Source organism: Pseudomonas maioricensis (assembly GCF_022790535.1).
Lineage (GTDB): Bacteria > Pseudomonadota > Gammaproteobacteria > Pseudomonadales > Pseudomonadaceae > Aquipseudomonas > Aquipseudomonas maioricensis.
Genome location: NZ_LOHG01000001.1, coordinates 351,402 through 409,072, shown reverse-complemented (window position 1 = coordinate 409,072; position 57,671 = coordinate 351,402). Strand labels below are relative to the sequence as shown.

48 protein-coding genes (1 of these 48 only partly in view) are annotated in these 57,671 nt (G+C 58.0%); 36 read left to right on the top strand and 12 right to left on the bottom strand.

Annotated elements, in window-relative coordinates:
- Window positions 1–25, top strand: partial view of a 3'-5' exonuclease gene (locus AUC61_RS01915; RefSeq protein ID WP_243244344.1) — the final stretch only. It extends 689 nt beyond the left edge of the window; only the last 25 of its 714 coding nucleotides appear in the window; the start codon falls outside the window, past its left edge; it ends in the stop codon at window positions 23–25.
- Between the two features lie 1,052 nt (window positions 26–1,077).
- On the opposite strand, the gene gbcA is transcribed toward AUC61_RS01915, so the two are convergent.
- On the bottom strand, window positions 1,078–2,376 hold the full coding sequence (gene gbcA, locus AUC61_RS01910; protein WP_243244209.1) for a glycine-betaine demethylase subunit GbcA: 1,299 nt from the start codon (window positions 2,374–2,376) through the stop codon (window positions 1,078–1,080).
- 318 nt (window positions 2,377–2,694) lie between these two features.
- Between gbcA and gbcB the strand changes: the two genes are divergently transcribed.
- Window positions 2,695–3,795, top strand: coding sequence for a glycine-betaine demethylase subunit GbcB (gene gbcB, locus AUC61_RS01905; protein WP_243244208.1), 1,101 nt, complete (start codon window positions 2,695–2,697; stop codon window positions 3,793–3,795).
- A 146-nt stretch (window positions 3,796–3,941) separates the two neighbouring features.
- On the opposite strand, the gene AUC61_RS26820 is transcribed toward gbcB, so the two are convergent.
- On the bottom strand, window positions 3,942–5,501 hold the full coding sequence (locus AUC61_RS26820) for a methyl-accepting chemotaxis protein (protein WP_479692262.1): 1,560 nt from the start codon (window positions 5,499–5,501) through the stop codon (window positions 3,942–3,944).
- Between the two features lie 488 nt (window positions 5,502–5,989).
- Here AUC61_RS26820 and AUC61_RS01895 point away from each other — a divergent pair, with 488 nt between their 5' ends.
- A complete protein-coding gene (locus AUC61_RS01895) occupies window positions 5,990–6,223 on the top strand; it encodes a hypothetical protein (RefSeq protein WP_243244206.1) in 234 nt (77 codons plus the stop codon).
- Window positions 6,220–6,522: a cell division protein ZapA gene (locus tag AUC61_RS01890; protein WP_243244205.1), complete on the top strand. Its 303-nt coding sequence runs from the start codon at window positions 6,220–6,222 to the stop codon at window positions 6,520–6,522. Before AUC61_RS01895 ends, AUC61_RS01890 begins: the two co-directional genes overlap by 4 nt.
- 145 nt (window positions 6,523–6,667) lie before the next feature.
- Here AUC61_RS01890 and AUC61_RS01885 read toward each other — a convergent pair whose 3' ends face one another.
- The gene (locus tag AUC61_RS01885; RefSeq protein ID WP_243244204.1) at window positions 6,668–7,708 is read right to left on the bottom strand and encodes a threonine aldolase family protein; all 1,041 of its coding nucleotides are present in this window, start codon (window positions 7,706–7,708) and stop codon (window positions 6,668–6,670) included.
- A gap of 174 nt (window positions 7,709–7,882) precedes the next feature.
- On the opposite strand from AUC61_RS01885, the gene AUC61_RS01880 reads away from it, so the two are divergent.
- From AUC61_RS01880 to AUC61_RS01835, 10 genes are all read left to right on the top strand, one after another.
- A complete protein-coding gene (locus AUC61_RS01880; protein WP_243244203.1) occupies window positions 7,883–8,629 on the top strand; it encodes a TraX family protein in 747 nt (248 codons plus the stop codon).
- Between the two features lie 579 nt (window positions 8,630–9,208).
- Entirely contained in the window at window positions 9,209–10,429 is a 1,221-nt protein-coding gene (gene alaC / locus AUC61_RS01875) for an alanine transaminase (protein WP_243244202.1), read from the top strand.
- A 303-nt stretch (window positions 10,430–10,732) separates the two neighbouring features.
- Window positions 10,733–11,986 (top strand): serine hydroxymethyltransferase, encoded by a 1,254-nt coding sequence (gene glyA, locus AUC61_RS01870; protein WP_243244201.1) that lies wholly within the window; start codon window positions 10,733–10,735, stop codon window positions 11,984–11,986.
- 17 nt (window positions 11,987–12,003) lie between these two features.
- Window positions 12,004–13,254 carry a sarcosine oxidase subunit beta family protein gene (locus tag AUC61_RS01865; protein WP_243244200.1) on the top strand — a complete coding sequence of 417 codons (1,251 nt, stop codon included), beginning with the start codon at window positions 12,004–12,006 and terminating at the stop codon, window positions 13,252–13,254.
- 14 nt (window positions 13,255–13,268) lie between these two features.
- Window positions 13,269–13,592: a sarcosine oxidase subunit delta gene (locus AUC61_RS01860; protein WP_243244199.1), complete on the top strand. Its 324-nt coding sequence runs from the start codon at window positions 13,269–13,271 to the stop codon at window positions 13,590–13,592.
- A complete protein-coding gene (locus AUC61_RS01855; protein WP_243244198.1) occupies window positions 13,589–16,609 on the top strand; it encodes a sarcosine oxidase subunit alpha in 3,021 nt (1,006 codons plus the stop codon). The genes AUC61_RS01860 and AUC61_RS01855 overlap by 4 nt, the downstream gene beginning before the upstream one ends.
- A 162-nt stretch (window positions 16,610–16,771) precedes the next feature.
- Window positions 16,772–17,404, top strand: coding sequence for a sarcosine oxidase subunit gamma (locus tag AUC61_RS01850; RefSeq protein WP_243244197.1), 633 nt, complete (start codon window positions 16,772–16,774; stop codon window positions 17,402–17,404).
- 148 nt (window positions 17,405–17,552) lie between these two features.
- A complete protein-coding gene (purU, locus tag AUC61_RS01845; RefSeq protein ID WP_243244196.1) occupies window positions 17,553–18,410 on the top strand; it encodes a formyltetrahydrofolate deformylase in 858 nt (285 codons plus the stop codon).
- A gap of 201 nt (window positions 18,411–18,611) precedes the next feature.
- Window positions 18,612–19,811, top strand: coding sequence for a formaldehyde dehydrogenase, glutathione-independent (gene fdhA / locus AUC61_RS01840; RefSeq protein WP_095092539.1), 1,200 nt, complete (start codon window positions 18,612–18,614; stop codon window positions 19,809–19,811).
- A 224-nt stretch (window positions 19,812–20,035) separates the two neighbouring features.
- Entirely contained in the window at window positions 20,036–20,605 is a 570-nt protein-coding gene (locus AUC61_RS01835) for a DUF2780 domain-containing protein (protein WP_243244195.1), read from the top strand.
- 15 nt (window positions 20,606–20,620) lie between these two features.
- Here the strand turns inward: AUC61_RS01835 and AUC61_RS01830 are convergent, their stop codons facing one another.
- Complete coding sequence (locus tag AUC61_RS01830; RefSeq protein WP_243244194.1) at window positions 20,621–21,514, bottom strand: acyltransferase; 894 nt, start codon at window positions 21,512–21,514, stop codon at window positions 20,621–20,623.
- A 260-nt stretch (window positions 21,515–21,774) separates the two neighbouring features.
- On the opposite strand from AUC61_RS01830, the gene rloA2 reads away from it, so the two are divergent.
- Window positions 21,775–22,275 carry a retropepsin-like aspartic peptidase RloA2 gene (gene rloA2, locus AUC61_RS01825; RefSeq protein ID WP_243244193.1) on the top strand — a complete coding sequence of 167 codons (501 nt, stop codon included), beginning with the start codon at window positions 21,775–21,777 and terminating at the stop codon, window positions 22,273–22,275.
- 260 nt (window positions 22,276–22,535) lie between these two features.
- On the opposite strand, the gene mdoH is transcribed toward rloA2, so the two are convergent.
- The 4 genes from mdoH to pip form a co-directional block, all read right to left on the bottom strand.
- Window positions 22,536–25,115 (bottom strand): glucans biosynthesis glucosyltransferase MdoH, encoded by a 2,580-nt coding sequence (gene mdoH, locus AUC61_RS01820; protein WP_243244192.1) that lies wholly within the window; start codon window positions 25,113–25,115, stop codon window positions 22,536–22,538.
- Window positions 25,108–27,036 (bottom strand): glucan biosynthesis protein G, encoded by a 1,929-nt coding sequence (locus AUC61_RS01815; RefSeq protein ID WP_279290873.1) that lies wholly within the window; start codon window positions 27,034–27,036, stop codon window positions 25,108–25,110. Before AUC61_RS01815 ends, mdoH begins: the two co-directional genes overlap by 8 nt.
- 259 nt (window positions 27,037–27,295) lie before the next feature.
- Window positions 27,296–27,733 carry a D-aminoacyl-tRNA deacylase gene (gene dtd, locus AUC61_RS01810; protein WP_243244190.1) on the bottom strand — a complete coding sequence of 146 codons (438 nt, stop codon included), beginning with the start codon at window positions 27,731–27,733 and terminating at the stop codon, window positions 27,296–27,298.
- 158 nt (window positions 27,734–27,891) lie between these two features.
- On the bottom strand, window positions 27,892–28,863 hold the full coding sequence (gene pip, locus AUC61_RS01805) for a prolyl aminopeptidase (RefSeq protein ID WP_122664079.1): 972 nt from the start codon (window positions 28,861–28,863) through the stop codon (window positions 27,892–27,894).
- A 287-nt stretch (window positions 28,864–29,150) separates the two neighbouring features.
- On the opposite strand from pip, the gene AUC61_RS01800 reads away from it, so the two are divergent.
- From AUC61_RS01800 to AUC61_RS01780, 5 genes are all read left to right on the top strand, one after another.
- On the top strand, window positions 29,151–31,601 hold the full coding sequence (locus AUC61_RS01800; protein ID WP_243244189.1) for a glycogen/starch/alpha-glucan phosphorylase: 2,451 nt from the start codon (window positions 29,151–29,153) through the stop codon (window positions 31,599–31,601).
- A 220-nt stretch (window positions 31,602–31,821) separates the two neighbouring features.
- Window positions 31,822–32,832 carry a class 1 fructose-bisphosphatase gene (locus tag AUC61_RS01795; RefSeq protein ID WP_027902274.1) on the top strand — a complete coding sequence of 337 codons (1,011 nt, stop codon included), beginning with the start codon at window positions 31,822–31,824 and terminating at the stop codon, window positions 32,830–32,832.
- Window positions 32,833–32,837: 5 nt separating this feature from the next.
- The gene (locus AUC61_RS01790; protein WP_243244188.1) at window positions 32,838–33,440 is read left to right on the top strand and encodes a DUF924 family protein; all 603 of its coding nucleotides are present in this window, start codon (window positions 32,838–32,840) and stop codon (window positions 33,438–33,440) included.
- Between the two features lie 394 nt (window positions 33,441–33,834).
- Entirely contained in the window at window positions 33,835–34,089 is a 255-nt protein-coding gene (locus AUC61_RS01785; RefSeq protein ID WP_243244187.1) for an outer membrane protein assembly factor BamE, read from the top strand.
- A 3-nt stretch (window positions 34,090–34,092) separates the two neighbouring features.
- Complete coding sequence (locus tag AUC61_RS01780; protein ID WP_243244186.1) at window positions 34,093–34,662, top strand: lipocalin family protein; 570 nt, start codon at window positions 34,093–34,095, stop codon at window positions 34,660–34,662.
- Window positions 34,663–34,813: 151 nt separating this feature from the next.
- On the opposite strand, the gene AUC61_RS01775 is transcribed toward AUC61_RS01780, so the two are convergent.
- Window positions 34,814–36,178: a formimidoylglutamate deiminase gene (locus tag AUC61_RS01775; protein WP_243244185.1), complete on the bottom strand. Its 1,365-nt coding sequence runs from the start codon at window positions 36,176–36,178 to the stop codon at window positions 34,814–34,816.
- Window positions 36,179–36,402: 224 nt separating this feature from the next.
- Between AUC61_RS01775 and hutC the strand changes: the two genes are divergently transcribed.
- From hutC to hutG, 14 genes are all read left to right on the top strand, one after another.
- A complete protein-coding gene (gene hutC / locus AUC61_RS01770; protein ID WP_243244343.1) occupies window positions 36,403–37,113 on the top strand; it encodes a histidine utilization repressor in 711 nt (236 codons plus the stop codon).
- Window positions 37,110–37,703 carry a HutD/Ves family protein gene (locus AUC61_RS01765; RefSeq protein WP_243244184.1) on the top strand — a complete coding sequence of 198 codons (594 nt, stop codon included), beginning with the start codon at window positions 37,110–37,112 and terminating at the stop codon, window positions 37,701–37,703. The genes hutC and AUC61_RS01765 overlap by 4 nt, the downstream gene beginning before the upstream one ends.
- 166 nt (window positions 37,704–37,869) lie before the next feature.
- Window positions 37,870–39,048, top strand: coding sequence for a Na+/H+ antiporter NhaA (gene nhaA, locus AUC61_RS01760; RefSeq protein ID WP_243244183.1), 1,179 nt, complete (start codon window positions 37,870–37,872; stop codon window positions 39,046–39,048).
- 105 nt (window positions 39,049–39,153) lie between these two features.
- Window positions 39,154–39,687 carry a DUF3455 domain-containing protein gene (locus AUC61_RS01755; RefSeq protein ID WP_243244182.1) on the top strand — a complete coding sequence of 178 codons (534 nt, stop codon included), beginning with the start codon at window positions 39,154–39,156 and terminating at the stop codon, window positions 39,685–39,687.
- A gap of 93 nt (window positions 39,688–39,780) precedes the next feature.
- Window positions 39,781–40,344, top strand: a complete 564-nt coding sequence (locus AUC61_RS01750) for a sigma-70 family RNA polymerase sigma factor (protein WP_243244181.1) — start codon at window positions 39,781–39,783, stop codon at window positions 40,342–40,344.
- Window positions 40,341–41,066, top strand: coding sequence for an anti-sigma factor (locus AUC61_RS01745; RefSeq protein ID WP_243244180.1), 726 nt, complete (start codon window positions 40,341–40,343; stop codon window positions 41,064–41,066). The genes AUC61_RS01750 and AUC61_RS01745 overlap by 4 nt, the downstream gene beginning before the upstream one ends.
- Before the next feature lie 411 nt (window positions 41,067–41,477).
- Window positions 41,478–43,163 carry a urocanate hydratase gene (gene hutU / locus AUC61_RS01740; protein WP_243244179.1) on the top strand — a complete coding sequence of 562 codons (1,686 nt, stop codon included), beginning with the start codon at window positions 41,478–41,480 and terminating at the stop codon, window positions 43,161–43,163.
- Between the two features lie 271 nt (window positions 43,164–43,434).
- Window positions 43,435–44,403 (top strand): ABC transporter substrate-binding protein, encoded by a 969-nt coding sequence (locus AUC61_RS01735; RefSeq protein ID WP_231677859.1) that lies wholly within the window; start codon window positions 43,435–43,437, stop codon window positions 44,401–44,403.
- 164 nt (window positions 44,404–44,567) lie between these two features.
- Window positions 44,568–45,419: an ABC transporter permease gene (locus AUC61_RS01730; RefSeq protein WP_027898503.1), complete on the top strand. Its 852-nt coding sequence runs from the start codon at window positions 44,568–44,570 to the stop codon at window positions 45,417–45,419.
- Window positions 45,416–46,246 carry a quaternary amine ABC transporter ATP-binding protein gene (locus AUC61_RS01725; protein ID WP_243244178.1) on the top strand — a complete coding sequence of 277 codons (831 nt, stop codon included), beginning with the start codon at window positions 45,416–45,418 and terminating at the stop codon, window positions 46,244–46,246. The genes AUC61_RS01730 and AUC61_RS01725 overlap by 4 nt, the downstream gene beginning before the upstream one ends.
- Before the next feature lie 12 nt (window positions 46,247–46,258).
- Entirely contained in the window at window positions 46,259–47,893 is a 1,635-nt protein-coding gene (hutH, locus tag AUC61_RS01720) for a histidine ammonia-lyase (RefSeq protein WP_243244177.1), read from the top strand.
- A gap of 452 nt (window positions 47,894–48,345) precedes the next feature.
- Complete coding sequence (locus AUC61_RS01715) at window positions 48,346–49,731, top strand: amino acid permease (protein WP_243244176.1); 1,386 nt, start codon at window positions 48,346–48,348, stop codon at window positions 49,729–49,731.
- A gap of 15 nt (window positions 49,732–49,746) precedes the next feature.
- Window positions 49,747–50,955, top strand: a complete 1,209-nt coding sequence (gene hutI / locus AUC61_RS01710) for an imidazolonepropionase (RefSeq protein WP_243244175.1) — start codon at window positions 49,747–49,749, stop codon at window positions 50,953–50,955.
- Window positions 50,956–51,072: 117 nt separating this feature from the next.
- Entirely contained in the window at window positions 51,073–51,876 is an 804-nt protein-coding gene (hutG, locus tag AUC61_RS01705; RefSeq protein WP_243244174.1) for an N-formylglutamate deformylase, read from the top strand.
- Window positions 51,877–51,999: 123 nt separating this feature from the next.
- Here the strand turns inward: hutG and AUC61_RS01700 are convergent, their stop codons facing one another.
- On the bottom strand, window positions 52,000–54,261 hold the full coding sequence (locus AUC61_RS01700; protein ID WP_243244173.1) for a heavy metal translocating P-type ATPase: 2,262 nt from the start codon (window positions 54,259–54,261) through the stop codon (window positions 52,000–52,002).
- Window positions 54,262–54,345: 84 nt separating this feature from the next.
- Between AUC61_RS01700 and cadR the strand changes: the two genes are divergently transcribed.
- The gene (cadR, locus tag AUC61_RS01695; RefSeq protein ID WP_087265919.1) at window positions 54,346–54,792 is read left to right on the top strand and encodes a Cd(II)/Pb(II)-responsive transcriptional regulator; all 447 of its coding nucleotides are present in this window, start codon (window positions 54,346–54,348) and stop codon (window positions 54,790–54,792) included.
- Between the two features lie 137 nt (window positions 54,793–54,929).
- Here cadR and AUC61_RS01690 read toward each other — a convergent pair whose 3' ends face one another.
- Both AUC61_RS01690 and lgt read right to left on the bottom strand, forming a co-directional pair.
- On the bottom strand, window positions 54,930–55,901 hold the full coding sequence (locus tag AUC61_RS01690; RefSeq protein WP_243244172.1) for a thymidylate synthase: 972 nt from the start codon (window positions 55,899–55,901) through the stop codon (window positions 54,930–54,932).
- A 52-nt stretch (window positions 55,902–55,953) separates the two neighbouring features.
- Window positions 55,954–56,766: a prolipoprotein diacylglyceryl transferase gene (gene lgt / locus AUC61_RS01685; protein WP_122664058.1), complete on the bottom strand. Its 813-nt coding sequence runs from the start codon at window positions 56,764–56,766 to the stop codon at window positions 55,954–55,956.
- 203 nt (window positions 56,767–56,969) lie between these two features.
- Here lgt and AUC61_RS01680 point away from each other — a divergent pair.
- On the top strand, window positions 56,970–57,671 hold a 702-nt coding region (locus AUC61_RS01680; protein ID WP_243244171.1), incomplete at its 3' end, for an NRDE family protein.

Here is a 57,671-nt window from a genome sequence, read left to right as displayed (position 1 = left end):
GCGGCAGCAGAGTCATTCGTTTTAAAGGCACTGAGCAGAACGGTAGGAGCGAACTTGTTCGCGAGCATCTTTACAGACGATGAATATCTATAGCCTGCACCATCTCCTCGCGAACAAGTTCGCTCCTACCGGGGATATTCAAACCTGTGAGCGTCAAGCCCCGTCCGCCTTGATCAGAGCCGCCCGCGAATGCCGGCGCCCCGGTTTATCAGGTCTACCGTGTCATCGTTCTTTGGGGGCAAGCCTCGCTCCAACAGGGTGTCGCGTGGTGCCAACTATAAAACTTGTGCACATAGGCTGTTAGCGGCTCTGTGGATAACATGTTCGCTTAACCCTGAGCCCCATACAAACCGGGGCCTCCAACCAACCGATCAAAAAACATCCAGCATAACCCACGGTTTTTATTGGTTTTTCACTGTGGATAAAGCATCCACCGAGCAACTCGCTCATCCACAATTACCCACAAAGTCTGTTGGCGCTTCTGTGGACAAGTTGTTTGCTTACCTCTACAGGCCATGTATATAGAGGCCTTCAAGCAAACGATCAAAAAACGCTCAATTACTGCAAAAAAGCTGGAATCCCCTTCTGTCAACCTTGAAAGACGCGGCCTTCAGGAGTTTTCCACAGACCATAGGCAATATCTCCAGAGTTGCCCCCAAAGTCTGTTGGCGCATCTGTGGATAAGGTGTTTGTGTTCGGCTACAGGCCTTATATTACGTGGCCCACAATGAAGTGATCAATTATTGATCAATATCCACAACAAACTGCCATTCTGAATAAGTCACGGTTTTTATTGGTTTTTTACAGGGTGAGCAATCGACTTCCCCACAATTGCTGTGGGTGGCCTTGTGGATAAGATGTTTGCGGAAGCTGGGAATGCGCGGCCTGGTTAGGCTCGCCGGGATCTGATCAAATTTTGATCACTTACAACCCTGTAGGAGCGCGCTTGCCCGCGATTGCGTCAGCACAGGCGATATATTCATCGACCGGCAGACCAAATCGCGGGCAAGCGCGCTACTACAGATTCTCGTTTGCTTCGCAGAGACACCGGCGCCGCTACTACAGGGTTCTAATGGATCACTCGTGATTAACCGCCACGCCTTTCAAATATGGCGCAGGCTCGGCGCCCATGTTTTCCAGCATGCGGGCGCTGTACCAGTCGATGAAGTTGACCACACCGAACTCATAGGTCTTGGAGTAAGGACCTGGCTGGTAGGCGTCGGAGTTGATCCCGCGCTGGTTTTCTTCAGCCAGACGGCGGTCCTGATCGTTGGTCGCGTCCCAGACTTCGCGCAAGCGAGCCACGTCGTAGTCCACACCTTCAACGGCATCCTTGTGTACCAGCCATTTGGTGGTAACCATGGTTTCCTGAGCACTGATCGGCCACACCGTGAATACGATGATGTGATCGCCCATGCAGTGGTTCCAGGAGTGCGGCAAGTGCAGGATGCGCATTGAGCCCAGGTCCGGATTTGTGATCCGGCCCATGAGTTTCTTGCAGCCCTGTTTGCCGTCCATGGTCATGGATACGGTGCCTTTGAGCAGCGGCATGCGCACGATACGGTTGCGTAAGCCAAAAGCGGCGTGAGCGAACGGGATCTTTTCAGCCTCCCAAGCCGCAGCCGATTCGGCGACGTGATCCTTGAAAGACTGGGTGGCACGCGGGTCGGTGACGTCATCCCATTCCAGCAACGTATTGAGAAGTTCTGGATGTGAGCCGCTGCAGTGGTAGCACTCGCGGTTATTTTCCAGCACAAGTTTCCAGTTGGCCTTTTCCATCAAGGTGGTTTGCACCGCCACCTTGGTGTTCTCCATGTCGTACGGTTCCATGTAGTGCTTGAGGGTCTGCAGGAACTCGTCGATGGCCGGCGGATTTTCCGCGAGGCTGATGAAGATATAACCGCCCGCGGTTTTCACATTGATAGGCTTGAGGCTGAAGTTCTTCATGTCGAAGTCATCGCCCATTTCGCTGCCCGCATACAACAGACGACCATCAAGCTCGTAGGTCCACTGGTGGTAAGGGCACACCAGTTTGGCGACCTTGCCTTTTTCCTTGGTGCACAGACGCGATCCACGATGGCGGCAAACGTTGAAGAAGGCATTGATCGCGCCATCCGGACCGCGCACCACCACTACTGGGTTCTTGCCGATCTGCAGCGTCAGGTAATTACCCTTGGCCGGAATTTCGGCGGTCATGCCTGCGATCAACCACTCTTTGTGGAAGATCTCCTGCATGTCGATTTCAAACAACCGCTCATCACTGTAGAAAGGCTGCGGCAGCGAATAAGTGCGCTCGCGGTTCTGCAGCATTTCGGCAGTGGCCTTACGTGCCGGTTCCAGCGGATCGCCCAAGCTCAAGGTTGCGGTGACGTCCATCTTTTGAAGTCCTCATGACCATACGGTTTATGGTCGGCGAATGTGGCTAATACGGTTCTTTGTGGCGGTTGGCACGCAAGGCGACGGTTGTTTTGGCGCTCATGCTTTTTGACAAACATTTAGTGACGAGTGTGGAGTTCGGCGCAGACTTGACCTTATCCATGGGCGACATGGCCGAATCCGTTTCCGACGCGCTAACACAGGTAGTCAGGGGCTGGTCGCGATAAGTACGCCGATGTCGCTGGCAGGTAAGTGGGTGTCCTGCGCCTTACGCAGAATTCGCATCATGAGGCCGGTAGTCGGCCGTGGAGATTGAGCATGTCCCAAAGCTTCCTGAGCCCGGTAAATACCCAGACATGGGCCAACGGCCGTCACCTGGTGCGCGTGGTCAAGGTGATCCAGGAAACCTGGGATGTACGCACGTTCTGCTTCATGGCGGACCAGCCGATCATGTTCTTCTTCAAGCCAGGGCAGTTCGTGACCCTGGAGCTTGAAATCGAAGGCGTGCCGGTGATGCGCTCTTACACCATTTCCAGTTCGCCTTCGGTGCCTTACAGCTTTTCGGTGACGATCAAGCGCGTACCCGGTGGCAAGGTGTCCAACTACCTGCATGACACCCTGCATGAAGGTCAGGAGTTGGCGGTGCACGGTCCGGTCGGGCTTTTCAACGCCATTGACTACCCGAACCCGAAAATCCTCTACCTGAGTGGCGGCGTCGGCATCACGCCGGTGATGTCCATGGCGCGCTGGTTCTACGACACCAACGCCAACGTCGACATGGTGTTCGTACACAGCGCCCGCTCGCCAAAAGACATCATTTATCACCGTGAGCTGGAACACATGGCGTCGCGGATTGATAACTTCAGCCTGCACCTGATCTGCGAGAAGCATGGTCTGGGTGAGCCATGGGCCGGTTATCGCGGGTATCTGAACCAGAAGATGCTTGAGTTGATGGTGCCGGACTTCATGGAACGCGAGGTGTTCTGCTGCGGCCCTACACCGTACATGACGGCCGTCAAACGCCTGCTGGAAGCCAACGGCTTCAACATGGCGCAATACCATGAGGAATCGTTCGGCGCGACACCTCCCGAAGCGCGTGCCGATGCTGTGGAACAAGCCGAAATCGCCGCTGAAGCGCCTGAAGTCGATGCCTCGGATCTGCATCAGGTGGAATTCACCGACACCGGCAAGAGCATTCGTGTGGCACCGGGCGAAACCGTCCACGCCGCCGCCGCCAAGCTCGGCCTGATGATCCCCAAAGCCTGTGGCATGGGCATCTGCGGGACCTGCAAGGTAATGAAACTGAGCGGCGAAGTGGACATGGAGCACAACGGCGGGATCACCGAAGAAGACGAAGCCGAAGGCTACATCCTGTCGTGCTGCAGCATTCCGAAGGGGGATGTGCGGATCGAGTATTGATTCTTAGGGAAAATACAGACCCTGTGGGAGCGGTGCTTGCCCGCGATAAGGGCACTGCAATTTTATCTGTAGATCACCGAAACCCTATCGCGGGCAAGCACCGCTCCCACATTGAATCTGATTACGTCAGGAGAGCGGTGCAGTCCTTACAAACTAAACCGTGAAACCATGCTGTTCAGGTCAACCGCCAGACGCGTCAGCTCACCACTTGCAGCGCTGGTTTGCGCAGCGCCGTCGGAAGACTGGGCCGACAGGTCGCGGATGTTGACCAGGTTGCGGTCCACTTCACGCGCGACTTGAGCCTGCTCTTCTGCGGCACTGGCAATTACCAGGTTGCGCTCGTTGATTTCCACGACGGCGGTATTGATGGTGTCCAGCGCCAAGCCTGCGCCTTTGGCGATATTCAGGGTCGACTCGGCCCGCTCGGTACTGTTGCGCATTGAGCTGACCGCTTGTTCGGTGCCACCTTGAATGCTGCCGATCATGCGCTCGATTTCGCTGGTCGACTGCTGAGTGCGATGCGCCAGTGCACGCACTTCATCAGCCACTACCGCAAAACCACGCCCGGCTTCACCTGCACGCGCAGCTTCAATGGCGGCGTTGAGGGCCAGCAGGTTGGTCTGGTCGGCGAGACCGCGAATCACATCAAGCACTTTGCCGATGTCACGGGACTCCTCAGCCAGATTACCGATCAGGTCCGCAGTGCTTTGCACATCACCGCTCATGCGCTCGATTGCATTCACTGTTTCCTGAACCAGATCACGACCATCGCCCGCCGACGCAGTGGCGTTTTTCGAGGCTTCGGAAGTACTGACCGCGTTACGCGCCACTTCTTCCACGGCGCTGGTCATCTCGTTGACAGCAGTGGCCGCTTGTTCAATTTCGTTGTTCTGTTTCGAGAGCCCACGAGCGCTCTCGTCGGTGACCGCGTTCAGCTCTTCAGCAGCAGAAGCCAACTGAGTGGCGGAACCGGAAATACGGGACAATGTGTCTCGCAGCTTTTCCTGCATTTTCTGCATGGCAGCCAGCAAACGACCGGCTTCGTCTGTGCCATCGACTTTGATCGGGCGAGTCAGATTGCCCTCGGCGATGGTCTCTGCCGCTTCAAGCGCAGAGCTGATCGGCAACGTAATGCTCTTGGTCAGCAACCAGGCGAACAGCATGGTCAGGATTGTAGCGATAATCAGTAGACCCACGACAAGATTGAACGCCGATGAGTACTCATCGGCTGCCGCTTGGTTAGTCGTGGTCAATTGCTTGGTATTGAGGTCTGCAAGCCTGGCCAGAACAACGTTCATCTGGTCAGAGTTGGCAGCGGATTCTCCGTTGAGCAGTTTGGCCATCTCCTCAACTTTACCTGCACGGCTCAAGCTGATGACGCGCGCCTCAATCTGGCGATATTGAGCCAGCAACTGCACGAACTCGCCGTAGGCTGCTTTCTCTTCCGGGGACTCGATCAACTTTTCATAGACGACCTGAGCGTCGCTGATCTGCTTGTTACGGACAGCGAACAGCTCGATGGTCTTGTCCTGTACGTCAGGCTCGCGATTGGTCAGCAGACGGTAGGATAAAACCCGCATGCGAATACCCGCCACGGTCAGGCCGTTCAGGCTCTGAATACTGGGTACGCTGTTTTGCGCAACCTGATCGCCTGCGGTGCGGATCTTGCTCATTTGCATCAGCGCAAATACACCAAGAATCAGCATAAGGGTGCCAATCAAGGCAAATCCGAGGAACGCGCGTGGCGCGATATTCATTGTTCGTAATGACATGTTTGTTTCCAGAAGAGGAGGAGCTTTCCTTGTGGATAGGAGATTTGAAGCGCTTGCGATTACATGCCTATCGGTCGGCAAGCCAAAGTCTTGAGGTGAGCTGTATCAATGAAGACGCGGCAGAAAGTCGCAGTCTTTTTAAAATGCGGCAGAGGGCCATGTAAGTCATTGAAAGGCAACGTTTACGGGGGCTAGCCCTGAAAACTCGACAATTTCGAAGCCCGCATATTTCTTCGTTCGGCACGGACTGACGAGCAGCAGGAACCAGATCGGTAAATCACAGTCAACAGGGCCTGTTTATGCACTTGCCTTCAGGGAGGACGCCAGCGCGCCAAAACGCCGTTATTTAAGTGGCTTAACTGGTATGCGCAGTGACTTTTCTTTAAGGTGTGCGCCCGTTGAAATTTGCTTGAGAAATCAAAATGTTGGAAGCATCCCTTAGCCAGTTGGAACAACTTGTCACTGACCTGGTGCAACAGAACCAGCAGTTGCAGAACACGAACACTCAGCTCAGCACAGAGCTGGCCCAAGCCAGGGATGACAACGACAGTCTGCAACTGAGCCTGATGGAGCAGGAAGAGAAACAAGGCGCCACTGCAGCGCGCATTCAAGCCCTTGTTGACCGTGCGACCAGCGCAAGCGCGGTCAGCGCATGAGCACTGACAGAAACGGGGTAACAGTCGTTTCGATTCTCGGCAACGACTATTCGATCAAAGCGCCTGCCGGTGAAGAGCAAACCTTGCAGCAAGCCACCGCATTGCTCCGCGCATCGCTGGCCGATACCAAACGCAAATACCCGACCCTGATCGGCGACCGTTTGCTGGTACTGGCGGCCTTGAACCTGTGCTCGCAGCAAATCGACATGAAACAGCAGCACCAACTGGAACTAGACCGCTGCCGGGAGCAGGTCGATGCAACGGTGGATGCGATTTCCAGAACGATCGCGCAGGGCTAAACCCTGATTCAAATTTGAAATGCGGGCTCCATGTGGGAGCCAAGCTTGCTCGCGATAAGGGCAACGCGATCTAAGGTGAACCGGATCCAGCCTTATCGCGAGCAAGCTCAGCTCCCACAGGTTTCATTCCAACTGAGTTCTTGCGTTAAGCCCCCATCACCAAGCGGATATCCGCCGCCAGCTCGCGCACGCGCTCTTCCTCGGTGTCCCACGAGCACATGAAGCGTGCACCGCCGTTGCCGATGAAGGTATAGAAGCGCCAGCCTTTAGCCGTCAGTGCTGCGATGGCAGGTTCTGACAATTGCAGGAACACACCATTGGCCTGCACCGGGAACATCAGTTCAACGCCCGGGATGTCCTGAACCAGCGACGCCAGCAGTTGCGCGCAATGGTTGGCGTGACGAGCATGCTTGAGCCACGCATCGCCTTCCAGCAGGCCGACCCACGGCGCAGAAAGGAAGCGCATTTTCGACGCCAGTTGCCCGGCCTGCTTGCAGCGGTAGTCAAAATCTTCAGCCAGCTTGTGGTTGAAGAACAGGATGGCCTCACCGACCGCCATACCGTTCTTGGTGCCGCCAAAGCACAGCACGTCGACACCGGACTTCCAGGTCAGCTCGGCCGGTGAACACTCCAGAAACGCACAGGCATTGGAGAAACGCGCGCCGTCCATGTGCAGGTTGAGGTTGAGCTCCTTGCAGGTCGCACTGATCGCCTTGAGCTCGTCCGGCTGGTAAACACTGCCCACTTCCGTAGCCTGAGTGAGGGTCACGACACGAGGTTTGGGGTAGTGAATATCCTGACGCTTGAGCGCCACTTCGCGGATTGATTGCGGCGTCAGCTTGCCCTGTTCGCTGCGTGCAGTGAGCAGTTTGGAGCCGTTGGAGAAGAACTCCGGAGCGCCGCACTCGTCAGTTTCGACGTGGGCCGTTTCCGAACAGATAACGCTGTGATAGCTCTGGCACAGCGACGACAGCGCCAGGGAGTTGGCGGCCGTACCGTTGAAGGCAAAAAATACTTCGCAATCGGTTTCAAATAATTTACGGAATTGATCAGAGGCGCGCGCGGTCCATTCGTCATCGCCGTAAGCGCGCTGGTGGCCGTGGTTAGCCTGTTCCATCGCAGCCCAGGCTTCAGGACAGATGCCCGAATAGTTATCACTGGCAAACTGCTGGCTTTTATCGGTCATGGCCGAATCCTTGTCATTGATTATGCTGCGCACTGTAGCGAAGATCGCATCGCAGCAAAACCGTTGGAGCGAGGCCTGCCCGCGAAGAACGATAATGCGGTGTATCTGCTGTATCGAGGTGCCTGATTCGCGGACAAGCCTCGCTCCAACGCCCCCCCCTATTCCCGGAGAGATATGGATCTATCGAACCCGCCTTACCTGCCCGGACGCGACAAGGCGCTGGACCTGCTCAAGTGGCTGGCGATGCTGGCCATGGTACTTGACCATTTGCGCTATGTCGGTTGGTCGATAGATGTGCTGTACGTGCCTGGACGGTTCGCCTTCCCTTGGTTTTGCCTGGCGATCGCGGCAAATCTGGGGCGCAAGTCCGCGCTGTTTCCTGACCCCAAAGTGCAGTGGCGTTATCTGGGCTGGATGCTCTTGTTCGCTGTACTGGCCGAGCTCCCCTATCGGCTGTACATGGCGGATGACGTTCACACGCTGAATGTCTTGCCGACGCTGGTTCTCGGCCTGCTGATCGCCCAGGGCTGGCGACACCGATTGCCGGTTACCCGAGTTATGGCGCTTGGTTCGCTGCTGATCGCCGCTTTATTCCACAAATATTTGATGTTCGGATTCTTTGGCACGCTATTGCCGCTGACGCTGCTTTTGGTGCTGCGTCGCCCTCTTTGGCTCGCGCTGGTGCCGGGCGCTATCTGCGTGGCGGGCAACGCCTGGCCGCAAATGTTCGCGGGCGCAGCGTGGGGCGATCCGATCTCGATTGGCTCGCTAGTTGCCTGCCTGATCGCGCCCATGCTCGGGCTGGCCCTGCTGCGCCGTCGTTTGAGCTTCCCAGTCAAACCGATGCGGCGTTGGGCCTACGCGATTTATCCGGTGCATTTTCTGGTGTTGTTGGGCCTAAAACTAAGTCTATTTTCCTAGCGTTATGTCTACACATCTTAAAACAGCAATGAGCACAGAAAAAACTCACGCAACCTGAAGGTCAGCTCCCAACATCGTAGCGCTGACCCCAAGACAGGTCGCTGTAGGGTCTCTTAGTTCCCAGTCGGCTGGATCGCAATAGTCAGCCTCAACTTGCCATCCTGCATAACTTCAAACAGCTTATATACAATCTCGTAAAATCTCAGAGGGTTGGAATACATCAACCTATCTCCCGGATTCATCAAGGGTAGCGCGTCGTAGAAATCGAACTGCGGCAGTCCGGGGACCTCCGCGCCGTCAACATCCTGGACTTTCACTTCGGATATAGAAGCCATTTCGTTTCTCCAATTAATGTTAAAAATCTCATGGCCAACTTAAAAAACACTACCGTCGACGAAGCTATTCAGAACCTGTTCTGCTCACCTGCCAACTGTAAGAAGTAACAGGTTTTCCCTTATTCCTGACAGGCGGTGCGGCCTGGCTGGACAAGCTGTCAGCGCTCGATTATCTTTCGCCCAGGCCACCGCAGTGGCCAACGTCGCTCGGACGGTTCCGGGCGCTTACGTATCTGAGGCCTCCATGGCAGACCTACCTTCGCCGCGCCGCTTTGCGCGGATCGATCGACTCCCCCCGTACGTCTTTAATATCACCGCCGAGCTGAAAATGGCCGCTCGCCGCCGTGGTGAAGACATCATCGACTTGAGCATGGGCAACCCCGACGGGCCAACTCCACCGCACATCGTCGAAAAACTCGTTACCGTTGCCCAGCGTGAAGACACTCACGGCTACTCGACTTCGCGTGGCATCCCGCGTCTGCGTCGGGCGATTTCCAACTGGTACAAAAAACGCTACGACGTCGATATCGACCCGGAAGAAGAGGCCATCGTAACCATTGGTTCGAAGGAAGGTCTGGCGCACTTGATGCTCGCCACCCTCGATCAAGGCGACACGGTGCTGGTGCCAAACCCGAGCTATCCGATTCACATCTACGGTGCCGTGATTGCTGGCGCTCAAGTGCGTTCGGTCCCACTGATCCCAGGTGTGGACTTCTTCGCCGAGCTGGAAAAAGCCATCCGTGGCTCGATCCCGAAACCGAAAATGATGATCCTCGGTTTCCCGTCCAACCCGACAGCGCAGTGCGTGGAGCTGGACTTCTTCGAACGCGTGGTTGCGCTAGCCAAACAGTACGACGTTCTCGTGGTTCACGATCTGGCCTACGCCGACATCGTCTACGACGGCTGGAAAGCTCCGTCGATCATGCAGGTGCCGGGCGCCAAAGACATCGCGGTCGAGTTTTTCACCCTGTCCAAAAGCTACAACATGGCGGGCTGGAGGATCGGCTTCATGGTCGGCAACCCGGAGTTGGTCAACGCTCTGGCGCGGATCAAGAGCTACCACGACTACGGCACGTTCACCCCGCTGCAGGTTGCGGCCATTGCTGCACTGGAAGGCGATCAGCAATGCGTGCTCGATATTGCCGAGCAGTATCGCCAGCGTCGTAACGTGCTGGTCAAAGGCCTGCATGAACTGGGCTGGATGGTCGAGAATCCAAAAGCGTCTATGTACGTCTGGGCCAAAATTCCGCCCGCCTACGCCCACCTTGGTTCGCTGGAATTCGCCAAGAAGCTGCTCGCCGAAGCCAAGGTCTGTGTTTCACCGGGTGTCGGTTTTGGTGAGTACGGCGACGATCATGTGCGATTCGCGCTGATCGAGAATCAGGACCGGATACGCCAGGCCGTGCGTGGTATTCGCGGCATGTTCCGGGCGGATGGGCAGTTGCCCGCAAAAGCAGTGGTCTGATTGCGACATTAGCGGCATAAAATCCCCCGGCATCCCCGGGGGATTTTTGTTTGTGCCGTATTTGTGTAGGAGCTGCCGAAGGCTGCGAAGACATTGGCCTATGGAAATGCGTTCGCAGCCTTCGGCAGCTCCTACAAGGGATTGCGACCTTTCCTGGCGGCATGTCGTAAACGCACCTTTGTGTGGCGTGCGCAGGCATTTGGCGTCTTTGGTCCGGCCCTAGTATCGCTGTCAAAGGGCCCTGCTTAGATGCTGCGGCTCTACCGATAAGTCAGGCGCGACGCCGCCGCTGGGAGAACCGCGATGTTCAGCAAGAATGACCAAATCCAAGGCTATGACGATGCACTGCTGGCCGCGATGAATGCCGAAGAGCAGCGTCAGGAAGATCACATCGAGCTGATCGCCTCGGAGAACTACACCAGCCAGCGCGTGATGGAAGCTCAAGGCAGCGGCCTGACCAACAAATACGCCGAAGGGTATCCGGGCAAGCGCTACTACGGCGGTTGTGAGCATGTGGATAAAGTTGAAGTGCTCGCCATCGAGCGCGCCAAGCAACTGTTCGGCGCTGACTACGCCAACGTGCAGCCGCACTCCGGCAGTTCGGCCAACGCCGCGGTTTATCTGGCATTGCTGCAAGCTGGCGATACCGTTCTCGGCATGAGCCTGGCCCACGGTGGTCACTTGACCCACGGCGCCAAAGTCAGCTTCTCCGGCAAGCTCTACAACGCGGTGCAGTACGGCATCGACACCAATACCGGCCTGATCGATTACGACGAAGTCGAGCGCATCGCCGTCGAATCCAAGCCAAAAATGATCATCGCCGGTTTCTCGGCCTATTCGAAAACCCTCGACTTCCCGCGCTTCCGGGCAATCGCTGACAAGGTCGGCGCTTACCTGTTTGTCGACATGGCCCACGTTGCAGGACTGGTCGCTGCCGGTCTGTACCCGAACCCACTGCCGTACGCAGACGTCGTGACCACTACGACTCACAAAACCCTGCGCGGCCCACGCGGTGGCCTGATCCTCGCCAAGGCCAACGAAGAGATCGAGAAGAAACTCAACTCGGCAGTATTCCCCGGTGGTCAGGGCGGCCCGTTGATGCACGTGATCGCCGCCAAGGCTGTGTGCTTCAAGGAAGCAATGGAGCCGGAGTTCAAGGCGTATCAACAGCAAGTGATCGATAACGCCCAAGCCATGGCGCAAGTGTTCATCGACCGTGGCTATGACGTGGTCTCCGGCGGTACTGACAACCACCTGTTCCTGGTCAGCCTGATCCGTCAGGGTCTGACCGGCAAAGACGCCGACGCCGCTCTGGGCCGTGCGCACATCACCGTCAACAAGAACTCCGTACCGAACGACCCGCAATCCCCATTCGTGACTTCGGGCCTGCGTATCGGCACACCCGCCGTCACCACCCGCGGCTTCAAAGTCACCCAATGCATCACGCTGGCTGGCTGGATCTGCGACATTCTCGACAACCTCGGTGATGCCGACGTCGAAGCCAATGTCGCCAGTCAGGTTGCAGCCCTGTGTTCCGATTTCCCGGTTTATAGCTGAGTCAGGAGTAGTTATTCATGCAGCATTACTCAGGCTTCGGCCTCTTCAAACACTCCCTCAGCCACCACGAAAACTGGCAGCGCATGTGGCGCACGCCAACCCCGAAAAAAGTCTACGACGTGGTTATTGTCGGCGGCGGCGGGCACGGACTGGCGACGGCTTACTACCTGGCCAAAGAGCACGGCATCACTAACGTGGCCGTGGTCGAAAAGGGCTGGCTGGGCGGTGGTAACACGGCGCGTAACACGACCATCGTGCGCTCCAACTATTTGTGGGACGAATCAGCGCATCTTTACGAACACGCGATGAAACTGTGGGAAGGCCTGTCTCAAGACCTGAACTACAACGTGATGTTCTCCCAGCGTGGCGTTTACAACTTGTGCCACACGCTGCAGGACATGCGTGACTCCGAGCGCCGGGTCAGCGCCAACCGCCTCAACGGCGTAGACGGCGAACTGCTCAACGGCAAACAGGTGGCGGACGAAATCCCGTATCTGGATTGCTCGAAAAACACCCGTTACCCGATCATCGGCGCCACCGTGCAGCGTCGCGGCGGCGTAGCCCGTCACGACGCCGTGGCCTGGGGGTTCGCCCGTGCCGCTGACGCCTTGGGCGTTGACCTGATCCAACAAACCGAAGTGACCGGTTTCCGCAAGGAAAACGGCGTATGCATCGGCGTGGAAACCAATAAAGGTTTCATCGGCGCCAAGCGCGTCGGTGTAGTCACGGCCGGTAACTCCGGGCACATGGCGAAACTGGCTGGCTTCCGTCTGCCGATTGAATCTCACCCGCTACAAGCGCTGGTGTCCGAACCGATCAAGCCGATTATCGACAGCGTGATCATGTCCAACGCCGTACACGGTTACATCAGCCAGTCCGACAAGGGCGACCTGGTGATCGGTGCAGGTATCGACGGCTGGGTCGGCTACGGTCAGCGTGGTTCCTACCCGGTGATCGAACACACGATTCAGGCCATCGTCGAGATGTTCCCGGTGTTGTCCCGCGTGCGCATGAACCGTCAGTGGGGCGGCATCGTCGACACCACGCCGGACGCCTGCCCGATCATTTCTAAAACTCCGGTCCCGAACATGTTCTTCAACTGCGGCTGGGGCACTGGCGGCTTCAAGGCCACGCCGGGCTCGGGCAACGTGTTTGCAGCAAGTCTGGCCAAAGGCGAAATGCATCCGCTGGCCAAACCGTTTTCCATCGACCGTTTCCACAACGGCGCACTCATTGACGAACACGGCGCTGCCGCTGTCGCTCACTAACAGGAGATTCACCCATGCTGCACATCTTCTGTCCTCACTGTGGCGAACTGCGCTCCGAAGAGGAATTCCACGCGTCTGGCCAGGCACACATTCCGCGTCCACTGGACCCGGCGTCCTGCACCGACGAGCAATGGGGCGATTACATGTTCTTCCGCGATAACCCTCGCGGGCTGCATCACGAACTATGGATCCACGCCGCCGGTTGCCGTCAGTACTTCAACGCGACCCGCGACACCGTGACTTACGAGATTCTCGAAACCTACCCGATTGGCGCTAAACCGCAGTTCACAAACCCTGCGTTTGAGAAGACAGCCAGCGGCGAGGGAGACCAGGTATGAGCCAGACCAACCGACTGCCCAACGGCGGCCGCATCGACCGCAGCAAAGTCCTCAACTTCAACTTCAACGGTCAGACCTATCAGGGCTTTGAAGGCGACACGCTCGCCGCAGCCCTGCTGGCCAACGGAGTTGATGTCATTGGCCGCAGCTTCAAGTATTCCCGCCCTCGCGGCATCTTCGCGGCAGGATCTGAAGAGCCGAACGCGGTACTGCAGATTGGCGCTACCGAAGCGACCCAGATCCCGAACGTGCGCGCCACGCAACAGGCGTTGTATTCGGGCCTCGTCGCGACCAGCACCAACGGCTGGCCGAGCGTCAACAATGACGTGATGGGGATTCTCGGCAAAGTAGGCGGCAAGCTGATGCCGCCGGGCTTCTACTACAAAACCTTTATGTACCCGCAGTCGTTCTGGATGACGTACGAAAAGTACATCCGCAAGGCTGCCGGCCTCGGTCGTTCACCAACTGAAAACGATCCGGACACTTACGACGCCATGAACCAGCACTGCGACGTGCTGATCGTTGGTGGTGGCCCAGCAGGTCTGGCTGCTGCTCTGGCAGCCGCTCGCAGCGGTGCCCGGGTGATTCTGGCCGATGAGCAGGAAGAGTTCGGCGGCAGTCTGCTGGACAGCCGCGAAAGCCTGGATGGCAAGCCCGCTGCTGAATGGGTCGCGACGGTAATCGCCGAGCTGAAAAGCCTGAAGAACAGCGTAGTGCTGCTGCCTCGCGCCACGGTCAACGGTTATCACGACCATAACTTCCTGACCATTCATGAGCGCCTGACCGATCATCTCGGCGACCGCGCACCTATCGGCCAGGTCCGTCAGCGTATGCATCGGGTTCGCGCCAAGCGTGTTGTGCTGGCCACCGGTACTCACGAACGCCCACTGGTTTACGGCAACAACGATGTGCCGGGCAACATGCTGGCCGGTGCGGTTTCCACGTATGTACGTCGTTATGGCGTAGCGCCGGGCAAAAAACTGGTGCTGTCCACCAACAACGATCACGCCTACCGCGTCGCGCTGGACTGGCTCGACGCCAGCCTGCAAGTGGTAGCGATTGCCGATGCACGTCACAACCCACGTGGCGCACTGGTAGAAGAGGCCCGCGCCAAAGGCATTCGGATTCTGACCGGCAGCGCCGTGATCGAAGCACGCGGCAGCAAGCACGTTACAGCCGCTCGCGTCGCTGCTATCGACGTTAAAGCCCATCGCGTCACCAGCCCCGGCGAGTGGCTGGACTGCGACCTGATTGCCAGTTCCGGTGGCTACAGCCCTATCGTTCACCTGGCGTCACACTTGGGCGGCAAGCCGGTCTGGCGTGAAGACATCCTCGGTTTTGTGCCGGGCGAAGCACCGCAAAAGCGCGTGTGCGTCGGCGGCGTAAATGGCGTCTACGCATTGGGCGACGCATTGGCCGATGGCTTCGAAGGCGGCGTGCGCGCAGCCAGTGAAGCCGGTTTCAAAGTGGTCGAGGGCGTTCTGCCGAAAGCCCTGAGCCGCTCTGAAGAACCAACGCTCGCGCTGTTCCAGGTGCCTCACGACAAGCCTACTGCCCGTGCGCCGAAGCAATTCGTCGACCTGCAGAACGATGTCACCGCGGCGGCTATCGAACTGGCGACCCGCGAAGGCTTCGAGTCGGTAGAACACGTCAAACGCTACACCGCTCTGGGTTTCGGTACCGATCAAGGCAAGCTGGGCAACGTCAATGGCCTGGCCATCGCTGCCCGTTCGCTGAACGTTTCCATCCCGGAAATGGGCACCACCATGTTCCGCCCGAACTACACACCCGTGACCTTCGGCGCAGTAGCCGGTCGTCACTGTGGGCATATCTTCGAGCCAGTACGTTTCACCGCCCTGCACGCCTGGCACGTGAAAAACGGTGCCGAATTCGAAGACGTCGGCCAGTGGAAACGTCCGTGGTACTTCCCGAAAGCCGGTGAAGACATCCATGCTGCCGTGGCCCGTGAATGCAAGGCCGTGCGTGAAAGCGTTGGCCTGCTGGACGCCTCGACACTCGGCAAGATCGACATTCAAGGCCCAGATGCCCGTGAGTTCCTCAACCGCATCTACACCAACGCCTGGACCAAGCTCGATGTCGGCAAGGCGCGCTACGGCCTGATGTGTAAAGAAGACGGCATGGTCTTCGACGATGGGGTTACTGCCTGCGTCGCCGAAAACCATTTCATCATGACCACCACCACGGGCGGCGCGGCGCGCGTGCTGCAATGGCTGGAAATCTACCAGCAGACTGAATGGCCTGACCTGAAGGTGTACTTCACCTCCGTGACCGACCACTACGCGACCCTGACCCTGTCTGGCCCGAACAGCCGCAAGCTGCTCAGCGAAGTGACCGACATCGATCTGGACCGCGAGGCCTTCCCGTTCATGACCTGGAAAGAAGGTCTGGTCGGCGGTGTTCCAGCGCGAGTGTTCCGTATTTCGTTTACCGGTGAGCTGTCTTACGAGGTCAACATCCAGGCTGACTACGCCATGGGTGTGCTGGAAAAGATCATCGAAGCTGGCAAGCAGTACAACCTGACGCCATACGGCACCGAAACCATGCACGTGCTGCGGGCCGAGAAGGGTTTCATCATCGTCGGTCAGGACACTGACGGCTCGATGACCCCGGACGACCTGAACATGGGCTGGTGTGTAGGCCGCACCAAACCGTTTTCGTGGATCGGCCAACGCGGCATGAACCGTGAAGACTGCGTGCGTGAACAACGCAAGCAACTGGTGGGCCTCAAGCCGGTTGATCCAACAAAATGGCTGCCGGAAGGTGCGCAACTGGTGTTCGACCCTAAACAGTCGATCCCGATGACCATGGTGGGGCACGTGACCTCCAGCTACGCGGCCAACTCCCTGGGCTATTCGTTTGCCATGGGCGTGGTTAAAGGCGGCTTGCAGCGCATGGGCGAGCGCGTGTTCTCACCGCAGGCCGATGGCAGCGTGATTGAGGCCGAAATTGTCTCCTCGGTGTTCTTCGATCCGAAGGGTGAGCAGCAGAACGTTTAAGGCTGGTGCTCCCCCTGTAGGAGTGAGCTTGGTCGCGATCGGCTGCGAAGCAGTCGTAGAAATGGTGAATGCGCCATTATCTGAAAGTCGTTCCGACTTTATCGCGAGCAAGCTCACTCCTACAGGGGCCAGGTTCAAAACAGAATTCAAAACAGGTGCTCTATGACCACAGCCAACGTTTACCAGCAGCGGCCAACGACCGGCCAAAAAGCCGAGTCACCGTTGTTCCACGCCGACCTCAATAGCCTGGTCGGCAAAGGGCGCGCCAATCCGGGCGTGATCCTGCGCGAGAAAAAGTTACTCGGTCATCTGACCATTCGTGGCGATGCTCACGATCCTGCTTTTGCCGCAGGTGTGCACAAAGCTCTGGGTATGGAATTGCCTGGCGCACTGGCGCTGGTTATCAGCGGAGAAAGCTCGATTCAGTGGCTCGGGCCTGATGAATGGCTGCTGATCGTACCGACCGGTGAAGAATTCGCCGTGGAGCAAAAACTACGCGCTGAACTGACCGGTCTGCACATTGCTATCGTCAATGTCAGCGGCGGTCAGTCCATCCTCGAACTGAGCGGCCCGAAAGTCCGCGAAGTGCTGATGAAGTCCACCAGCTACGACGTACATCCGGACAACTTCCCGGTGGGTAAAGCCGTCGGCACCGTGTTCGCCAAGTCTCAACTGGTCATCCGCCGTACTGGCGAAGAAACCTGGGAACTGCTGATCCGCCGTAGCTTCTCCGATTACTGGTGGATGTGGTTGCAGGATGCGAGCGCCGAGTACGGCCTGAGCATCCAGGCGTGATGCAACACATCCCCTGTAGGAGTGAGCTTGCTCGCGATCGGCTGCGGAGCAGTCGTAAAAAGGTGACGGCACCATTTCTGAAAGCCGTTCCGGCTTTATCGCGAACAAGCTCACTCCTACAGATGTCAAAACACCCAGGAGTTATCGAATGAGCCGCGCCCCCGACACATGGATTCTGACCGCCGACTGCCCCAGCGTGCTGGGCACGGTGGACGCGGTGACCCGCTATTTGTTCGAGCAGGGCTGCTACGTCACTGAGCACCACTCGTTCGACGACCGGCTCTCCGGCCGCTTCTTCATTCGTGTGGAATTCCGTCAGCCAGACGGTTTTGACGAACAGGGCTTCCGCGCAGGGCTGAGCGAACGCGGCGAAGCCTTTGGCATGATCTTCGAGCTGACTGCGCCGAACTACCGGCCAAAAGTCGTGATCATGGTCTCCAAAGCTGATCACTGCCTGAACGACCTGCTCTATCGTCAGCGCATCAACCAACTGTCCATGGACGTGGTTGCCGTGGTGTCTAACCATCCGGATCTGGAACCGCTGGCGCGCTGGCATGAGATTCCGTACTACCATTTCCCCTTGGACCCTAACGACAAGCCCGCTCAGGAAAGCAAAGTCTGGCAGGTGATCGAGGATTCCGGCGCCGAGTTGGTGATTCTTGCCCGCTACATGCAGGTGCTGTCGCCGGACCTGTGCCGCAAGCTGGACGGCAAGGCGATCAACATTCACCACTCGCTGCTGCCCGGATTCAAAGGCGCCAAGCCTTACCATCAGGCTTACAACAAAGGCGTGAAACTGGTGGGTGCCACCGCGCATTACATCAACAACGATCTGGACGAAGGTCCGATCATTGCCCAGGGTGTGGAGGTGGTGGACCACAGTCACTACCCCGAAGACCTGATCGCCAAAGGTCGCGACATCGAAGGCCTGACGTTGGCAAGGGCAGTGGGTTATCACATTGAGCGGCGTGTGTTTCTTAACGCCAACAGGACGGTGGTTCTTTAAAAGCACCGCTTCGCGGTATCGCGAGCAAGCTCACTCCTACAGGTAGACGCGAACAACTGTAGGAGTGAGCTTGCTCGCGATGGCGGCGGCATGAACGACATCAATCCAAGCAAACACCCCAGAGCAATCAGTGCGTTGCTGCAGTACCCAACAAAAGCAGCGCATTTCTCCGCGACATAACAACAAAATCGAGGTGAAAGAATGGCTGACAATCGTGGTGTGGTGTATCTCGGCGCTGGCAAGGTCGAAGTACAGAAAATCGACTATCCCAAAATGCAGGATCCGCGTGGGCGCAAGATCGAACACGGCGTCATTCTGCGCGTGGTTTCCACCAATATCTGTGGCTCGGACCAACACATGGTTCGCGGCCGTACCACTGCACAAACCGGCCTGGTACTGGGCCATGAAATCACCGGCGAAGTGATCGAAAAAGGCACTGGCGTCGAGAACCTGAAAATCGGCGATCTGGTGTCGGTACCCTTCAACGTAGCGTGCGGTCTGTGCCGCTCCTGCAAGGAGCAACACACCGGCGTTTGCCTGACCGTCAATCCGGCTCGCCCGGGCGGTGCCTACGGTTACGTCGACATGGGCGACTGGACCGGTGGCCAGGCGGAATACGTGCTGGTGCCGTATGCCGACTTCAACCTGCTCAAGCTGCCTGACCGCGACCGGGCGATGGAAAAAATCCGCGACCTGACCTGCCTCTCGGACATTCTGCCCACCGGTTATCACGGAGCAGTCACAGCCGGTGTAGGTCCGGGCAGTACCGTGTACATCGCCGGCGCTGGCCCGGTCGGTCTGGCCGCTGCGGCATCAGCTCGTCTGCTGGGCGCGGCAGTTGTCATCATTGGTGACGTAAACCCTGCTCGCCTGGTTCATGCCAAGGCTCAGGGCTTTGAAATTGCCGACCTCTCCCTCGATACCCCGCTGCACGAGCAGATCGCCGCACTGTTGGGTGAGCCTGAAGTGGACTGCGCCGTTGATGCGGTAGGCTTCGAAGCGCGTGGCCATGGTCATGCGGGTGTTCAGCATGAGGCACCGGCAACCGTCCTCAACTCGCTAATGGGCGTGGTACGTGTAGCAGGCAAGATCGGTATTCCCGGGCTTTACGTTACGGAAGATCCGGGTGCCGTCGACGCTGCAGCGAAAATGGGCAGCCTGAGCATTCGCTTCGGTCTGGGCTGGGCCAAATCCCATAGCTTCCACACGGGTCAGACCCCCGTCATGAAGTACAACCGTCAACTGATGCAGGCCATCATGTGGGATCGCATCAAAATCGCTGACATCGTTGGCGTTGAAGTCATCAGCCTCGACGATGCGCCACGTGGTTATGGCGAATTCGATGCAGGCGTGCCGAAGAAGTTTGTGATCGATCCGCATAAGCTGTTCAGCGCGGCGTAAGTCGCACTTTATCGCTCTGAAACTGCGTCGCGCCCATCGCGGGCAAGCCTCGCTCCCACAGGAAAATGCGATCAACTGTGGGAGCGAGGCTTGCCCGCGATGAGGGCGGCGCAGGTTTGCTTTAACTCACCAGACAAACGCAAGGAACATTGCCAACCCGCCCAAGGTCAAACACGTGTTTCTACCGGCTGCTGCCGGATTTTTCGTTTGAGGGGTTTGTTGCAATGAAGATTTCACGCGGTGTAGCACTGGCAACCTTGATGGCCGTTACGGCTGCCCCGGTCTACGCCTTTAATCTGAATGACGCGGCCAACGCCGTTTCCAATGCCACCGGCAATAACCAGAAAGCAACTGCCGCACCTGAGGCAGCAGGCCTGCTTAATCTGCTGGGCACGAATCTGGACGTCACCCCCGAACAGGCCGTCGGCGGTACTGGGGCATTGTTGGGTCTGGCGAAGAACAAGCTCGCCGGCAACGATTACAGCCAGTTGAGCAAGTCAGTACCAGGCCTTGATCAACTCGCTGGCACCAGTGCCTTGAGCAGTCTGGGCAGCCTCAACGGCTTGGGCAATATCCTGGGTAACTCAGGCAACAGCGCTGAAAGCTCGGTGCTGAACAGCGCTCTGGGCAACGTGCAAAGCATGGGTGATGTGAACAAGGCATTCAGTGCTTTGGGCATGGACAGCTCAATGGTCAGCCAGTTTGTGCCATTGATTCTGCAATACCTGGGTCAACAAGGTGCCGGCGGTTCGGCGCTGCAAAGCCTGAGCAGCGTATGGGGCGCAGGCAGCTGATTCAGCGCTGATCCTTCAACCTTGGGACGCATCGCCGCGCAAAGTGGCGATGCGTGCGTTCTTTTCCTGCCACAACTGATTAACCCAGCCCTGTACCTTCTCGCGAAACAGCGGATCATTTTCGTAGTCGCCCTGCCATAGCGCGGGATCAAGCTCACGAGTCTGAATGTCGATGATCACTCGCGGCACATCACCGCACAGCAGGTTCCAGAACCCCGGGATGCGATCGCCGGGATAGACGACTGTCACGTCCAGAATCGCATCCAGCTTTTCGCCCATAGCCGCCAGCACAAACGCCACCCCGCCCGCCTTCGGCTTCAGCAGGTGTGAGTAAGGCGAGCTTTGTTCTGCATGTTTGGCTGCCGTGAAGCGCGTCCCTTCCAGATAGTTGACCACGGTCACTGGCTGATTTTTATACAACTCACACGCCTGACGGGTGATCTCAAGATCATGGCCCTTGAGCTCAGGGTTCTTCGCCAGGAACGCCTTGGTGTAGCGCTTCATGAACGGGTAATCCAGTGCCCACCAGGCCAGGCCCAGCAGCGGCACCCAGATCAGCTCTTTCTTCAAGAAGAATTTGAAAAACGGTGTGCGGCGGTTCAACGCCTGGATCAGCGCCGGAATGTCTACCCATGACTGGTGGTTGCTGATGACCAGATAAGAAGTGTCGCTGCGCAGGCCTTCGTCGCCACGGATTTCCCACTGGGTTGGAATGCACAAAGAGAAGATCAGCTTGTCGACTTCAGCCCAGGTTTCGGCAAACCACACGACGGCTCGCGAACAACTGTCGCGCATCTGACCACTGAACGTCAGCTTGAGCAGGCCGAAGATCAGTAACGGACCGATCATGACCAGCGTGTTAAGCAACAGCAGCAGGGTGACAAAACAGCCAGTGAGCAGGCGACGCATACGGATCTCTGGAGGACTACAAGGGCCGCCATGATAAAGAGCAACAGCGCTCGCGCCAAATCCGCTGGTCGTGGACAAATGTTTCACGAGGTTACGGGTAAGCTCTGACCTGCGAACGATGTGTGATCGCGATGTCTAAAATCGCGAACGAATGACCTGTAGGAGCTGCCGAAGGCTGCGAAAATATTTGCCTCATGGACCAATTCGCAGCCTTCGGCAGCTCCTACAGAACCGCGTAACCCAAAAAAGGTACCTACCCAGTGAAATCAACCCTGGCGCTATTGTCCCTGCTGGCATTGCCTGTAATGGCTGCCGAGCCGACGCTGTATGGCCGTTACGAAAACATCAAGGTCGCGGAAATCGGTGAAACCTTCAAAGCCAAGATGGATACCGGAGCGCTGACCGCATCGCTGTCGGCCAAGGACATCGAGCTGTTTACCCGCGATGGTGACGACTGGGTACGTTTCCGTCTCGCCACCAAAGGTGCCAGCAATAAGGTGTACGAACACAAGGTTGCGCGGATCAGCAAAATCAAGAGCCGTGCCGAGGGTGACGATGAGGACGAAGATCTCGATCCAACAAAGCGCCCCGTGGTCGATCTGGAGTTGTGCCTGGGCAGTGTCAAACGCACTGTGGAAGTGAACCTGGTAGACCGTAGCCACTTCAATTACCCGCTGCTGATCGGTGCCAAGGCCTTGCGTGAGTTTAACGCCGCAGTGAACCCGGCCCGACGTTATACGGCGGACAAGCCGGATTGTTGATCACCAAGGTATGACGTGACCTCCTGTAGGAGTCGCCCGGTGTCCCTGACACCACGCTGTCGCGCAGCAAACATGAGAACTGTAGGAGTGAGCTTGCTCGCGATTTCGGTCTATCAGTCGGTGAATATATTGCCTGTGCTGACGTAATCGCGAGCAAGCTCACTCCTACAGAGACGCAGCAGCTCCCAGAGAGAAATTTTTCCAGCCCAATAAAAAACGGCGCCCTTGCGGGGCGCCGTTTTTTGTTTAGCAGCCTTGAATCAGGCGTGAACCAACGCTGGCGCTGGCTCGCGTACAACCGGCTGCAAAGGCAGCAACGGTGCATGCGGATCAGCCGCGACAGACTCTCGCCATGCAGCCAGCCACTCAGGGTGGTTCTCGCTCCAGACTTGTTCATGCAAGCGGCCCAACGCAACCGGGTCACTCAGCAACATCAAGCGGTCATGGTTACTGAGTTTCTCAGGCCCGACTGCCAGTGCGTGGCGAACACGCTCCATCCGTACGAACTCGATAGGCTCGGCGATCCGGTGACGCGAGGTCGCCAGGGCGCAAGCCAGCGCGTTCTGCTGCGGATCAACCACGGCGCGGATGAAGCCTTGCTTCAGTGCGTGCCAACGGTTCTCGTGGGTGTACAGATCAGTGGACACCAACTCTTGCGGCGGCGTGTGCTCCTCCGGAATCAGGAAGAACTTCTCGTCGCGAGCCTTGAGACCCAGACCGGTACGGCTGGAAATCACCGACACCGGAATCGACAGCATCAGCGAACCGACGATTGGCGCCAGCCACCACAGGAAGCTTGGGTTCAACCAGGCGACCAGCAGCGCCCAGCAAGCACCCAACAGGGTTTGCGGACCATGACGCTTGACCGCTTCAAGCCATGGCGTGGAGTCGTCGTCACGTTGTGGCGAGTTCCAGGTCGCAGCCCAGCCCAGGAACGCAGCCAGTACGAAGCGGGTGTGGAACAGCATGCGCACCGGGGCCAGCAGCACCGAGAACAGCATTTCCATCAGCATCGACAGGGTGACTTTGATCTTGCCGCCGTAGCCGACTGCGCCTTTGGCCCAGATCAGAATGATGCTGAGCAGTTTAGGCAGGAACAGCAGCACGATGGTCGTCGAGAACAGCGCAACGGCTTTTTCCGGGTGCCATTGTGGCCACAGCGGATACAGCTGACGCGGTTCAAGGAAGTAGGTCGGCTCCATCAATGTGTTCACCGCCAGCAGGGCCGTGGACAACACCAGGAAGAAGAACCATAACGGCGCCGACAAGTACGACATTACGCCCGTCAGGAACACCGCACGGTGAACCGGGTGCATGCCTTTTACCAGGAACAGCCTGAAGTTCATCAGGTTGCCGTGGCACCAGCGACGGTCACGTTTGAGTTCGTCGAGCAGGTTTGGAGGAAGCTCTTCGTAGCTGCCCGGCAAATCGTAGGCAATCCACACGCCCCAGCCAGCACGACGCATCAAAGCCGCTTCAACGAAGTCGTGAGACAGGATCGCACCAGCGAAAGCCCCTTTACCAGGCAACGGCGCGAGGGCGCAGTGCTCGATAAACGGCTTCATGCGGATGATCGCGTTGTGGCCCCAGTAGTGGGATTCGCCCAACTGCCAGAAGTGCAGACCCGCGGTGAACAACGGACCGTATACGCGAGTCGCAAATTGCTGCATGCGCGCATAAAGAGTGTCCATGCCCGAAGCGCGTGGCGCGGTCTGGATGATACCGGCGTCTGGCGTGGCTTCCATCAAGCGCACCAGACTGGTCAGGCATTCGCCGCTCATGACGCTGTCAGCATCGAGCACGACCATATAACGGTAATCACCGCCCCAGCGACGGCAGAAGTCGTCAAGGTTGCCGCTTTTACGTTTTACGCGACGGCGGCGACGGCGATAGAAGATCTTGCCGAAGCCTTTGGTTTCGCGACAGACATCCAGCCAGGCCTGCTGCTCGGCCACGCAAATGTCGGTCTCGTTACTGTCACTGAGCACGAAGAAGTCGAAACGATCAAGGTCACCGGTAGCCGCAACCGACTCGAAAGTCGCTCGCAAGCCAGCGAATACGCGGGGTACGTCTTCGTTACAGATCGGCATGACCAACGCGGTACGAGCGCCCTTTTCAATCGGCTCATTACCTGCACTGGCACCGGAGATCCGGTATTTGTCACGGCCGGTGAGCAATTCCAGGAAGCCCATCAAGGCGGTCCAGAAACCTGCCGAGACCCAGCAGAACAGAATACCGAACAGCAACAGAATGCTGGTCTGCAAGGCATAGGGCAGAACCTGCCACATGGTCTGCACGAAGGTCTGGTGAGTGATTTCGTCCAGCGAAACCAGCGACCAGCCCTGATACGGCAGAATGCCTTTCATGTACCAGCCAGCCACGATGGTCTGGCCGAGCATGAGGATCAACAGGATGTAACGACGAATAGAACCCACGGTGCGCCAGCGCGCCTTGGGCAAATCGCGTTCAACTTTAGGCTCGACCGGGTTACTGCGGCCCGTCAGACGACGCCACATGCGAACCAGGATATTGGTCCGCCATGGCTCGGGCACAACCTTGGTGCGATTGATCGGCGGCGTAGCCTTCAGGCACACCCGGCCGTTCGCATCGAGGACGAGCATCTCGGCCTCTTCCAAAGCCTCGGCAGTGGTCAGCGTCAGTCGGCGCCCCACCGAGGCCTGTGCGGCTTCGGCAGGGTCGTTGACTGGTTGAGCAGACAAACGCTCGTGCAATTCGGCGAACGAGGTGCAGCCAGCCAGTTCGGCTCGCTGCTCATCACTCATCGGAAGGTGCGCCAGGTACTCGCTGAGCGATACTGGCACCGGTACGGAATTACTCATCGGCTGGCAACTGGTAGCTCCAGGTCTCGGTCATGACTTGCAGCGTCTTGGCCGGTTCCGGAATGGTGGGCGCAGCCTCGGCTTCTGGCTGCTGGGTCTCTTTGCCGTCTTTATCTTTCGCAGCGTCGGCTTTCGCGGCGTCAGCCTTGGCTACGTCTGCTTTTGCATCAGCTGGCTTGGCTGCATCAGCCGGTTTGGCGGCGTCCGCTTTGGCATCGGCAGGTTTTGCTGCGTCAGCCTTGGCCACATCGGCTTTCGGATCTTTCGCGGCGTCTGCCGGGGCTTCTTTCTTCGGAGCCTCTTTAGGCGCTGCTTTTTTCTCGTCACCGATATGCGCTTTGGCAGCAACCAGTACCGCAGGTTCCTTGCCTGGCTCAGCCGGGATTTCACGCAGCAGGTAGGCCTGCATCTCGATCGGCTTGTTAGCGTCTTTGACCTTGACCCGCAGCGTCAGGCGATAGCCTTTGGTCACCGGGTTGTAGCGCAGGTTGTTTTCAACCAGCTCGGTATTGGTGTCGGTGGTGACCTGGCTGCGGATGGTCTTGTCTTCAGGCATCGAAGCGAGGATAGGACCCACGAAGTCGACCTGGAACGCAACGCTGCCGTCCAGCTGACGAATCAGGTTGGACTGACGAATGTCACCAGCGGAACGCAAGGTCTGCTTGACCCAACCCAGATCAGGCGAGTGAATGGCTTTCTCGTCCATGGTCCAGTGGATGCGGTAGTTGAAATCAACTGGCTCGCCCGGCGCAGGCAGGGTCTCCGGCTTCCAGAACGCAACGATGTTGTCGTTGGTTTCATCGGCAGTCGGGATTTCCACCAGATCAACGGTACCCTTGCCCCAATCGCCTTTAGGCTCGATCCACGCGCTTGGACGCTTGTCGTAGCGATCGTCCAGATCTTCATAGCTGCTGAAGTCACGACCACGTTGCAGCAGACCGAAACCGCGCGGGTTCTCTACCGAGAAGCTGCTGACGGCGAGGTGTTTAGGGTTGGTCAGCGGACGCCACAGCCATTGGCCGTTGGCTGCCTGGATCGACAGACCATTGGAGTCATGCAGCTCGCGACGGTAGTTCTGCACACGCGAAGGCTGGTTGGCACCGAACAGATACATACTGGTCAGCGGTGCAACACCGAGCTTGCTGACCTTGTCACGCAGGTACATGCGCGACTGGACGTCAACCAGCGTGTTGGTGCCAGGACGCAGGGTCAGCTTGTACGCACCGGTTGCGCGCGGGGAGTCGAGCAACGCGAAGATCACCAGATGATTGTCATCGGTGCCTGGCTTCTCGATCCAGAACTCGGTGAAACGTGGAAACTCTTCCCCGGAAGGCAATGCGGTATCGATTGCCATGCCACGGGCCGACAGGCCGTAGACCTGACCCTTACCGATAACGCGGAAGTAACTCGCGCCCAGCATGGTCATGATTTCGTCTTGCTTGTCGTCTTTATTGATCGGGTACAACACGCGGAAACCGGCATAACCGAGTTTCTCGGTCGACTTGGGATCAAACTTCAGATCGCTGAAGTCGAAGCGACTGGCGTCGTACTTGATCTCTTCAACGGTAGTCGCAGTGACTTCGTTGATTTTGACCGGGGTGTCGAAGTGCATACCCTGGTGATAGAACGAGACTTTGAACGGCGTTCTGTCGCCAGCCCATTCGGCACGGTCTTCACGGAAACGGATTTTCTGATAGTCCGCGAACTTCATGTCACGGAACTCGGCAGGCAGATTGCTGCGCGGGGCTTCGTACTTCTTATCGGCCAGCTCTTTGGCTCTGCTCGCGACGTCATCAAGACTAAACGCCCACAGTTGAGTGGCACTGAACAGTGAGATCAGGGCTGAACTTGCCAATAGCGCGCTACGCAACCGCTTGCCAGGTGTCTTTACCGCATTACAGGGACTAACAATCACGAGCAACCCTCGCCGAAAACAGATGAAGAAACCAACGGCCAGCTATCAATTGCCGGGTTGGCGAGCATTGTTCCGACTCCGAAAGAACCTAATGATTCCCCAAACGGTGTCGGACCAGCTTCTGACCTTGCCAAACGGTGCCACAAATGCGGATACCCGGACGGCGCGATTATCTAGTAGCGCGCGCCACAACGCACCATGTCCGATGAAGTATTTATTGCTATACAGCCTAATAAATCCGGGGGAAGTACGCCAAACCGGTCGTTTAGCCTTCCAGCAAAAAAGTCACCGGGCCATCATTCACCAAATGAACTTGCATGTCTGCACCAAATTGGCCCGATTCGACCACGGCATGCGAGCTTTTTGCCTGCTTCAGTAAATAGTCGAACAACTCTGCACCCAAGGCCGGCGGTGCTGCTTTGGAGAAGCTCGGCCGCATGCCACTTTTGGTATCGGCTGCCAGGGTGAACTGCGAAACCAACAACAAACCACCTGCGACATCGCGCAAGGATAGATTCATCTTGCCGTCAGCATCGCTGAACACCCGGTAGTTAAGCAGCTTATGTAGCAGCTTGTCGGCACTGGCCTGAGTGTCTTGAGGCTCGACGCCCACCAGCACCATCAGACCTTGGTCGATAGAACCGACGATTTGCCCGTCGACTTCGACACGTGCGCTGCTGACGCGTTGTAGCAAGCCTTTCATGTATCGAATTCCATATTGAATCTTGCCGGGATTTCTTGTGGGAGCGGTGCTTGCCCGCGATATCGCGGTGTGTTGACCTGACGCGTCTCATGCATCGTCGGAATGCCGCCCAGACCAAGCACCGCTCCCACAAGGGAAATGCAGCGACCACTATTTCATCAAGCCTCTTCAGGCGGCAAATCCAGCAAACGGGCGGCAACCTGTGCGGCAGCCCGGACCAGTGCATCGGTGATCCCCGGCTCCGAAGCAGCATGCCCCGCATCGCGGATCACCTGCAGTTCGCTGTTTGGCCAGGCCTGGTGCAGCTCCCAGGCATTGTCCAGCGGGCAGATGACATCATAACGACCGTGCACGATGATGCCCGGTAAATGAGCAATCTTGGGCATGTCGCGAATCAGCTGATTCTCTTCCAGGAAAGAATTATTGGTGAAGTAGTGGCACTCAATGCGCGCGATGGACAGTGCACGTTGCGGCTCGGAGAAGCGATCAACCACTTGCGGATTGGGCCGCAGCGTTGCTGCACGGCCTTCCCAGGTAGACCAGGCTTTGGCGGCATGCATCTGGGCAATCTGGTCGTTGCCGGTCAGGCGCTTATGGAACGCGCTCAGCAGATCACCGCGCTCATCCAGCGGAATCGGGGCCACATAATCCTGCCAGTAATCCGGGAACATGCGGCTTGCACCGGCCTGATAGAACCATTCGATCTCTTGCGGACGTGCCAGAAAGATACCGCGCAGGATCAACGCATGGACACGATCCGGATGAGTCTGGGCATAGGCCAGAGACAAGGTCGAACCCCACGAACCACCAAACAGCACCCATTTATCGATGCCCAGATGCTCACGAATCCGCTCAAGGTCAGCGACCAGATCCCAGGTGGTGTTGTTCTCAAGGCTCGCATGCGGCGTCGAGCGACCGCAGCCGCGTTGGTCGAACGTAATGATGCGGTACAGATTGGGATCGAAATAACGACGGCTTTGCGCATCGCAACCCGCGCCGGGGCCGCCATGAATGAATACCACCGGCAGACCTTCCGGTGATCCGCTTTCATCGACATATAGAACATGCGGCGCCTCCACAGCCAGATCGTGCCGGGCGTAGGGTTTGATCTGCGGATACAAGGTCTGCATAGGTGCTCCGTGAGTGCGATTCGGGGTCTTCTATTATTTTGCCGCTGGCCATCATAAACCCGAAACGAGGAATGTTCATGCTGTCGCTCACAGCTCGTCTCGAGAGTGGAACGATCAATGCAAGCGGTTTGCCAATTGCCCAAAAGGGCGAACCAGAGCGACATGAGCCTGTCGAACCGACGGACGTGTCGTGGTTAATTCAGGAATTTGCAGGAAAAATTTGCAGACACGCCCTACAGTCAAAGAAATCCCATCCTTCATTCGTCTGACTACTTGAGGTCGTATCGATGTCTCAGGAACCACTTGTTCGTGACGCTGAAGTGGCCGCATTTCGCGCCGCTGTTCTCGCCAAACTCACCTATGCGGTGGGTAAGGACCCTGACCATGCGTTTGAGCATGACTGGTTCGAAGCCGTAGCCCTCGCTGCTCGCGACCACATGGTCGAGCATTGGATGGACCACACCCGGCAGATTTATCGCAAGGTCCAGAAACGGGTGTATTACCTGTCGCTGGAATTTCTTATCGGCCGTTTGCTGTACGACAGCCTGAGCAACCTCGGCCTGTTGGAAGTGGCCCGAGAGGCAATGACTGAACTGGGCGTCGATATCGAACGCATCAAGCTGCTGGAGCCCGACGCGGCGCTGGGTAACGGCGGTCTTGGTCGTCTGGCAGCCTGCTTCATGGAAAGCATGTCGACGCTCGGCATCGCTGGCCATGGTTACGGTATTCGTTACGAGCACGGCTTGTTCCGTCAGGCCATCGTTGATGGCTGGCAGCAGGAACAAACCGAAAACTGGCTGGACTTCGGTAACCCATGGGAATTCGAGCGGCCAGAAGTCGTGTACCCGATCGGTTTCGGCGGCAGTGTCGACACCCTCATCAACGAGGACGGTGAACAGCGCCAGGTCTGGCGTCCATCTGAAACCGTCCGCGCCATTGCGTACGACACGCCCGTGGTGGGATGGCGCGGTAAAAGCGTGAACACCCTGCGTCTGTGGCGTGCCCGCGCAGTAGGCGATTTGCACCTGGAGCGCTTTAACGCCGGTGACCACTTTGGTGCAGTGGCCGAGGTGGTGCGCGCAGAAAGTATCTCTCGCGTGCTTTACCCGAACGATGCCACCGAGGCCGGTCAGGAATTACGTCTGCGTCAGGAATATTTCTTCGTCTCGGCATCGCTGCAGGATTTGCTGCGTCGCCATCTGAACATGCATGCCACGTTGATGGATCTGCCGGAACACGCGGCCATCCAGATGAACGACACGCACCCGTCCATCGCCGTCGCCGAACTGATGCGTCAGTTGATCGACAACCACGGCATCGCGTGGGACGCCGCGTGGAAAATCACGGTGGGCACCCTCGCCTACACCAACCACACCTTGCTCCCCGAGGCGCTGGAAACCTGGTCGGTCGGCCTGATGGAGCGGATGTTGCCGCGCCACATGCAGATCATCTACATCATCAACGCTCAGCACATCGACACCCTGCGCGCCAAAGGCATTCACGATTTCGACGTGCTGCGTGCCGTGTCCCTGATCGAGGAAGAAAATGGTCGTCGCGTGCGCATGGGCAACCTGGCGTTCCTCGGCTCCCACAGCATCAACGGCGTATCGGCGCTGCACACCCAATTGATGCGCAAGACGGTTTTTGCCGAACTGCACAAGCTGTATCCAGACCGGATCAACAACAAAACCAACGGCATTACCTTCCGCCGCTGGCTGTTCCAGTCCAACCCCAAGCTCACGCAGATGCTCACCGAGTCGCTGGGCGACGACGTGCTGGACAGCGCAGAAACGCGCCTGATCGAACTGGAGCCGTTCGCTGACAAGAGCTCTTTCCGTAAGCAATTTGCGGATCAGCGCCTGCACAGCAAGCGTGCGCTGGCGGCGATCATCAAGGAGCGTCTGGGGATCGTAGTCAATCCGGCAGCGATGTTCGACGTACAGGTCAAACGGATTCACGAATACAAACGTCAATTGTTGAACCTGTTTCACACCGTTGCGTTGTACCAGGCCATTCGCGCTCAACCGGGCACCGATTGGGTGCCACGCGTAAAAATCTTCGCAGGCAAGGCCGCAGCCAGTTATCACTCAGCCAAGCTGATCATCAAGCTGACGAATGATATCGCTCGCACGGTCAACAGCGACCCTACCGTACGCGGCTTGCTCAAAGTTGTATTTCTGCCTAACTACAACGTCAGCCTGGCGGAAAGCATCATTCCGGCAGCCGACTTGTCGGAGCAGATTTCTACTGCGGGCCTGGAAGCATCGGGCACCAGCAACATGAAATTCGGCCTCAACGGTGCGCTGACCATCGGCACGCTGGACGGTGCCAACGTGGAAATGAGTGAGCAGGTGGGTCTGGAGCACATGTTCATCTTCGGCATGACCGCTCAGGAAGTCGAAGCCCACAAGCAAGTGGGCGACTTCAGCGCTTACGCTGAGGCCGCGGCATCGGGTCGGCTCAACGATGTCCTGCAAGCGATTCGTGGCGGCGTATTTTCGCCGGATGACCCTAACCGCTATGCCGGCCTGATCGATCAACTGCTGGCCTACGACCGCTTTCTGGTCTGCGCTGACTTTGATTCTTACTGGGATGCGCAGTCCAAAGTTGAAGCCCATTGGCACGACTCGAAAGAGTGGTGGCGCTCTGCGGTGCTCAATACGGCGCGGATGGGTTGGTTCTCGTCAGACCGGACGATCCGGGAATACGCGGGGGACATCTGGAACGCGCTGGATTGATGGAGTAAGCGCAAACTGCTCCCACTTTGGCAATACGGCCAATGTGGGAGCCGGGCTTCACTCTGCGACCACCTCGTTTCAGCCACCGTTTCAGCATTTTCCGGCTACGCTTTGCCCACGCGTGAACTCAATGGGTGATAACCCAGTCTTATGGGCAGTATTACGTCTCGACTCGCGCTAAACTGCGCGGGTTTTTTATTCCCCCTATTCGGAGCTATCCATGTCCCGCGTTACCCTGAGTCGCTATTTGATTGAGCAGACCCGCAGCAACAACACTCCTGCCGATCTGCGCTTCCTGATCGAAGTGGTGGCGCGAGCGTGCAAGGAAATCAGCCACGCCGTTTCCAAAGGCGCGCTGGGCGGTGTGCTCGGCAGCATGGGCACTGAAAACGTTCAGGGCGAAGTGCAGAAGAAGCTCGACGTGATCTCCAACGAAATCCTGCTCGAAGCCAACGAGTGGGGCGGTCACCTGGCGGGCATGGCGTCCGAGGAAATGGACAACGCTTACCAGATCCCGGGCAAATACCCTAAAGGTGCCTACCTGCTGGTTTTCGACCCGCTGGATGGCTCGTCGAACATCGACATCAACGCCCCGGTCGGCACTATTTTCTCCGTACTGCGTTGCCCGAACGAATACCTGAGCCAGAACGAGCCTTTGAATGAAAAGGCCTTCCTGCAGCCAGGTACTCAGCAAGTCGCCGCTGGTTATGCGATCTACGGCCCGCAAACCATGCTGGTACTGACGTTGGGCGATGGCGTCAAGGGCTTCACGCTGGACCGCGAAATGGGCAGTTTCGTACTGACCCACGAAGACATCAAGATCCCGACTTCTACTCAGGAATTCGCGATCAACATGTCCAACCAGCGTCACTGGGAAGCGCCGGTACAACGCTACGTTGACGAATTGCTGGCGGGCGAAGACGGCCCACTGAAAAAGAACTACAACATGCGTTGGGTTGCCGCGATGGTTGGCGACGTGCACCGCATCCTGACCCGCGGCGGTTTGTTCATGTACCCACGTGACAGCCGTGAGCCTTCCAAGCCGGGCAAACTGCGCCTGATGTATGAAGCCAACCCGATGTCGTTCCTGGTTGAGCAAGCTGGCGGCGCGTCTACTGACGGTCATCAGCGCATCCTCGACATTCAACCGGACGGCCTGCACCAGCGTGTTGCGGTGTTCCTGGGCTCGAAAGAAGAAGTTGAGCGCGCAACCTCGTACCACAAGGCCTGAATCTCATGACTGCCCCTTGGCTCCCGCTGCTGGAATGGTGGTTCGGCTCTGCCGGGTCGCCCTCCGAAGCGGCGAAAGCCAAGGGCAAGTTGTGGTTTGGCAAGGACAACGCTCAGGACACCGAAGCGCAGACGCGTTTTGGTGATCTGGTCGAATCCGCCCTGGCAGGCGGGCTTAAAGAGTGGGCTGAAAGCCCTGCTGGTTGGCTGGCTCTGATACTGCTGCTCGACCAACTGCCGCGAATGATTTATCGCGACACTCCCAAAGCCTATGCCGGTGACCTGCGTGCGCAGGCACTTGCGACACACGGCCTGAAGCTCGGCCGCGATCAGCATCTTGATCCGCTGCAACGCACCTTCATCTATCTGGTGCTGGAACACTGCGAAAACATCGACGCGCAAAATGAAGCCGTCGCTCGCTTCACCGAACTCCTCCCCCTGCTACCTGCCACAGATCGCGACTATCTCAACAGCAGCCTCGACTATGCCAAACGCCACCACAAGGTGATCGCCCGCTTTGGCCGCTTTCCGCATCGCAACGAAATCCTCGGTCGTGTTTCAACACCCGAAGAAATCGATTTCCTGAAACAGCCTGGGTCACGGTTTTAAGGCTCAACAAGCTCGAAAATATTGTCACAACCGTCCAGCAGCGCAAAGACGTCAGCCACGGAGCTGAATTCGCCAAGCCCAATTTCTTCCTGCCCAGCAAATAAGTTGCCCCTGTAGGAGTGAGCTTGCTCGCGATAGCGTCAAGTCAGACGATAATTCATTTACGGATGTACCGCATCGCGAGCAAGCTCACTCCTACAGGTCAACCGTTTGCTGCGGGCCAGCGCAGTGACAGTGACACTGAGGGTTTACCACAAGGGATCTATGTACTGGATTTATTCCTCAACGGAACCAGATCGCCATTTTCTCTTCTAAGCTCACGGTATTACGCCAGCATCCGTGCCCACTCGACCGTTTGCTGCGGCGTTACCCTTTCCGTTCAGGAGCTTCATCCATGTCTCTGCGCTCTCTAGCGTTGCTGTCGTTTCTCGTATTGCTGACCGCATGTAGCAAGGTTAATCAGGAAAATTACTCGAAGCTGTCCGCTGGTATGCCCAAGGCTGAAGTTGAGCAATTGCTGGGTAGCCCGACTGAATGCTCCGGCGCGCTGGGCATGTCCAGTTGCACGTGGGGCGATCAAAAGAGTTTTATCAGCGTGCAGTACGCTGCTGACAAGGTTGTACTTTTCTCGGGTCAAGGTTTGAAATAAGAAATGATCAAATTACTTGTGCGTTTTGGTCTGGTCGTAATGGCCAGCTTTCTCGCAATCGGTTTTGCGCACTCCGCAGAAAACCTTGAGCCCAGAACCGTAGGCGCTGTTGACCTCAAGCAATATCAGGGCACTTGGTATGAAATCGCTCGTTTGCCGATGTTCTTCCAGCGCAATTGCGCGCAATCCGAGGCTCACTACTCGCTCAAGGACGATGGCAACGTTGGCGTAACCAACCGCTGCCGGACGATCGAAGGCGAATGGCAGGAAGCAACAGGTACAGCCACACCGCAAGTGCCGGGTAAAACCGACAAGTTGTGGGTGGAGTTCGATAACTGGTTTTCCCGCTTGATCCCTGGCGTCGCCAAAGGTGACTACTGGGTGCTCTACATCGGCGACGGCTACAAGACTGCTGTTGTAGGCAACCCGGATCGCAAATACCTGTGGCTACTGTCGCGCACGCCGACGATATCGAAGGACGTGAAAGAGCACTTGCTCAGCCAGGCTCAACAACAGGGTTATGACACCACCAAGCTGGTCTGGCGGGTTGAGGATTCAAAAATCGGCAAGTAAGACACGCGCGGTGATGAATCAAACTGACCTGTAGGAGTGAACTTGTTCGCGAGGCTTCATATCTGACGCGCCGCTCAAGCCGCTTCGCCAACAAGTTAACTCCTACAGGGAATGCATTTCAATTCAAAGGAATGCGTTTTGCTGGATATTGCTACCCCAGCAAGTCCCGCAGCACCTGCGCAAACTCCCGATTGCTCTGCTCTTCCCCGGCGTGATGCCCTTCGCGCACGACCCATTTACCGTTGACCATCACGTCGCGAATCTGCCGATCACTGCCCGCAAACAACCACCGGTTGAGAATCGCATCACCCGATGCCGTAGCGATGTAGGGGTCATTGCCATCCAGCACCAGCCAGTCGGCGCGAAGCCCCACTTCCAGTCGACCAACCGGCTGGCCCAATGCCTGAACGCCACCGGCCAACGCTGCATCAAACAGCGTCCTGCCGACCATCGGCTGATCACTGCGATACAGACGGTTGCGGCGCTGGTCTCGCAAGCGCTGACCGTACTCCAGCCAGCGCAACTCCTCGACCACACTCAACGACACATGGCTGTCAGAACCAATCCCCCAGCGCCCGCCTTGAGCAATGTAGTCCACGGCCGGAAAAATCCCGTCGCCCAGATTCGCCTCAGTGGTCAGGCACAATCCGGCGACTGCGCCGCTTTTCGCCATGAGAGCCACTTCATCAGGCTGCACATGGGTGGCGTGCACCAGACACCAGCGCTCATCTACCGGGGCGTTTTCGCACAGCCATTGCACTGGCCGACGGCCACTCCAGTTCAGGCAGTCATCGACTTCCTTTTGCTGTTCGGCGATGTGGATATGTACCGGACATTGCTGATCGCTAGCGGCCAGCACAGCGCTGATCTGCTCTGGCGTTACCGCACGCAGTGAGTGAAAACACAATCCCAGTTGCTGTGCGGGCTGCTCGCGCAATACAGGTTGCAGACGGGCTTGCAGATCAAGGTAGCTGTCGGTGCTGTGGATAAACCGCCGCTGACCTTCGTTGGGCGCTTGCCCGCCAAAACCGGAGTGGCTGTAGAGCACCGGTAACAGCGTCAGGCCGATCCCGACAGCGCTTGCCGCCTGACTGATTTGCCGCGCCAGTTCTGCAGGGTCCGCGTATGGCTTGCCGGTGGTGTCCTGATGGACGTAATGAAATTCGGCAACCGACGTAAAACCGCCCTTGAGCATTTCGATGTACAACTGACGGGCAATGACGCCCAATTGCTGCGGAGTGATCTGTCCGACCAGGCGGTACATCAAATCGCGCCAAGTCCAGAAGCTGTCATTCGGATTGCCCGCCACCTCCGCCAGTCCGGCCATTGCCCGCTGGAAAGCATGGGAATGCAGATTCGGCATGCCAGGCAGCAACGGCCCTTTAAGCAACTCAGCGCCTGAAGCCTCGGCCTCCGTGTCGATATGAGTGATCACGCCAGCGGCGCTGACCTCAATGCGAACATTATTGGCCCAGCCGCTGGGCAACAACGCACGCTCGGCAAAGAAGGCGGACATGGCTCTGAATCCCGTGGAAAGTGATTTGTATATACATATACAGACGTTTGCACGCTCGGTAAACTCCGGCAAGCTTGCCGCCGAACAGGTTAATGGTTAGCGTGAACACACGTTATAAATATCCGGGCGCTGCAAGATCAGCGCCGACCCGCACCTGAATTACCTTCGAAAAAGGATTGCCCCAAGTGCCGACTCCGCCCGCCACTTCTCCATTGGCTGCCCAGATGGGCGACAGTCCGGCCCCGCTGTACGCCCGCGTCAAGCAGATGATTGCTCAACAGATTCAGTGCGGTAACTGGCCGCCGCACCACCGCGTGCCGTCGGAAAGCGAGTTGGTGACCCAACTGGGCTTCAGCCGTATGACCATCAACCGCGCGCTGCGTGAGATGACTGCAGAAGGCCTGCTGGTGCGCATGCAAGGCGTCGGCACTTTCGTCGCCGAGCCCAAGAGTCAGTCGGCATTGTTTGAAGTCCACAACATCGCGGATGAAATCGCGGCTCGTGGTCATCGTCATACCTGCAAGGTCATCCTGCTGAAAGAAGAAGCTGCTGGCTCCGAACGAGCTTTGGCGCTGGATATGCGCGAAGGCCAGCGGGTCTTTCACTCGTTGATCGTGCATCTGGAAAACGATCTACCGGTACAAATCGAAGACCGTTACGTCAATGCACTGGTCGCGCCGGACTACCTGAGCCAAGATTTCACTGTGCAAACTCCGTATGCCTATCTTTCACAAGTAGCGCCGCTGACCGAAGGTGAGCATGTGGTCGAGGCGATCCTGGCTGAGCCCGATGAATGCAAACTGTTGCAAATCAGCGCTGGCGAGCCTTGCCTGTTGATCCGCCGCCGCACGTGGTCCGGTCGACAGCCAGTCACCGCTGCGCGCCTCATCCACCCCGGTTCCCGTCATCGCCTGGAAGGACGTTTCAGCAAATGAGCCAACTGACCGTTTTGCGCGCCGCCAACTATCCACGCATGCCATGGAAAAACGGCAGCGGCAGCACCGAAGAAATTGCCCGCGACGCAGGTCAGGACCTGGAAGGCTTTGGCTGGCGCCTGTCGATTGCGGATATCGAGCAGTCCGGTGGCTTTTCCCTGTTCTCCGGCTATCAGCGCATCATCACCGTGCTGCAAGGCGTGGGCATGACGCTGGATATCGACGGCAAAACGACCGAGCCACTGTTGCCGGGTGATCCCTTCGCATTCAGCGGCGACAGCCAGGTCAGCTGCACATTGATCGAAGGTGCGATTCGGGATTTCAACCTGATCTACTCGCCGGACCGTTACCGCGTCAGCCTGCAGTGGGTCGACGTGCTCAAACCTCAGCGGCTGTTCAGTTCAGCGTGTACCCTGCTGCTGTTCAGCGCGGCAGAGCAGATGGCTGCGAACATGGCCGAGCATCCACCGCAATTGCTGGAAAAGCATGACTGCCTGCAATTGAATAATGAATCCGGCGCGCTGCTGGAAGTGGTGCTGTATGCGCCGCGTGCCAGCCGCTGCTGTTTGATTGAACTGACCAAAATCTGAACGCTACACTTTTCCCCTGTAGGAGTGAGCTTGCTCGCGATTGCAATATGTCAGGCGATTCAATGGTGACTGGCATAACCCAATCGCGAGCAAGATGGAGCGCCACCCCGGTCACTCCTACAGGATTTGGGACGAATCAAAAAGACCAAGGACTTCACGCCCGCCAATGACTGCCTATAACAACAAAAAAGAAACCCCAAGAGCCATCGCCATTCTTGCCAGCTTCCTGGCCTCCGAATCAGCCGGTGGCATCGTGTTGATGGGCGCCGCACTGGCGGCTTTGATCGTCGCCAACTCGGGACTGTCCGCTGGCTATTTCGCGGCGCTGCACAGCGTCTGGCTGGGGCTTTCCGTTGAGCTATGGATCAACGACGGCCTGATGGCGATCTTCTTCCTGATGGTCGGCCTGGAAATCAAACGTGAAGTCCTCGCGGGCGGCCTGGCCACTTGGGGTCAACGCGCCCTGCCCGGCTTTGCAGCGGCCGGCGGCATGCTGGTGCCTGCGCTGATCTACATCGCAGTCAACTGGGGCAACCAGGAAACCATGAGCGGCTGGGCGATCCCCGCTGCTACCGACATTGCCTTCGCGCTGGGCGTGCTCTCGCTGCTGGGTAAACGCGTGCCGACCTCGCTGAAAGTCTTTCTCGCCGCGCTGGCGATTCTCGACGATCTGGGCGCAGTCACCATCATTGCCTTCTTCTACAGCACCGGCCTGAACATGCCGATGCTGTTGGCATCTTTCGCAACGCTGGCGGTATTGATTGTGATGAATCGCCTGCGCGTGCGTCGCCTGCTGCCGTATTTGTTACTGGGCGCCGCACTGTGGTTTTTCGTCCTGCAATCGGGCGTTCACGCGACGTTGGCCGGTGTCGCCCTGGCGCTATGCATTCCCTTGGGCAAGCCTGAAGAAGAGTCCCGCTCGCCGCTGCTGTTCCTTGAAGAGAAGCTGCATTACTGGGTCGCGTTCGCCATCGTGCCGGTGTTCGGTTTTGCCAACGCTGGAGTGTCGTTATCGGGAATCTCTCTGCAGAACCTGATTGATCCTGTGCCGCTGGGTGTCGCGCTGGGCTTGTTCTTTGGCAAACAGATCGGCGTATTCCTCGCCGCAGTACTGGCTATCCGCTCCGGCCTGGCCTCGTTGCCGGAAGGCAGCAACTGGGTGCAGTTGTATGGCGTGGCGATCCTCTGCGGCATCGGTTTCACCATGAGTCTGTTCATCGGTAACCTTGCTTTCCCCGGCTCTGCGCACCTGATCGACGAAGTGAAAGTCGGCGTATTGATGGGCTCGGGGCTTGCCGCAATCGCAGGCGTCATCCTGTTGCGCAGTCGAATCAGCAAGGGTTGAATATTTATTTTCAAATCGCTGCATCCAGATGGGTTTCTGGCGGGTAGTACAGATAAGCAGCCGGTTTGGCTGTTAAGCGATGAACCCAAAACTGGAGATGTCTGCATGAACGCAAAACGCTTGCTCTGCCTGACTGGTGCTGCAATGGCTTTCACTTGCCTCGCGCCCTCTGCCTTCGCTCAAAGCAACCTGCCGGAAACCGTGCGGGTTCCTGATGGCTTCAAAGTCAGCATGGAAACCACCGGTGTCGGCGAGATCACTTACGAGTGCCGCGCCAAAGCCAACGCGGCCGAAGGCATGGAGTGGGCATTCGTGGGCCCTAAAGCTGTGCTCAATGATCGTAGCGGCAAGCAAGTCGGCACTTACTACGGCCCGCCAGCCACCTGGGAAGCCAAAGACGGTTCGAAAGTGACCGGTACTCAGCTCGCCGTGGCCCCGTCCAGCGCAGGCAACCTGCCGTATCAGTTGGTCAAAGCCAACCCGGCTGACGGCAAGGGCGCGATGACCGGCGTTGCTTACATTCAGCGTACCGCGCTCAAAGGCGGCGTAGCGCCAGCCAAAGCCTGTGCCGAGAGCAACAAAGGCGCGAAAGAAATCGTTAAATACCAGGCCGACTATATTTTCTGGTCCGCCAAGTAAGTCTGTGGGTCCCGCGCGGGAACTGGGCTATGCTCCTGCGCGGGTGCTCCGATTCAAATCGGGGTAGAAGTACTCTGTAAACGGCGTATTGAATTGTCCTCCCACGAATCCCTGTTCGATTACGAAGCTGCACTGGATGCCTGCGCACGAGGCGAGCGGCAAGCGCTTGAGCGTCTGTATGCTCAGGAAAGCGCTCGTTTGCTCGGTGTTGCGCAACGTTTGGTACGCGACAGCGCGTTGGCGCAGGACATCGTGCACGACGCCTTCATCAAGGTCTGGACTGGCGCAGCGAGCTTCGACAAGACCCGAGGTTCTGCCCGTGGCTGGATATTCAGCATCACCCGAAATCTGGCGTTGAACGCCCTTCGCAACAATGCCCGTGAGGTGCAGAGCGAAGATGAAGACGAACATGGCGAAGCACAGGCGACGCTGGAAGGCTGGAATGAAACGGTGGACAGTTTTGACTGGCGGGTGAACCCAGGGCGGATCGAATTCTGTCTGGAGCAGCTTGAACCGGTACGTCGCAATTGCGTGTTCCACGCTTACGTGGACGGCTATTCACATCAAGAGATTGCGCAAAAAATCGGCGCGCCGCTGGGCACTGTCAAAACCTGGATAAAGCGCAGCCTGAATGCATTACGGGAGTGCATCGGATGAGCAACAGCTCGGGCACTGAACCCCAAAAACCGCTGAATGAGTTAGCGGGCGAATATGTGCTGGGCACTTTGTCTGCACAGCAACGAACTGAAGTAGAGCGTCGACTGCCCAACGAGCCAGCCCTGCGGGCTGCTGTCGATGCGTGGGAAGAGCGCCTGCTGCCACTGACGGACATGGTGGAACCGCAAAACCCGCCAACCCATCTGTGGGCGCGCATTGAGCGCAGTCTGGATGACCTGCTTGCGCCGCAGAAAACCACAAAACGCGACGTACAGAGCTGGTGGAACAACCTGTCGATCTGGCGTGGTCTGGCCGGTGCCGGGCTGGCGGCGTCACTGGTGTTGGGCATGACCTTGCTCACCCAATCACGCACAACTCCATCGCCGTCTTATCTGGTGGTACTGGTCGCGCCGCAGGACAAAGCACCGGGCTGGGTGATTCAGACCAGTAATTCACAAGACATCCAGCTCATCCCCCTGAGCGTTACCGAAGTGCCCGCCGACAAGGCGCTGGAGTTCTGGACCAAGGGTGATGACTGGCAAGGCCCGGTATCGCTCGGGCTGGTGAAGCCAGGGCAGACCCTGAAAGTGCCACTGGATAAACTGCCGCCGCTGCAGCCTAACCAGCTGTTCGAGCTGACGCTGGAACAGGCCACCGGCTCACCGATCGGTAAACCTACCGGGCCGATCCAGTTCATCGGTCGTGCGGTTAAGGTGATCTGACCCAAACCGCGCACCAATTTGTTACCGAGCGCCCCAAGACGAAGCGAGTCGTAACGACTTTGGACGGCTCACTGTTCGCGTGCATCCGCCGCCCCATGGCCGCCTATCTTTTGAGTTCCTGTCCCCGCTCCTCGTCGAACCCGCCTGCTTAACTCGCCCAGCCACCTATTAAAAATCAATATAACCTTCTGAATTTAAAACTTTTTCTGTAGGAGTGAGCTTGCTCGCGATGACGTCAGATCAGCCGCAAATACATCGACTGACACGACGCTATCGCGAGCAAGCTCACTCCTACAGGTTCGTGGTGTCCGTGGCATTACGATGGATTTCCAATGTTGGTATTTCAATTGCATATGCTTGTACATACAAGTAAAGCCAAGTGCATTGAACTGATCGCTGAGGACTTCTTTCGTGACCGAGAATAACCAACACTGGACCCGCTACCGTGACGTTGAAGTTCGCGCTGCCCGGGGCACTAAGCTCACCGCCAAAAGCTGGATGACCGAAGCGCCGTTGCGCATGCTGATGAACAACCTTGACCCGGAAGTGGCCGAAAACCCTAAAGAGCTGGTGGTTTATGGCGGTATCGGTCGCGCAGCACGTAATTGGGAATGCTACGACAAGATCGTTGAAAGCCTGACCAATCTGAATGATGACGAAACCCTGCTGGTCCAGTCCGGCAAACCGGTCGGCGTGTTCAAGACTCACAGCAACGCCCCTCGCGTGCTGATCGCCAACTCCAACCTGGTGCCGCACTGGGCGAGTTGGGAGCACTTCAACGAACTGGATGCCAAGGGCCTGGCCATGTACGGCCAGATGACTGCAGGCAGCTGGATCTACATCGGCAGCCAAGGCATCGTTCAAGGCACTTACGAAACCTTCGTCGAAGCCGGTCGCCAGCATTACAACGGCAGCCTCAAAGGCAAGTGGGTACTGACGGCAGGTCTGGGCGGCATGGGTGGCGCACAACCTCTGGCCGCAGGCATGGCCGGTGCCAGCTCCTTGAATATCGAATGCCAGCAGAGCCGCATCGATTTCCGCCTCAAAACGCGTTACGTCGATGAACAGGCCGTTGATCTCGACGACGCCCTGGCGCGCATTGCCAAATACACCGCTGAAGGCAAAGCAATCTCCATCGCGCTGTGCGGCAACGCCGCAGAAATCCTGCCGGAAATGGTCCGTCGCGGCGTACGCCCGGACATGGTGACCGACCAGACTAGCGCCCACGACCCTCTCAACGGTTACCTGCCTAAAGGCTGGACCTGGGACGAGTACCGCGCCCGCTCTTTGACCGAACCGGCAGCAGTGGTCAAAGCCGCCAAGCAATCCATGGCTGAACACGTCGAGGCGATGCTGGCGTTCCAGAAAATGGGCATTCCGACGTTCGACTACGGCAACAACATCCGGCAGATGGCCAAGGAAGAAGGCGTAGCAAACGCTTTCGACTTCCCGGGTTTCGTCCCGGCCTACATCCGTCCGTTGTTCTGCCGTGGCGTAGGGCCTTTCCGCTGGGCCGCGCTGTCGGGCGATCCGGAAGATATCTACAAGACCGACGCCAAGGTCAAAGAACTGATCCCCGACGACGCGCACTTGCACAACTGGCTGAACATGGCCCGCGAGCGCATAGCCTTCCAGGGCCTGCCAGCACGTATCTGCTGGGTTGGCCTGGGCCAGCGCGCCAAACTCGGCCTGGCGTTCAATGAAATGGTCCGCAGCGGTGAGTTGTCGGCACCGGTTGTGATTGGCCGCGATCACCTGGACTCCGGCTCGGTATCCAGCCCGAACCGTGAAACCGAATCCATGCAGGATGGCTCCGATGCCGTCTCCGACTGGCCACTGCTCAACGCCCTGCTCAATACCGCCAGCGGCGCGACCTGGGTTTCGCTGCACCACGGCGGCGGCGTCGGTATGGGCTTCTCGCAGCATTCGGGCATGGTGATCGTATGCGACGGTACAGACGAAGCAGCGGAACGCATCGCCCGCGTCCTGCACAACGACCCGGCAACCGGCGTGATGCGCCATGCGGATGCGGGCTATCAGATCGCGATTGATTGCGCGAATGAGAAGGGCTTGAACCTGCCGATGGTGGGGAGTTAAGGCTAGCGGAGATCCAGAGGGAACACTGTACTTGTGGGAGCAGAGCTTGGTCTGGGCGGCATTCCGACGATACATGAGACGCAGCTAGACGGCATACCGCGTCATCGTTTATCGCGGGCAAGTCGGAATGCCGCCCACCCGCTCCCACAAAGGATCTCCAACAGCGCAGAAGGAACTGACCACCCCAAAGGACCGTCAAGTGTCCTGCAATCAGGCTTCTGGCCTTTTGATCTGGAAACTGCCCACATCCATTCGCGAGGAGCGTCACACAATGAAAACCAAGAAGGCACTGCTATCCACGTTGATTTCACTGGGTTTGCTCACCGGCGCTGGCGCGAGTCAGGCAGCGGGTTGGTGTGAATCCGGCAAGCCGGTGAAGTTCGCCGGTCTGAACTGGGAAAGCGCCATGCTGCTCACCGACGTGCTGCAGGTAGTCCTGAACAAGGGTTATGGCTGTGAAGTCGACAGCCTACCGGGCAACTCCATCACCATGGAAAACGCCCTGAGCACCAACGATATTCAGGTGTTTGCCGAAGAGTGGGTCGGTCGCAGCGAAGTGTGGAACAAGGCTGAGAAGGCCGGAAAAGTAGTCGGTGTCGGCAGCCCGGTCAAAGGCGCAGTCGAAGGTTGGTACGTGCCGCGCTATGTGATCGAAGGCGACGCCAAGCGCAAGCTGGAAGCCAAGGCCCCCGACCTGAAATCCATCAGCGATCTGGCCAAATACTCGACGTTGTTCAAAGACGCTGAAGAACCCGGCAAAGGCCGTTTCTACAACTGCCCGGCTGGCTGGACCTGCGAGCTGGAAAACAGCGAAATGCTCAAGAGCTATGGCCTGGAAGACAAGTACACCAACTTCCGCCCAGGCACCGGCCCGGCGCTCGATGCGGCGATTTTGTCCAGCTACAAACGTGGCGAGCCGATCCTGACTTACTACTGGTCGCCAACGCCTTTGATGGGTCAAGTAGACATGGTGCGTCTGGAAGAGAAGGATGGCGTGAACAAGACCATCGAGATCAAGGTCGGCTTGTCGAAAGCCTTCCACGAACAGGCGCCTGAGTTGGTGTCGGTCATGGAAAAGGTCAACATCCCGATCGATCTGCTCAACCAGAACCTGGCTCGCATGACCAAGGACCGTATCGAATCGCCGAAGCTGGCGAAGATCTTCCTCAAGGAACACCCTGAAGTCTGGCATGCCTGGGTGAGTGAAGAAGCGGCGAAAAAGGTGGATGCTTCGTTGTAGATAACTAATCCGGGCGCCCCTCCCCCCTGTAGGAGTGAGCTTGCTCGCGATAGCGTCAGTCCAGTCAAATAGTTTGAGACTGGCACACCGAATCGCGAGCAAGCTCACTCCTACAGGACCCGGTACCCGATCAAGCATCTCCAATTTAGATCGAGAACCCTTTTATGTTCCCCGAAAGCTTCACATTCTCCATCGCCAATCTGGTCAACGACTGGGTTGATGCGCTGGTGACCAATTACGGCGATGTGTTCCGGCAGATTTCCGACACGCTGCTGTGGGCCATCGTCAATCTGGAAGGCCTGCTGCGCATGGCGCCATGGTGGTTGATGTTGGCGATTGTCGGCGGCATTGCCTGGCACGCCACGCGCAAGATTACGACCACTGCCGTCATCGTCGGCCTGCTGTTTCTGGTCGGTGCCGTGGGGCTGTGGGACAAGCTGATGCAGACCCTGGCGCTGATGCTGGTCGCCACGTTGATTTCGGTGATCATCGGCATCCCGTTGGGCATTCTTTCGGCACGCAGCAACCGCCTGCGCTCGGTGCTGATGCCGTTGCTGGACATCATGCAGACCATGCCCAGCTTCGTTTACCTGATCCCGGTATTGATGCTGTTCGGCCTGGGCAAGGTCCCGGCGATTTTCGCCACAGTGATCTACGCCGCGCCGCCGCTGATTCGCCTTACCGATCTGGGCATTCGCCAAGTGGACGGCGAAGTCATGGAAGCGATCAATGCGTTCGGCGCCAATCGCTGGCAGCAATTGTTCGGCGTGCAACTGCCGCTGGCGCTGCCGAGCATCATGGCCGGGATCAACCAGACCACGATGATGGCCCTGTCGATGGTGGTTATCGCCTCGATGATCGGCGCCCGCGGTCTTGGCGAAGACGTATTGGTGGGTATTCAGACCCTCAACGTCGGACGCGGACTGGAAGCCGGACTGGCGATTGTGATTCTCGCAGTGGTCATCGACCGCATCACCCAGGCATACGGCCGACCACGGCATGAGGCAAACAAATGACGCTCGACCAGCCCAATAAAATCGTGGTCCGCAACGTCTTCAAGATTTTCGGCAACCGTCCCAAGGACGCGCTGGAAATGGTGAAGCAGAACAACAGCAAGGATGAAGTCCTGGCAAAAACCGGCTGCGTGGTCGGCGTGAATGACTTGTCGCTGTCCATTGGCAGCGGTGAGATTTTCGTGATCATGGGCCTGTCCGGCTCGGGCAAGTCTACGCTGGTGCGCCACTTCAACCGGCTGATCGATCCTACAAGCGGCGAGATTCTGGTCGATGGCGAAGACATCCTGCAGTACGACATGGAAGCGCTGCGCCAATTTCGTCGCAAGAAAATCAGCATGGTGTTCCAGAGTTTCGGCCTGTTGCCGCACAAGACCGTGCAGGACAACGTTGCCTACGGCCTGAAAGTACGTGGTGAGAGCAAAGAGTACTGCATCGAACGCGCCCGGCACTGGATCAGTACCGTGGGCCTGCAGGGCTACGAAAACAAATACCCGCATCAGCTTTCCGGCGGCATGCGTCAACGGGTGGGGCTGGCCCGCGCATTGGCGGCAGACACTGACATCATTCTGATGGACGAAGCATTCAGCGCCCTGGATCCGTTGATTCGCGCGGAAATGCAGGACCAGTTGCTGGAGCTGCAAAGCAATTTGAAGAAAACCATCGTGTTCATCACCCACGATCTTGATGAAGCCGTGCGCATCGGTAATCGCATCGCGATTCTCAAGGACGGACAGTTGATTCAGGTGGGCACTCCGAAAGAAATCCTCTACTCCCCCGCCGACGAATACGTTGATCGTTTCGTGCAGCGGCGCGCAGTGACTGTGTAAGGAAGCGTGCAGATGTCGCCCGTCGAACAAGTGGTGATTGGTGAAGGTACGGTCCGTTGGCAGGACGTGGTTGCAGTCGCTCGTCGGGGCGCGCAACTGGCGCTCTCGGCCAGCGCCTGGGCACGGATCGACAACGCTCAGGCAATCGTCGAACGCATCGTCGCCAGCGGCGAGCGTGCTTATGGCGTGAACACCGGGCTGGGCGCGCTGTGCAATATTTCACTGCAAGGCGAACAACTGAGCCAGTTGTCGCGCAATACGCTGCTGAGCCACGCGTGTGGTGTCGGTGTTGCGCTGTCAGACGAGCAAACCCGGTCGATCATCTGCGCAGCAATCATCAATTACAGCCAGGGCAAATCCGGGCTGCACCGGCAAGTCGTAGAGGCGCTGCTGAACCTGCTCAACCGCAACATCACCCCGTATGTTCCGTCCCAAGGTTCGGTGGGCTATCTGACCCACATGGCGCATATCGGGATTGCCTTGCTGGGCGTGGGCAACGTCAGCTATCGCGGCCATATCATGCCTGCGCAGCAAGCGCTGGATGCCGAGGGTTTGAGCCCGGTCATACTCGGTGCGAAAGACGGATTGTGCCTGGTCAACGGTACGCCGTGCATGACCGGCCTGAGCTGTCTGGCGATTGCCGACGCACAGCGCCTGACGCAATGGGCGGATGTTATCGGCGCCATGAGTTTTGAAGCACTCGGCGGCCAGATCAATGCCTTCGACGCGGAAATCATCGCCCTCAAGCCGCATCCGGGCATGCAAATCGTCGGCAGCAACCTGCGTGGCTTGCTGGATGGCAGTGAGGTGGTGGTCAACAGCCGTGGCATCCGGACTCAGGACGCGCTGAGTGTTCGCTCAATCCCGCAAGTGCATGGCGCGACCCGCGACCAGTTGGTGCACGCGACCCGGCAGATTGAAATCGAGCTGAACTCGGCGACGGACAACCCGCTGGTGCTCGGCACACCTGAATCGTATCGCGTGGTGTCGCAAGCCAACCCGCACGGTCAGTCCGTCGCCATGGCGGCAGACTTGCTGGCAATTGCTGTCGCTGAACTGGGCTCGATTGCCGAGCGACGTCTGGATCGCCTGATCAACCCGACCATCAGTAACTTGCCGGCGTTTCTGGTCAGCCAGCCGGGGGTTAACTCGGGGATGATGATTGTGCAGTACGTCGCGGCGTCGTTGTGCGCAGAAAACCGCCAACTGGCGCAACCGGCAGTGACTGACAACTTTGTCACCTCGGGTTTGCAGGAAGACCACTTGAGCATGGGCACCAATGCCGCACTGAAACTGCACAAGGTGCTGGAAAACACCACGCAGATCCTTGCCATTGAGTATCTGCTTGCGGCCCAGGCTTTCGAGTTTTTGAAGATCCAGCGCTTTGGCGTCGGTACCGACGCCGCATGGCGTGTGCTGCGCGAAGCAGTCCCGCCTTACGACGAAGACCGCTGGCTGGCCCCGGACATCGCCAGCAGCGCCAAGGTGCTCAGGAGTGAGGCGCTGCTGGAAAGAGTGTTTCGCCAGTGCCGGTCGGCAACAGTCGATGTCTCGCGAGGCGAATCCAATCTTATGGAGCACACCACTCATGTGGGAGCTGAGCCTGGTCTGGGCGGCATTCCGACGATAAGACTGGACGCGGTATGACTTTAGATTGAGTCGCCTATATCGCGGGCAAGCCCAGCTCCCACAAAGGAATGCGTTCCCCTGTGGGAGCAGAGCTTGCTCGCGATACATGAGACGCAGCTCGACGATACACCGCGTTATCGTTTATCGCGGGCAAGCACCGCACACATGAGATCGCGTTCCCCTGTGGGAGCAGAGCTTGCTCGCGATACATGAGACGCAGTCAGACGACACACCGCGTTATCGTTTATCGCGAGCAAGGTGGAGCGCCACCCCGGCCGCTCCCACAGGTTCTGCGCATGACGAGGGACCGGCTTGGTCCATGCCATATGCAAACGTATAGACATCCATGACACCGGATGTCAGCCAGGCGACACCTGGCAGGCCAATGATTCGGCCGACGGCACCCAGCGGGTATCCTTGCGCGCCTGAGTACCTGGCAGTTCGCTGGAAAGAAACCGGATTGGATTGAAATGACGTCACAGCAAGGTTTGAAACGCGGGCTTTCAGCTCGACACATTCGCTTCATGGCGCTGGGATCAGCCATTGGCACCGGCCTGTTCTACGGCTCGGCCTCGGCGATCCAGATGGCCGGCCCGGCCGTTTTGCTGGCCTACCTGATCGGCGGCGCAGCGGTGTTCATGGTCATGCGCGCCCTGGGCGAAATGGCCGTGCACAACCCGGTCTCCGGCTCGTTCGGCGAATACGCCAGCACCTATCTGGGCCCCATGGCGGGCTTCGTGCTCGGCTGGACCTACGCCTTTGAAATGATCATCGTCTGCATCGCTGACGTCACCGCGTTCGGGATTTATATGGGCTTCTGGTTCCCGGAAGTCCCTCGCTGGATCTGGGTGCTGGGCATCGTGTTCCTGATTGGCGCGCTCAACCTGTGCAACGTCAAAGTCTTCGGCGAAACCGAGTTCTGGCTGTCGCTGCTCAAAGTCGGCGCCATTGTCGCGATGATCGTCGCCGGGCTCGGGCTTTTGCTGTTCGGCGTAAACCTGTCGGGCAGCGGCGAGACGGTATCCAGCATCAGCAACCTGTGGAGCCATGGCGGCTTCATGCCCAACGGCATCGGTGGTTTGATCGCCTGCTTTGCAGTGGTGATGTTCGCGTTTGGCGGCATAGAGATCATCGGCATCACCGCAGGCGAAGCCAAGGATCCGCAGCGCACCATCCCGCAAGCCATTAACTCGGTGCCGCTGCGTATTCTTCTGTTCTACGTACTGACCTTGTTCGTGCTGATGTCGCTGTTCCCGTGGTCGCAGATCACCAAGGCGAACAGCCCGTTCGTGCAGATTTTCTCCAGCCTGGGCCTGCCATGGGCGGCTGCGCTGCTTAACGTAGTGGTGATTTCCGCTGCAGTGTCGGCGATCAACAGCGACGTGTTTGGTGCAGGCCGCATCATGTACGGCCTGGCGCAACAGGGTCAGGCACCGGCGGCGTTCTCGAGACTGTCTAAACAGGGCGTGCCATGGATGACGGTGCTGGTGATGGGTGTCGCGCTGCTCATCGGTGTACTGCTCAATTACCTGATCCCGGAAAACGTGTTCCTGGTCATCGCCTCGATTGCGACCTTCGCCACCGTCTGGGTCTGGCTGATGATCCTGCTGACCCAGGTCGCCATGCGCCGCAAGATGAGCCGTGAAGAAGCCGAACAGCTTCAATTCCCGGTGCCGCTCTGGCCCTATGCTCCCGCCGCAGCCATCACTTTCATGCTGTTTATCTTCGGCGTGCTGGGTTACTTCCCGGACAACCGTATCGCGCTGATCGTTGGCGCAGGCTGGGTTGTGCTGTTGATCGCGGCCTACTTCATATGGGTCAAACGCCCTGAACATTCGCCTCCCACCCATCGGTAACCTCGGAGACTGGACATGAAAACGCTCTGGAAACATTGTCACGTAGCGAGCATGGCTCACGGCAAGTACTCGATCATCGAGGATGCCGCCATCGTGACTTCTGGAGCGTTGATCGACTGGATCGGGCCTCAAGCTGATCTGGCCGACATACCCTACGACAGTGTTATCGACTTGAACGGCGCGTGGGTCACGCCGGGCCTGATCGACTGCCACACTCACACGGTGTTCGGCGGTAACCGCAGCGGCGAATTCGAGCAGCGTCTGCAGGGCGTGAGTTATGCCGAAATCGCCGCTGCCGGTGGTGGCATTGCCAGTACCGTGCGCGCCACTCGCGCAGCCAGCGAAGACGAGTTGTACGCCAGCGCGGAGCGCCGCCTGCGGCATTTGCTCAAGGATGGCGTCACCACGGTTGAAATGAAATCCGGCTACGGCCTTGACCTGGCCAGCGAGCGCAAACTGCTGCGGGTCATCCGCAGACTGGGCAATACGTTGCCGGTGACGGTGCGCAGCACCTGTCTGGCTGCCCACGCGCTGCCACCGGAATACGCCGACCGGGCCGACGACTACATCAATCACATCTGCAGCGAAATGCTGCCCGCACTGGCCGAGGAAGGTTTGGTCGATGCGGTGGATGCGTTTTGTGAGTACCTGGCGTTTTCCCCCGCTCAAGTCGAGCAAGTCTTTATCACTGCCGGGCAATTGGGCTTGCCGGTGAAACTGCATGCCGAGCAGCTTTCGCCATTGGCAGGTTCAAGTCTGGCGGCGCGTTACAAGGCGTTGTCGGCGGATCATCTGGAGTTCATGACCGAGGCAGATGCCATCGCCATGGGCGCGGCTGGAACCGTGGCGGTGCTTCTGCCGGGGGCTTATTACTTTCTGCGTGAGACGCAATTGCCGCCGATGGAAGCGCTGCGCAAACATGGGGTCAATATCGCGATTGCCACCGACCTCAACCCCGGCACATCGCCTGCGCTGTCGCTGCGCCTGATGCTGAACATGGCGTGCACGCTGTTCCGCATGACTCCCGAAGAAGCCCTGGCCGGGGTCACGATCAATGCCGCGAAAGCCCTTGGCATGGGCGAAACCCATGGCTCGCTGGAGGCCGGCAAAGTCGCCGACTTCGTCGCCTGGAACATCGAGCGCCCTGCTGATCTGGCTTACTGGCTGGGTGGCGATCTGGACAAACGCATCGTCCGTCACGGTATTGAATCGCTGAACCCGTAGGAGCTCACGAGCACCGCGAGGCAGCGATTGCGGTTTGCCTGACACAACGCAATCGCTGCCTCGCGGTGCTCGTGAGCATCTACAGGATTCGATTCATATTTTGAACAGGAGAGATTCATGGACAACGTTCTGAAGTTTTCTCGCGGTCGTGTGCCGCTGCTGATCAGCATGCCCCACGCCGGGTTGCGCCTGACGCCTGCGGTCGAGGCCGGTCTGGTGGATGAGGCCCTGAGCTTGCCGGACACCGACTGGCACATCCCGCAGCTCTACGATTTCGCCGCAGAGCTGGGTGCCAGCACCTTGGCCGCCGAGTATTCGCGCTTTGTGATCGACCTGAATCGTCCTTCAGATGACAAACCGCTGTACGCCGGTGCCACAACCGGGTTGTTTCCGTCGATCCTGTTCGACGGTGTGCCGCTGTTCAAGGACGGTCTGACACCAAGCGCTGAAGAGCGGGCGAGTTATCTGGAGCAGATCTGGACGCCGTACCACCAGACGCTTGAGCATGAGCTGGCACGCTTGAGAGACGAATTCGGCTACGCGCTATTGTTCGATGCCCACTCGATTCGCGGACATATCCCACACCTGTTTGAAGGCCGTTTGCCGGACTTCAATCTCGGCACCTTCAACGGCGCCAGCTGCGATCAGGAGTTAGCCAAACGCCTGGAAGCCACCTGCGCTAAAGCCGGAGATTACAGTCACGTACTGAACGGCCGCTTCAAAGGCGGCCACATCACCCGCAACTACGGCGACCCAGCCAACAACATCAACGCTGTGCAACTGGAGCTGGTACAGGCGACGTACATGGACGAATTCGTACCGTTCCACTACCGCCCGGATCTGGCTGAGCCGACGCGGGTGGTGTTGAGGCAACTGGTTGAAGAGATGATTAAGTGGGGGAAAATTAAATACGGTTGCTAAGCCTGCACTGTCCCTGTGGGAGCCGGGCTTGCCCGCGATAAGGATGAACCCGATTCGCCTTGGATCACCTACAGCCTTATCGCGGGCAAGCCCGGCTCCCACAAAGGACCGCATTGACTACGGTTACTTCTTCAACAACCGCAACCCGTTGAACACCACCAGCAAACTCACTCCCATGTCAGCGAACACCGCCATCCACATCGTGGCCATGCCGGCAAAGGTCATCGCCAGGAAGATCGCTTTGATGAACAAGGCGAGAAAGATGTTCTGCTTCAAGACCGCCGACGTCCGGCGCGACAGCTGAATAAATGCCGGGATCTTGCGTAGATCGTCGTCCATCAAGGCGACATCCGCTGTCTCAATGGCAGTGTCCGTACCGGCTGCCGCCATGGCGAAACCAATCTCGGAACGCGCCAGCGCAGGGGCGTCGTTGATGCCGTCGCCAACCATACCGACCCGATGCCCTTTGGCGTATAACGCCTCAATAGCCTCCAGTTTGTCGCTTGGCATCAGGTTGCCCTGAGCCGAATCAATACCGACCTGTGCAGCAATCGCCTTGGCGGTGTGCGGGTTGTCGCCAGTCAGCATCAGGGTCTTAACGCCCAGTTCATGCAGTTGCTGGATAGCTTCGCGACTGCTTTCCTTGACGGTATCGGCCACTGCGAACAGCGCCAGCGGGCCTGACTTATCCAGCAACAGCACCACGCTTTTGCCCTGCTGCTCCAGCGCATCCAGTTGCGCTTCAAGCTGTGGCGAACACAGACCCAACTCTTCAACCAGACGGTGGTTACCCAAGTGATAGAGCTCACCGTTGATCTCGCCACGCACACCGCGCCCACCCAGCGCTTCGAACGCAGTGACTTCGTGGGCGCTGACGTTACTCTCGGCCGCCTTGGCAATCGCTTGCGAAACCGGGTGATCAGAACGCCCTGCCAAGCTGGCGGCCACACCCGGAACCCGATCAGCAGCAGTTAACTCAAGCAATACGAAATCAGTCTGCACCGGCTTGCCGTGGGTGATCGTGCCGGTCTTGTCCAAGGCCAGGTAATCAAGCTTGTGGCCCATTTCCAGGTACACACCGCCTTTGATCAGGATGCCTCTGCGCGCAGCCGCTGCCAGACCACTGACAATGGTCACCGGCGTGGAGATCACCAGCGCACAAGGGCAAGCCACAACCAGCAAGACCAGCGCACGATAGATCCAGTCGAACCACGCCGCGCCCATGAACAGCGGCGGAATGATTGCCACGCCGAGGGCGAAGATGAACACCGCCGGGGTATAGATGCGCGAAAAGCTGTCGACAAAACGCTGGGTCGGCGCCCGAGAGCCTTGCGCCGCCTCCACTGCATGAATGATCCGCGCCAGCGTCGAGTTGTTCGCCGCCGCAGTGACGCGGTACTCCAGCGAACCGGACTGGTTGATGGTACCGGCGAAGACTTTGTCGCCAACCGTCTTCTCTATCGGCAGGCTTTCACCAGTGATTGGTGCCTGATCGATCGTAGAGTTGCCAGACACTACCTCACCATCCAATGCGACCCGCTCACCCGGCTTAACCCGGACGATAGCACCAAGTTCGATGTTTTTGGCTTCCACTTCCAGCCACTGTCCATCCGCCTGCCTCACCGTTGCCAACTCTGGCGTGAGCTGCATCAGCCCGCTGATAGCGTTGCGCGCGCGGTCCAGGGATTTGGCTTCAATCAGCTCCGCGACAGTGAACAGGAACATCACCATCGCGGCTTCAGGCCATTGCCCAATCAACACCGCACCGGTCACGGCGATGCTCATCAACGCATTGATGTTCAGGTTGAGGTTCTTGAGTGCGATCCAGCCCTTTTTATAGGTGCCCAGCCCGCCGCTGAGGATGGAAACCAGCGCCACGACAGCCACAACCCAATCCGACGCGAAAGAGCCGAAATGGATAACTTCAGCGGCTAGCGCGGTGACGCCGGACAGCGCCAGCGGCCACCAGGCTTTTTTCACGACTGGAGCAGGTGTTGCCTCCGCGCCCTCTTCAACCGGCTCGGCCTGCATGCCCAGTGAGGCAATGGCGTCCCGAATGGGATCAGTGGACGGCAGTTCATGCCAGACGCCCAGCAGACGGTTGATCAGATTGAATTCAAGCTTCTGCACGCCCGCCAGTTTGCCCAGCTTGTTCTGGATGAGCGTCTGCTCCGTAGGGCAATCCATCTGCTCGATACGGAAAGTGCTCAGTTGTGCGCCGGATGCAGGCGCATCGGTGAATGAAACCACCGCAGGCGCGGCCTTCGACGAACAGCAGCTGTGCGCGTGAGCGGCATGATCATGGCTTTTGGCCTGATGATCGTGTTGTGAATGGTCGTGCTCGGTGTGTTCGTGCTTGCCTGGAACAGGGGTCAACTGGCTCATGGTCCGGTCCTTTATCGTGCTTGTTGCCAAGTGAACACCCTGTAGCCACTATAGGGTCAAGCACTGAAAACAGGAACGATGACGATGAAGATCGGCGAGCTGGCAAAACTGACTGATGCGCAGGTTGAAACCATCCGTTATTACGAGCGCGAGGGCCTGCTTCCGGCACCTGCGCGTAGCGATGGCAATTATCGGCTGTACACCCAGGCACACGTGGAGCGGCTGACCTTCATCCGCAATTGCCGCAGCCTGGACATGACTCTTGAGGAGATCCGCAGCCTGCTCAACTTGCGCGACAGCCCTCAAGACCAGTGCGTAAGTGTGAATGCGCTGATTGATGAGCACATCCAGCACGTCAATGACCGCATTGCCAGTCTGCAAGCCTTGCAGACACAGCTACTGGACTTGCGCCAACGCTGCAGCGACGGTGCTCCGGATCATTGCGGGATTCTGGATCGACTGGAAGTCAGCGGCAGCGTGGTGACCGCAGATGTGGAGCACTCCCATGTGGGCAGGAGTCATGGGCATTAAAGCGATCGCGAGGCCGCGCGCATTCCCTGTGGGAGCGGTGCTTGCCCGCGATGCAGATTACTCGGTATGTCTGATACACCGAGGCGCCTGAATCGCGGGCAAGCACCGCTCCCACATAAAAGCATCAAAGCAATGTTCTAAACCGCCATCGGCGCAGTCATCGCCGGGTGATGCTCGTACCCTTCCAGCGAGAAGTCTGACGGCTCGATCTGCTCCAGCCATTCCGGCTGATACACACCGGTCTTGGCAAACTCCGGCACGCGATCGGAAATGACCAGTTTGGGCATCGGATACGGCTCGCGCGTGAGCTGTTCGTTGAGCATGTCCAGATGGTTTTCGTAGACGTGGGCATCGCCGATGAAATACGTGAACCAGCGTGGCGTGTAGCCCGTCAGACGGCCGATCAGGCTCAGCAGCGCAGCCCCCTCGGTCAGGTTGAACGGCGTGCCGAGCCCCAGATCGTTGGAGCGGATGTACAGCGTCAGGGAAATTTCTTTGGTTTCTTGATTCGGGTGGAACTGGTACAGCAGGTGGCACGGCGGCAAAGCCATTTCGTCCAGCTGTGCGCAGTTCCAGCCGTGGAACAGAATACGACGGCTGCCCGGATCCTTGATGATGGTATCGACGCACTGGCGAATCTGGTCGATAGCCTTGTACAGGACGACGTAAGCCTGACCGTCTTCCTCGGATTGGGCGATCTGCTGATAGCCCTGACTGATCGCCAGTTCGATGGCTTTCGGATTGCTCAGGTCGATACGCTTGTAAGCAGGCCACTTGCGCCATTGCACGCCGTAGATTTCGCCCAGATCGTCTTCGCCCTTGCGGAACGGGTTGTCCAGCCATTGGGCGTTTTCGTTGGCGTTCTGATCCCAGACTTTGCAGCCCAGTTCGCGAAACTCAGCGGCATTGTTCACTCCGCGCAGGAAGCCGACCATCTCGCCAATTGCCGACTTGAAAGCCATGCGCCGGGTAGTAATCGCCGGGAAGCCTTCCTTGAGGTCATAACGCAGCATGGCGCCGGGAAAACTGATGGTTTTCACACCGGTGCGGTTGGCCTGCAACGTGCCGTTCTTGATGACGTGGGCAACTAGATCCAGATATTGCTTCATAAATTACCTGCTTCGGTGAATCCGCCGGGCAGGCTCGCCCGGCGTTTCGGTGTTAAACCGCCGCGTTTTTGCCAGCGGGAGCGCGGTTGTAGGCCAGCCAGATCAGTACAGCACCCGCGATGATCATCGGCAGGCTGAGAATCTGCCCCATGGTGACCCAACCCCACGCCAGGTAACCCAATTGCGCGTCGGGCATGCGCACGAACTCGACAATGAACCGGAACAGCCCGTAGAACAGGGCGAACATGCCGGAAATAGCCATCGTCGGACGGGGCTTGCGAGAAAACAGCCAGAGGATGATGAACAGCGCGACACCTTCGAGGGCGAACTGATACAGCTGCGAAGGATGACGCGGCAATTGCGCCGGATCGCTGAACGGAGGGAAGACCATTGCCCATGGCAAATCGGTCGGTTTGCCCCACAGCTCGGCATTGATGAAATTGCCGATACGGCCCGCACCCAGACCAATCGGCACCATTGGCGCGACGAAATCCATAAGTTCGAAGAACGACTTGCCATTGCGGCGGCCGAACCACCACGCAGCGATCATCACTCCGACGAAACCGCCGTGGAACGCCATGCCGCCCTTCCAGACTTCGAAGATCAACAATGGATTGGCGATGTACGCAGGCAGATCGTAGAACAACACGTAACCCAGCCGCCCACCGACGATAACGCCCATGGCCAGCCAGAAAATCATGTCGGAGAGCTTTTCTTTGGTCCAGGTCGGATCAAAGCTGTTCAAGCGCCGCGATGCCAGCAGCCACGCGCCGCCGATACCGACCAGGTACATCAAACCGTACCAGTGTATTTGCAGCGGGCCGATGGCCACCGCCACCGGGTCAATCTGCGGGTAAGGCAGCATTGCAACTCCTTAAATGGGAACGCTCTTGCGAGCACTTAACCAGACACACTAAAGCAGGGAACATAAACCCGCGCTGAACAGCTATTTGGCCGGGCATGACGAAAAGAGACCGGCATGTTACCGGAGCAACGCCCGGCGCTCTAGCGGCGTGCGATGGATGCAAGCCTCTTGTGTGGGTAGAGTGACTGAAAAAGGAGTACTGCATGTGTCTGATCGTTTTCGCCTGGCGCCCTTCTCACGCACAGCCGCTGATCGTTGCCGCCAATCGTGACGAGTTCTACGCGCGCCCGACTCAACCTCTCGCGCAGTGGGCCGATGCACCGCAAGTCTATGCTGGCCGTGACCTTGAAGCGGGTGGAACCTGGCTTGGCGTCACCGCAGGCGGGCGTTTCGCGGCACTGACCAATATTCGCAACCCTGACTTGCCACTGGGGCATCGCTCGCGCGGCGAACTGGTTGCTCAATTTTTGACCAGCGATATTCCGGTCGAAGATTATCTTGCCGAGGTAGCCAACAAGTCGGATGAATACGGGGGATTCAATCTGCTGGTGGGCAATCGCGAGCAGCTGTACTACCTCAATGGCTCCAACCCTGAGCCGCGTCGGCTCAATGAGGGGGTTTACGGGCTTTCAAACGCGGCGCTGGATACGCCGTGGCCAAAAGTCGAGAAGGCCAAGGCTGCTTTGAGCACTCAACTGAATGATCCGAACCCACTGGCGCTCATGGCCCTGCTGAGCGACCCGACCATTGCACCGACCGCAGACTTACCGGACACCGGTGTGAGCCTGGCCACCGAGAGCCTGCTGTCGAGCCTGTTCATCGCCAGCCCCAATTACGGCACCCGCGCCAGCACTGTACTGATCATCAATGCTGACGGCAGCCAACATTTCGTCGAACACAGTTTT

Excerpts from the sequence above, each read along its gene's own strand:
- cadR (WP_087265919.1), top strand. The coding sequence starts at position 54,346 with ATGAAGATCGGCGAGCTGGCAAAACTGACTGATGCGCAGGTTGAAACC.
- gbcB (WP_243244208.1), top strand. The coding sequence starts at position 2,695 with ATGTCCCAAAGCTTCCTGAGCCCGGTAAATACCCAGACATGGGCCAAC.
- gbcA (WP_243244209.1), bottom strand. The coding sequence starts at position 2,376 with ATGGACGTCACCGCAACCTTGAGCTTGGGCGATCCGCTGGAACCGGCA.
- purU (WP_243244196.1), top strand. The coding sequence starts at position 17,553 with ATGAGCCGCGCCCCCGACACATGGATTCTGACCGCCGACTGCCCCAGC.
- AUC61_RS01895 (WP_243244206.1), top strand. The coding sequence starts at position 5,990 with ATGTTGGAAGCATCCCTTAGCCAGTTGGAACAACTTGTCACTGACCTG.
- AUC61_RS01755 (WP_243244182.1), top strand. The coding sequence starts at position 39,154 with ATGAACGCAAAACGCTTGCTCTGCCTGACTGGTGCTGCAATGGCTTTC.
- AUC61_RS01830 (WP_243244194.1), bottom strand. The coding sequence starts at position 21,514 with ATGCGTCGCCTGCTCACTGGCTGTTTTGTCACCCTGCTGCTGTTGCTT.
- dtd (WP_243244190.1), bottom strand. The coding sequence starts at position 27,733 with ATGAAAGGCTTGCTACAACGCGTCAGCAGCGCACGTGTCGAAGTCGAC.
- AUC61_RS01850 (WP_243244197.1), top strand. The coding sequence starts at position 16,772 with ATGACCACAGCCAACGTTTACCAGCAGCGGCCAACGACCGGCCAAAAA.
- hutG (WP_243244174.1), top strand. The coding sequence starts at position 51,073 with ATGGACAACGTTCTGAAGTTTTCTCGCGGTCGTGTGCCGCTGCTGATC.
- AUC61_RS01865 (WP_243244200.1), top strand. The coding sequence starts at position 12,004 with ATGCAGCATTACTCAGGCTTCGGCCTCTTCAAACACTCCCTCAGCCAC.
- AUC61_RS01690 (WP_243244172.1), bottom strand. The coding sequence starts at position 55,901 with ATGAAGCAATATCTGGATCTAGTTGCCCACGTCATCAAGAACGGCACG.
- AUC61_RS01885 (WP_243244204.1), bottom strand. The coding sequence starts at position 7,708 with ATGACCGATAAAAGCCAGCAGTTTGCCAGTGATAACTATTCGGGCATC.
- AUC61_RS01890 (WP_243244205.1), top strand. The coding sequence starts at position 6,220 with ATGAGCACTGACAGAAACGGGGTAACAGTCGTTTCGATTCTCGGCAAC.
- alaC (WP_243244202.1), top strand. The coding sequence starts at position 9,209 with ATGGCAGACCTACCTTCGCCGCGCCGCTTTGCGCGGATCGATCGACTC.
- AUC61_RS01735 (WP_231677859.1), top strand. The coding sequence starts at position 43,435 with ATGAAAACCAAGAAGGCACTGCTATCCACGTTGATTTCACTGGGTTTG.
- AUC61_RS01730 (WP_027898503.1), top strand. The coding sequence starts at position 44,568 with ATGTTCCCCGAAAGCTTCACATTCTCCATCGCCAATCTGGTCAACGAC.
- AUC61_RS01880 (WP_243244203.1), top strand. The coding sequence starts at position 7,883 with ATGGATCTATCGAACCCGCCTTACCTGCCCGGACGCGACAAGGCGCTG.
- lgt (WP_122664058.1), bottom strand. The coding sequence starts at position 56,766 with ATGCTGCCTTACCCGCAGATTGACCCGGTGGCGGTGGCCATCGGCCCG.
- AUC61_RS01745 (WP_243244180.1), top strand. The coding sequence starts at position 40,341 with ATGAGCAACAGCTCGGGCACTGAACCCCAAAAACCGCTGAATGAGTTA.
- AUC61_RS01835 (WP_243244195.1), top strand. The coding sequence starts at position 20,036 with ATGAAGATTTCACGCGGTGTAGCACTGGCAACCTTGATGGCCGTTACG.
- pip (WP_122664079.1), bottom strand. The coding sequence starts at position 28,863 with ATGCAGACCTTGTATCCGCAGATCAAACCCTACGCCCGGCACGATCTG.
- glyA (WP_243244201.1), top strand. The coding sequence starts at position 10,733 with ATGTTCAGCAAGAATGACCAAATCCAAGGCTATGACGATGCACTGCTG.
- mdoH (WP_243244192.1), bottom strand. The coding sequence starts at position 25,115 with ATGAGTAATTCCGTACCGGTGCCAGTATCGCTCAGCGAGTACCTGGCG.
- AUC61_RS01860 (WP_243244199.1), top strand. The coding sequence starts at position 13,269 with ATGCTGCACATCTTCTGTCCTCACTGTGGCGAACTGCGCTCCGAAGAG.
- AUC61_RS01765 (WP_243244184.1), top strand. The coding sequence starts at position 37,110 with ATGAGCCAACTGACCGTTTTGCGCGCCGCCAACTATCCACGCATGCCA.
- AUC61_RS01800 (WP_243244189.1), top strand. The coding sequence starts at position 29,151 with ATGTCTCAGGAACCACTTGTTCGTGACGCTGAAGTGGCCGCATTTCGC.
- AUC61_RS01780 (WP_243244186.1), top strand. The coding sequence starts at position 34,093 with ATGATCAAATTACTTGTGCGTTTTGGTCTGGTCGTAATGGCCAGCTTT.
- AUC61_RS01725 (WP_243244178.1), top strand. The coding sequence starts at position 45,416 with ATGACGCTCGACCAGCCCAATAAAATCGTGGTCCGCAACGTCTTCAAG.
- hutH (WP_243244177.1), top strand. The coding sequence starts at position 46,259 with ATGTCGCCCGTCGAACAAGTGGTGATTGGTGAAGGTACGGTCCGTTGG.
- AUC61_RS01795 (WP_027902274.1), top strand. The coding sequence starts at position 31,822 with ATGTCCCGCGTTACCCTGAGTCGCTATTTGATTGAGCAGACCCGCAGC.
- hutI (WP_243244175.1), top strand. The coding sequence starts at position 49,747 with ATGAAAACGCTCTGGAAACATTGTCACGTAGCGAGCATGGCTCACGGC.
- fdhA (WP_095092539.1), top strand. The coding sequence starts at position 18,612 with ATGGCTGACAATCGTGGTGTGGTGTATCTCGGCGCTGGCAAGGTCGAA.
- AUC61_RS01790 (WP_243244188.1), top strand. The coding sequence starts at position 32,838 with ATGACTGCCCCTTGGCTCCCGCTGCTGGAATGGTGGTTCGGCTCTGCC.
- AUC61_RS01700 (WP_243244173.1), bottom strand. The coding sequence starts at position 54,261 with ATGAGCCAGTTGACCCCTGTTCCAGGCAAGCACGAACACACCGAGCAC.
- AUC61_RS01775 (WP_243244185.1), bottom strand. The coding sequence starts at position 36,178 with ATGTCCGCCTTCTTTGCCGAGCGTGCGTTGTTGCCCAGCGGCTGGGCC.
- nhaA (WP_243244183.1), top strand. The coding sequence starts at position 37,870 with ATGACTGCCTATAACAACAAAAAAGAAACCCCAAGAGCCATCGCCATT.
- AUC61_RS01715 (WP_243244176.1), top strand. The coding sequence starts at position 48,346 with ATGACGTCACAGCAAGGTTTGAAACGCGGGCTTTCAGCTCGACACATT.
- AUC61_RS01785 (WP_243244187.1), top strand. The coding sequence starts at position 33,835 with ATGTCTCTGCGCTCTCTAGCGTTGCTGTCGTTTCTCGTATTGCTGACC.
- hutC (WP_243244343.1), top strand. The coding sequence starts at position 36,403 with ATGGGCGACAGTCCGGCCCCGCTGTACGCCCGCGTCAAGCAGATGATT.
- AUC61_RS26820 (WP_479692262.1), bottom strand. The coding sequence starts at position 5,501 with ATGCTGATTCTTGGTGTATTTGCGCTGATGCAAATGAGCAAGATCCGC.
- AUC61_RS01855 (WP_243244198.1), top strand. The coding sequence starts at position 13,589 with ATGAGCCAGACCAACCGACTGCCCAACGGCGGCCGCATCGACCGCAGC.